Source organism: Streptomyces sp. NPDC088097, from assembly GCF_044741845.1.
Lineage (GTDB): Bacteria > Actinomycetota > Actinomycetes > Streptomycetales > Streptomycetaceae > Streptomyces.
Map to the genome: position 1 here is coordinate 55,006 of NZ_JBIUTJ010000004.1, position 55,763 is coordinate 110,768.

Below are 55,763 nucleotides of genomic sequence, written 5' to 3' on the forward strand. Positions count from 1 at the left end.
GGGCGGACCGGGTGGCGATCACCGGGGCCAACGGCGCCGGCAAGTCCACCCTGCTCGCGGTGCTGCTCGGCCGGCTCGCCCCGGCATCGGGCTCCGCGACGCTCGGTTCGGGCGTGCTGATCGGCGAGGTCGATCAGGCGCGCGGCCTGTTCCTCGGGGACGAGCCGCTGCTGGAGGCCTTCTGCGCGGCGGTTCCGGACACCGAGCCCGCGGAAGTCCGCACCCTGCTGGCCAAGTTCGGCCTGAAGGCCGTGCACGTGCTGCGTCCGGCGGCCACGCTCTCCCCCGGCGAGCGGACCCGGGCGGCCCTGGCTCTGCTCCAGGGGCGCGGGGTGAACCTCCTCGTGCTGGACGAGCCGACGAACCACCTGGACCTGCCGGCGATCGAGCAGCTGGAGGCGGCCCTGGAGTCCTACGAGGGCACCCTGCTGTTGGTCACCCACGACCGGCGCATGCTGGAGGCGGTCCAGGTGACCCGCCGCCTGGAGGTCTCGGACGGCAAGGTCACGGAGCTGTAGCCCCTTCCCGTCAGGTCGGTCGGACGGGGCTTCGACCGCCAGGGGTCGCGGGGTCCGCCGTGGTGTGCGGAGCCCGCCGGGTGCGGGCCATCCTGCGGGCCACGAAGCCCCGCGGGAGGTGGCGGGCGGCGAGGGCGTACGCCTGGTAGCGGCTGCTCGTGATGCTCAACGGGCGGCGCCGGGCGAGGTCCTTGAGGGCCTTGGCCACCACCGCCGCCGGCTCCAGCCACACCGCGTCGCGCAGGGCGCTGACGTCCATTCCGGCGCGCTCCTGGAACTCGGTGCGGGTGAAGCCCGGGACCACGGCGAGGACCCGCACTCCGTACGGTTCCATGTCCACGCGCAGGGATTCACTGAAGGCCGTGACCCAGGCCTTGGCCGCCCCGTAGGTGCCCGTCGGGAGCAGGCCCGCGACGGAGGAGACGTTGAGCACCGCGCCCCGGCGGCGCTCGCGCAGGCCCGGCAGGAGGGCGTGGGTGAGCCGGAGCGGGACCTTGACCAGCAGGTCGAGCATCCTCTCCTCGTCCTCGACCGGGCTGTGGGGGAAGGGGGCGGGCAGTCCGAAGCCGGCGTTGTTGACCAGGATGTCGACCGGCCGGTCGGTGTCGGAGAGGCGGGCGACGACGTCGGCGCACTGCGCCGGGTCGAGCAGGTCGGCGGGCAGCACCTCGCAGAGCGTCCCGAACTCCCGCGCCAGGTCCCCCGCGACGCCCTCCAGACGGGTCTTGTCGCGGGCCACGAGGACCAGGGCGCAGCCCTTCTCGGCGAATCCGCGGGCGAAGGCGGCGCCGAGGCCGGCGCTGGCTCCGGTGATGAGCACGGTGGTGGTCAAGAGGGGTTCACTTCCTCGGAGTTCGTACGGTTCGGGGAGCCGGGGGCGAAGGCGGCGGTGTGCGGCGAGGCGTAGGCGGCGGCGACGTCCACGAGGAAGCCGGTCTCTTCCGCGAGGACTCCGCCGTCCCCTCGCAACGGGATGGCGACGGGGAGTTCCAGCGCGGTGGCCCCGCCCGGACTGCCGGGCAACCCGGCGAGTTTCGCCCGGCGCGCCTCCCGCAGCACGCAGGCCAGCGCGGCCGCGGTGTGCCGTCGCTCGGGGATCCCGCTCCCGGCGACGTGGCCGCGCGCGAGTTCGGGGACGCCCGGCTGGACGTACTCGCCCAGGACCAGGATCGCGTCGCGGGTCTCGATGACCTTGCGGTAGACGAGCAGGTCGCGCGGCACCGGAGGCCAGAGCAGCTCCATCACCCGCCCGGCGCGGGGGCGGGTGAGCACCACGTGCGGGACGGCCTGGACGAGGTCCTGCCACAGGGGCCACAGCCGCCAGGCGGTGGAGATGTCGGAGGTGGTGCGGCGCAGGGTGAAGAGGGTCGGCATCAGGATCGCGGCGGCGCGCAGTAGGCCGTGCAGGTTCATCATCAGCGGCAGGGCGGGCATGGCCCAGGTCGCGCCGAAGAGGGCCTTGAGCAGGTACACGACCCAGAAGACCCCGGCCAGGGCGGTGCCGAGGCCGAACAGGCGCAGTCCGGCGGCCAGGCCGCGACTCTCGGTGCGCCGGCTGTAGCGCCAACAGACCCATACGCAGATGGTGTTGGCGATGAGGTGGGCGGAGATCAGGACGAGCCAGTAGGCGAGGGAGGGGACGGGGGATCCGGTGGGCGGGATGGTGTGGGCGCCGTGGCCGGGGGCGGCGACGTCCAGGGCGACGAGGGTGGCGAGCCAGAGCGCCGTGCCGGTCCAGGCCGCCGTGGGAAGCCTTCGCCCGCGGGTGGCGGCGGCGACGAAGTACAGCACGGCGCCCGCCGAGAGCACGCCGACGAGGTTGCGGACGAGGCCGATCGTGTGCGCGTAGCCGGGGCCGTGGTCCATGGCATAGGTGACGACGGCGGGCAGGTTCAGGGTCATCGCGGCGGCGGCGGTGGCCACCGCGAGCCACAGTCCGCGCTGTTGCGGGGAGCGCAGGGCGCCGGGAGCGCGCAGCAGGACCGCCGCCCACAGGACGATCACGGCGGGGACGGCGAGCCGGTCCCCGAAGGCGGTGAGGTCAGCCGGCATCGTACGAGCCCCGCCCGTAGCCCATGGCCGACTCCAGTCGGGCGAGCGCTCCGCGGGGCGCGGCGGCCGGGCGGGGGCGTCCAGGGGCCGAGGTGCGGACGCGGATCATGCCGGCGAGCATCTCCGCCTCCTGCTCCTGGCGGGTGGAGTAGTCGGTGCGGCCGCGGACCACGGGGGCCCGTCCGCCGCGTTCCTCGCCGTCGAGGGAGTGGTGTCCGAAGAGGATGTGCCCGAGCTCGTGGAGCACGATGTGCTCGCGGTGGAGCGGGGTGGTCCGGGCCTCGTAGAAGACGTAGTCGACGGTGTCGGTGCCGACCCAGAGTCCGCAGACCCCGGAGGCGGCGGCCTCCTCGGGCAGCGGGTGCAGGCGGATCGGGCGTCCTCGCCGGTCGGCGACGCGGGTGCAGAGCGCTTCGAGGGAGAAGGGGTGGGTGAGGTCCATGTGGCCGAGAATGTTCTCGCACCTCTTGCGCAGGCCGGGATCCCGATAGGGCACGTGTTCCCCCTTCGGAGCCTTGATCGGGCAGCGACGGTAGACATGGGTGGGCATGGTCAGGACATCCTGTGCCTTCAGGCGGCCTCGGAGCGCGGCCCCCCGAGGGGGAAACGCGCACACCCGTCCGCACGTTGACGAACGGGCGTGCCACCATGCCTACCCAGCGGCCACGGGACTTGGCAAGAAATGTCCCGCTCTGGGGTGCCTATTCGGCCATACCTGCCGGCCCCGGCCCCCTGACCGCGTCCGCGCCCTCATGCGCGCCCTCGTCCGACCCCTAGCGGCGTCCGCGGCCCTCCTGCGGCCCGCTGAGTCCGGCGCGGCGCAGGGCGTCGGCCATGGCGCTGTTGGCCGGAGCCGGGGCGGATCCGCCCGTACGCCGGCCCGCGTCCGCCTGACCCGCGCCGCGCTGCCCGCCGCCGGCGCCCCCGGCGCCGCCACCACCGCGCCGGCTCTGGCCTTGGCCTTGGCCCTGACGTTGGCCCTGGTTCTGCCCTTCGCCCCGCTGCTGCGGGGGCCTGGCCCCGCCCCGGCGCTCCTCGCGCTGCTTCGGCGCACCGGCGCCGCGCTCCGCCCCGGCCTCGTCCTCCAGCCGCAGGGTGAGCGAGATCCGCTTGCGCGGGATGTCCACCTCCATGACCTTGACCCGGACGACGTCGCCCGGCTTGACCACGTCGCGCGGGTCCTTGACGAAGGTCTTCGACAGGGCCGACACGTGCGCCAGGCCGTCCTGGTGGACGCCGATGTCGATGAAGGCGCCGAAGGCGGCCACGTTGGTGACGACCCCTTCCAGGATCATCCCGGGGGCCAGGTCGCCGAGCTTCTCGACGCCCTCCTTGAAGGTGGCCGTCTTGAAGGCGGGGCGCGGGTCGCGGCCCGGCTTCTCCAGCTCGCGCAGGATGTCGGTCACCGTCGGCAGGCCGAAGGCCTCGGTGACGAACTGCTCGGGGCGCAGCGAGCGCAGGACGGAGGAGTTCCCGATCAGTGCGGCGACCTCGGTGCCCGCCGTCTTGCCCATCGCCCGGACCAGCGGGTAGGACTCGGGGTGCACGCTGGAGGAGTCCAGCGGGTCGGCGCCGCCGCGGATGCGCAGGAAGCCCGCGCACTGCTCGTACGCCTTCGGGCCGAGCCTGGCCACGTCCTTGAGCCCCTTGCGGCTGCCGAAGGGGCCGTTGGCGTCACGGTGGGACACGATGTTCTCGGCGAGGGTGCCGCTGATGCCCGACACCCGCGACAGCAGGGGCGCGGAAGCCGTGTTGACGTCCACGCCGACGCCGTTCACGCAGTCCTCGACGACGGCGTCGAGGGAGCGCGAGAGCTTCACCTCGGCCAGGTCGTGCTGGTACTGGCCGACACCGATCGACTTCGGGTCGATCTTGACCAGTTCGGCGAGCGGGTCTTGGAGGCGGCGGGCGATGGAGACGGCGCCGCGCAGGGACACGTCCATGTCCGGGAATTCCTGCGAGGCGAAGGCCGAGGCCGAGTACACGGAGGCACCCGCCTCCGAGACCATCACCTTGGTGAGGCCGAGTTCGGGGTGGCGGGTGATGAGGTCCCCGGCCAGCTTGTCGGTCTCGCGGGAGGCCGTGCCGTTGCCGATGGCGATCAGCTCGACCGCGTGCTCCATCGCGAGGCGGGCGAGCGTCGCGAGGGAGGCGTCCCACTTGTTGGCGGGAACGTGCGGGTGGATCACCTCGGTCGCCACGACCTTGCCGGTCGCGTCCACGACGGCGACCTTGACGCCGGTGCGGAAGCCCGGGTCCAGGCCGAGGGTGGCGCGGGTGCCGGCCGGGGCGGCGAGCAGCAGGTCGCGCAGGTTGGACGCGAAGACGCGTACGGCCTCGTCCTCGGCGGCGGCGCGCAGCCGGGACCGCAGGTCGATGCCGAGGTGCACCTGGATCTTCGTGCGCCAGGCCCAGCGGACGGTTTCGGCGAGCCACTTGTCCCCGGGGCGGCTCTGCTCCGAGGGGGCGGCGACGCCGAAGCGGCGGGAGATGAGCCCCTCGTACGTGGAGGGGCCGGGGATGTCGGCCGGCGGCTCGGGTTCCAGGTCGAGGACGAGGACGTCCTCCTTCTCGCCGCGCAGCATGGCGAGGACCCGGTGGGAGGGCAGGGCGGTGAAGGGCTCGGAGAAGTCGAAGTAGTCGGCGAACTTGGCGCCGGTCTCCTCCTTGCCCTCGCGGACCTTCGCGGCGAGCCGGCCGCGGCCCCACATGCGCTCGCGCAGGTCGCCGATGAGGTCGGCGTCCTCGGCGAACTTCTCGGTGAGGATGGCGCGGGCGCCCTCCAGGGCGGCGGCCGGGTCGGCGACCCCCTTGTCGGCGTCGACGAACGCGGCGGCCGCGGCTGCCGGTTCCTTCGAGGGGTCGGCCAGCAGGCCGTCGGCGAGCGGCTCCAGGCCGGCCTCGCGGGCGATCTGGGCCTTGGTGCGGCGCTTGGGCTTGAAGGGGAGGTAGATGTCCTCCAGCCGGGCCTTGGTGTCGGCCGCGTTGATCCGGGCCTCCAGCGCGTCGTCGAGCTTGCCCTGCTCGCGCACCGAGTCGAGGATCGCCGCGCGGCGGTCCTCCAGCTCGCGCAGGTACCGCAGCCGCTCCTCCAGGGTGCGCAGCTGGGCGTCGTCGAGCATCTCGGTCGCTTCCTTGCGGTAGCGCGCGATGAACGGCACGGTCGAGCCGCCGTCGAGCAGCTCGACGGCGGACTTGACCTGCCGTTCCCGTACGCCGAGCTCCTCGGCGATCCTGCCTTCGATGGACATCGTCACTGTGCGGTCCCGCCTGCCTTCGATTGCGTGGAAGGCTGCCAATTGTGGCAGGTGGCGGTGGCGGACGTCGGGAACCCCTCAGGCCTTTCCGAAGAGGTCCCGGGGGAAGGCGCCCGCCGCGACGGCTTGCCCGACGAAGCCGGCGCCCAGTTCGTGGAGCCGGGCGAGGCCCTCCGCGCCCAGGTGTTCGTACGGCGCGGCGTCGAGGCGGTCGGTCTCGGTCTCCAGTCGCTCGCGGACGGCGCGCCCCTCCTCGGTGAGTTCGCCGTCGGCGGCGAGGATCCCGCGGGCGCGGAGCCGGTCGGCGGCGGCGTCGAGGTCGGACTGTTCCCAACCGCGGATGCCCTTGACCCACTTCGGGGTCATGCCGCGGCCGGTGGCGGTGTGGCTGACGAGGGCTTCGAGGGGGTCGAGGTCGGTGACGAGGAGGGCGGTGAGGTGGCCGTCGCCGCGGTGTTCGCGCAGCAGGGTGGTGGCGTGCCAGAGCCGCAGGTGGGCCTCCTCGGGGACGGGGAGGTCCGCGTGGGCGGCGTAGAGGGTCCGGCCGTGCCGGGTGCAGGCCTCGGTGGCGCGCAGGGCGAGGTCGGCGGCCTCGGCCAGCTCGGGCGAGGCGATGGTCTCGGGGCCCAGGAGCCGCCGCAGGGTGGAGTCGACGGCGCGCAGGCGGGCGGCGAGCACGTCCGCCGGGGAGGCGGTGTCCCAGACGGCGGGCAGGTGCCGGGCGACCAGGTCGTGGCGGTAGTTGTAGAAGGCGGCGGTGACCGCGCCGGGGCCGACGGCCCCCATGGCGGCGGACCGGGAAGCGAGGTTGACGGCGACCCGGTGGGTGATGCCGAGGGCGCCGAGCTCGGTCCCGAGGTCCGGTGAGAAGTAGCTGGTGGCGTGGAGCGGGTTGACGGCGGCGTGCCAGGCGCGGCGGGCGGCGTGCGGGGGAAGCGTCATGCTCCGCACGTTACCGACTGTTCAGTATGTCGGGAACCCTGGCCCCTCCCGGCCCCTGCCGGCACGCCACCGACCCACCGCCGGCCCACCGCGGCCCGCCCGTCGCGGGTGTGCGGGCGGCTCCCACCCGCCTCTTTCCGGCCTTTCTGCGACCCCCCGGCGGGACCCGCCGGCGCCGGCCGCCGGGGCCGGGCGGCCCGGCGGGGCGGCCCTGGGCACGCCGTGCTCACCCGACGGCGTGTCCGCTCAGCGGGGTGTGACGGCCGAATGGCGATCGTGTGACAGGAGGGGCCATGGACATGACGGGGGCGGTGAGGGGTGAATACGGTCGAACGACGAGACCTCGAACCGATCTGTCTCCCCTACCACTTGGAGCTCTTCGTGCACCGCAAAGTCATCGCCCCGAGCGTGCTCGCCGCATCCCTCCTGCTGGTGATCCCGGCGTCGGCGGCCAGTGCGGGTCCGGGCGCCCCGGGTATCGGCGATCCCTACTACCCGGCGAGCGGGAACGGCGGTTACGACGTCTCCCACTACGACCTGCGCCTCCAGTACCAGCCGGCCACGGACCTGCTGGAGGGCACCGCGACCCTCCTGGCCACCGCCAAGCAGGACCTGTCCCGCTTCAACCTGGACTTCGGTCTGAAGGTCAGCGAGATCCGGGTCAACGGGGTGAAGGCGAAGTTCGCCACCTCCGGCGCCCAGGAGCTGGAGGTCACCCCGGCCCAGCCGCTCCAGAAGGGCAAGCAGGCCAGCGTCGTCGTCAAGTACGCCGGCAAGCCCTCGGAGTTCAAGGTCGACGGCTGGTCGGCCTGGCAGCGGACGCCGGACGGCGGGGTCGCCGCGCAGGAGCCGGACTCGGCCGCCTGGTGGTTCCCGAGCAACGACCACCCCCTCGACAAGGCCACCTTCGACGTGTCCGTCAACGTCCCGGACGGCACCCAGGCCATCAGCAACGGCGTGCTCCAGTCGCAGAGTTCGAAGCTCGGCTGGACCCGCTACAACTGGCGTTCGAACAAGCCGCAGGCCACCTACCTGGCCACGCTCGCGGTGGGCAAGTTCGACATCACCACCGACAAGACGGCGAGCGGGCTGCCGATCCTCAACGCGTACAGCAAGGACCTCGGCGACAACGACGGGGCCGCGCGCGCCAGCATCGAGCGCACCGGTGAGGTCGCGGAGTACCTGGAGGGCGTGTTCGGCCCGTACCCCTTCAACGCGCTGGGCGGCTACGTCCCGAACGTGCCCAGTGGTTTCGCCCTGGAGACGCAGACCCGTCCCTTCTACAGCCCGCGCCAGTTCGCGAACGGGGCCAACGTCCAGGTCGTCGTGCACGAGCTGGCCCACCAGTGGTACGGCGACAGCGTGTCCGTCGACCACTGGAAGGACATCTGGCTCAACGAGGGCTTCGCCCGCTACAGCCAGTGGCTGTGGTCGGAGAAGGAGGGCGAGGGCACCGCCCGGGAGCTGGCCGACTGGACGTACGCCTCGCGCCCCGCCGAGGACCCGTTCTGGCAGGTCAAGCCGGGTGACCCCGGTGCGGAGAACCAGTTCCACGGGGCCGTCTACGACCGTGGGGCGCTCGCCGTGCAGGCCCTGCGCGACGAGGTCGGCGACGAGAAGTTCTTCCGGATCCTCAAGGGCTGGCCGACCGAGCGGGCCTACGGCAACGCCGCGGTCGGGGACTTCGTGCGGTACGCGGAGAAGGTGTCGAAGCAGCCCCTCGCCCAGCTCTTCGAGACCTGGCTCTACGCCCCGGGCAAGCCCGCGCCCACCCCGCCGGCCGGGGCGACGAAGAACCCGGGCGCCGCGCTCCGCTCCGCCCCGGCGAAGCCGGCCGCGGAGCCGAAGTCGTGGAAGAAGATCGCCGCGACGAACTCGGTCCACGAGCACTGACGGCGCGGGCCGGCGCCCCTCAGCGGGCGCCGGCCCGCCACCTCGCCCGTGCCTCCCGGGCGATCGGGAGGTAGCGCAGCCGCTCGGGAAGGAGCGGCACGAGGACCCGCAGGACCGCGCTGAACCGCCGCAGCCGCCGCTCCTGCGCGGCGGTCCACTCCAGCCCGAGGACCTCACGGGCCTCGGGCGGCATGTACCCGACGGTGACGAAGGCCCGCAGGCGCAGGAAGGCGGCGCGCAGCGCGGGCCAGGTGAGCCTCAGCAGGAGCCGCAGCGCCGGCGAGGCGACCTCGGGGCGGGGCAGGGGGACATCGGTGGCGACCAGTTCGCGGGCGACGGCGGTCGGCTCGATCTCCTCGGCCAGCATCCGGGCCCAGTAGGTCCGGTACTCCTCGATGGTCTGCGGCATGTCCCGGTCCCGGATCCCGAGGATCCGGCCCACCTGCAGCCACTCGCGGTAGAGCTGCCGTTCCTGCGCGGGGGTGAAGCGGCGCAGCAGGTACCGGCCCGCGTAGAGGTAGACCGGGAAGCCGGTGGCGTGGACCCAGGAGTAGCAGGCGGGGTCGAGGGAGTGGTAGCGGCGGCCGCGGGTGTCGGTGCCCTGGATCTCCCTGTGCAGCCGGCGCACCCGGCGGCCCTCCTCGGCCGCGCCCTCCCCGCCGTAGACCCACAGCTGGACGGAGCGCAGCGAGCGCTCGCCACGGCCCCAGGGGTCGGTGCGGAAGACGGAGTGCTGGTCGACCCCGGCGCCGATGGCGGGATGGGCGACCTGGAGGGTGAAGGCGGCGGGCAGCATCAGCAGGGCGCGCACGTCGCCGGCGATGGTCCAGAGCACCCCGCCGGGCGCGGGCGGCTCAGGGTCGCGGCCGGCGCCCCCGCCGGTGGTGGCGCTTCCCTCGCCGCTGGTGGTCATCCCGTGACTCCCCCGATCGTGACTCCCCCGACTTCGGTCGTCGTCCTTCCAGTATGACCGGCTTCCCGGGTCTTCCCGCAGGTGGACGGGGAGGTGCATGCTGCGGCCATGAACCTCGATCCGCTCCTCGTGGTGGACCTCTTCGTGCGGGGCCTGCTGTGGGCGATGGCCCTCTTCCTGGCGGTGGCCGCGCTCCTGGCGGCGTCGGCGTACGTGGTGTCGTGCGCGGTGTCGTACCGGTCGTCGATCCGGCGCCGGCGCCGTGAGGCGGCGTTCCTGGCCCGCCTGGACGCCCTCACCTGGGGGGATCCGGTGGAGGTCGCGAGGAGTGGTGGGGAGGGTGGCCGGCGGCGGTGAAGATCCCCCGCGCGAGAGGGCCGCAGGGGGCGCCCCCACGATGTCGTGAGCCGGACAGAAAGTCTTGTCACGGGTGTTACCCCGAAGTAACCGCGCCTGCTTGTATGACGGCGTCGATCTTCCCCCGCAGGAATGACGGAGACCTCATGCTGCAGACCAAGCACCGCCGCCTTCGCGTCGCCGCCACGGCCGTCGCGGCCACCGCCGCCGGTGCCCTGGCCGTCGCCGCCGCGCCCGCCGCCACCGCCGCGGAGAGCGCCGGGACCCCGCGCCTCAGCGTCCTGTCGTACAACACGTTCCTGATGAGCAAGAACCTCTACCCCAACTGGGGCCAGGACCACCGGGCTTCCGCCATCCCGCAGGCTTCCTTCTTCCAGGGCCACGACGTGGTCGTGCTCCAGGAGACCTTCGACAACGGCGCCTCGGACGCGCTCAAGGCCAACGCGGCCTCGCAGTACCCCTACCAGACCCCCGTCGTGGGGCGCGGCAAGAGCGGCTGGGACGCGACGGGCGGCTCCTACTCCTCCACCACCCCGGAGGACGGGGGCGTCGTGGTCCTCAGCAAGTGGCCGATCGTGCGCAAGGAGCAGGTGGTCTACAAGGACGCCTGCGGAGCCGACTGGTGGTCCAACAAGGGCTTCGCCTACGTCGTGCTCGACGTGAACGGCGTCAAGGTCCACGTGGTCGGCACCCACGCCCAGTCCACGGACTCCGGCTGCGGCACGGGCGAGGCGGCGGACATGCGCGCCCGCCAGTTCAAGGCGATCGACGCCTTCCTCGACGCCAAGAACATCCCGGCGGCCGAACAGGTCATCGTGGCGGGCGACATGAACGTGGACTCCCGCACCCCGGAGTACGCCTCCATGCTGGCCAACGCCGACCTGGCGGGCGCCGACACCCGGACGGGGCACCCGTACTCCTTCGACACGGCGCTGAACTCCATCGCGAAGTACCGCTACCCGACGGACCCCCGCGAGGACCTGGACTACGTCCTGTACCGCAAGGGCAACGCGCGCCCGGCGAACTGGAACAACAACGTGGTCAAGGAGCAGTCGGCGCCCTGGACGGTCTCCAGCTGGGGCACGTCCTACACCTACGACAACCTCTCGGACCACTACCCGCTGATCGGGTCCTGAGCACCGCCCCGGTCCGGGTGCGCGCCGCCGTCACGGCGCTCGCCCGGACCGGGCGGACCGGCCCGCGGGCCGTCAGTCCGAGGCCTTGGAACGCTCCCACTCCGTGGCGTAGTCGTTGAAGATGGCCCGCAGGTGGTGGCCGATCTTCAGGTAGTCGAGGTCGTCGAGGTTGGCCAGCGAGACGCGGACCGACCACTGGGGTCCGTCGAACCCGCCGCCGTTGAGGAGCACCACCGAGGTCTGCTCCGCGAGGCGGAACAGCGGGTCGACCGGCTCGTAGTTCTTCTCCAGGAAGTCGGCGAAGTCCTTGCCGTGGACGCGCTCCGCCTCGGCGAGCAGGTCCAGCTCGATGTAGTAGCCCGCCCGCTTGTCGTCCTCGCTGACCTTCATCTGCGCGCCCTCCAGGAGGAGGTCGAGGCGCCGGTGGACGATCTCGCGGATGCGCTCCTTGTACGCCTGGCCCTCGTCCAGCATGTCGAAGAGCGAGAACAGCACCATCATCGTCTGCTGCGGCAGCGACAGTCCGGCGGTGTGGTTCAGCGCGACCGAGCGGGAGTCCGCGACGAGGCGGTCGATGAAACGGATCTTCTCGGGCTCCAGCGTCAGGGTGCCGTAGCGCTTGGCCAGGCGGTCCTTCTGCTCCTGCGGGAAGCGGGCGATCATCTCGTCGATGACGTTGTCGTCGTGCAGCCCGATGACGCCGAGCCGCCAGCCCGTGCAGCCGTAGTGCTTCGAGTACGAGTACACGAGCAGGGTGTTGCGCGGCAGGTCGGCGGCGATGGAGCGGAAGCCGGGCACGAAGGTGCCGTAGACGTCGTCGGTGACGATCAGCAGGTTGGGGTTGCTGCTCGCGACGATGTCCCTGATCTGGTCCGTGACCCGCTGACTGAGCGCCAGCGAGGGCGGGTTGCTCGGATTGACGAGACAGACCAGCTTGACGGCCGGGTCCGCGAGCTTGGCCACCTCCTCCTCCGGGTAGCGCCACTGGCGCACACCGGTCTCGGCGAAGAGGCTCGCGGCGACGTTGACGACCTCGAACTCGAAGGTGTCCAGCTCGGGGATCTCGATGTACGGGGTGAACACCGGGGTCATCAGGGCGATCTTGTCGCCCTTGTGGAGGACCCCGTTCTTCATCAGCGAGTCGAAGATGTAGCACATGGCGGCGGTGCCGCCCTCGGTCGCGAACAGCGACAGGTTGTTGTCCTGCGGCGGCCTCTTGTCGAACATCTCGTCGCCGACGTAGCCGCGCACGATGTGCTCGGCGTGGGTCAGCATCCGGTCCGGGACGGGGTAGTTGTCGCCCGTGATGGCGTCCGTCAGCTCGTGCACGAAGGCGTCCTTGTCGAACGCCCACCGCGACAGGGCGTAGGTGACGCACGCGGACAGCAGCTCGATGCCCGGCAGGTCGGGGTGGCGGCGCACCCAGGAGTCGAAGCGGTCGCCGATGCCGTGCTTCTCCGGCATCCCGCCGAGGTTGTCCGCGGTCCACACCCGGCGGGACTCGTCGAGGGCGAAGTAGCCCAGCGCGTAGAAGGCCTCGCGGGGTCCGGTGGCGATCCAGTTGGGGTTGCCGCGGCCCGCGTTGAGCATGGCGCGCGTGGTGGTGCCCTTCTGGCCCGGCTTGTCCTCCTGGGCGGCGGTGGCGAGCTGGATGAACTTGTCCTTCAGCTCGAAGGGGCTGAGCTGCGCGAAGGACTGGATCTCGGCGCGGCTGAAGCTGGTCTCCGGCACGGTGCTTCCTTTCGAACGTCAGTGGTGGAGGAGGACGATGACGGCGCCCCAGATGGTCAGGAGCACGTTGGAGATGGCGTAGGGGATCGTGTAACCGAGCACCGGAACCTGGGATTTGGACTGCTCGACCACCGCGCCGATGGCGGCCGTCGTGGTCTGCCCACCGGCGAGGACACCCATCAGGATCGGGAAACGGATCTTCTGGATGTGGTGTCCCACGAGGAAGCCGACGAGCAGCGGGATCAGGGTGGCGATCGCACCGAAGAGCAGCAACCCCCAGCCCGCCGAGGCGAGTCCGCTGGTGAAGCTGGGCCCGGCGTTGATGCCGACGACCGCGACGAAGAGGCACAGCCCGAGGGTGTCCATGAACCACTGGGCACCGGGCGGGACGTTCCCGAACGTCGGGTACTTGCCCCGGATCCAGCCGAAGATCAGGCCCATGATCAGCGCGCCGCCCGAGGTGGACAGCGAGATCGGGACCCCGCCGGCGGTGAGGGCCGGGATGCCGAGGCAGCCGCCGAGGAAGATGCCGAGGCCCACCCAGATCATGTCGGTGGCGAAACTGGTCGGCACCGGCTTGCCGATGGCCTGGCCGGCCGGGTCGACGAGCCGCTTGGGGCCGGAGAGGATCACCGTGTCGCCGCGCTCGATCGGCGTGGTGAGCCGGTAGGGGAACTCGGAACCCGCCCGGTAGAGCTTGTCGATGTAGACGCCGACCATGAACGGCTCGGCGCGCAGTTCGGCGATGCTCTTGCCGAGCTGCGCCTTCTCGGAGACCACCACGTGCAGGGTCTCGGTCTGGTAGCCGAGCAGTTCGACGTCGTCGCTCTCCGGGCCGATGTGCGTACGGGCGTCGAAGGCCACGAGGGAGTCGCGCAGGGCGCTCACCGCGACCACGTCGCCGGCGCGGAGCACGGTCTGCTGGGTGTGGTCCAGGATGGCTCCGTCCCGGCGGATGCGGGTGATGTAGATCCGGCGGTCCAGCGCCTTCTGCTGCTGCTCGAAGTCCTCGATGGTGCGGCCCACCAGGTCGGGATGGACCATCGTGTAGGCCCGCAGGACGGCCTCGTAGTAGCCCTCGTGCAGGTCCGGGTTGTCGGCCGGGGCGTCCAGTTCCTTGGCGAGCTGGGCGCTCTCGGCCACGAGGTCGCGGCGGTAGAGCCGCGGCAGGATCGAGGCCAGCAGGATCGCGCAGAGGATGGTGCCGAGCGGGTAGGTGACCGCGTAGCCGACGGCGACGAGGTTCTCCTGCTCCTTGATCTGGTCGGCCGAGAGGCCCGGCAGGTTGCCGATGGCGTCCTGGGCCACACCGATCACGGCGGACTGGGTCAGCGCGCCGCCCAACAGGCCCGCGCTCAGGCCGGGGCCGTAGCCGAGGAAGGAGGCGAACCCCCAGCAGACCAGCAGGCCCGTCACACAGACGATGACGGCGTTGAGGACCTGGGGCAGGCCGTCCTTCTTCAGGCCGCGGAAGAACTGCGGCCCGACCTTGTAGCCGAGGGCGAAGAGGAACATCGTGAAGAAGAGGTTCTTCACGGTCCCGTCAATGGTGATCTTGAATTGTGATCCGAAGAGCAGCCCGACGATCAGACAGCCCGTCACGGCGCCGAGCGCGATCGCCTTGTAGCGGAGCTTTCCGACGAAGAACCCGACGGCCACCGTGAGGAAGACGAGCAGCTCGGGGTGGGGCTGGAAGATGTTCCGGTTCAGAAAATCGATCATGTGGTTGCCATCCGGGGTTCACGATGGGGTGCACGAGGGGGTTCACGACGACGTTCACGACGGGCGGGTCAGGCGCCCAGGACGCCGACGAGGATCGGACCGGTCAGGGGGAGCAGGAAATTGGAGAGGGCGTAGGTGACCGTGTAGCCGAGCATCGGTACCGAGCTCTGCGCCACTTGCGTGATGGAGGTGATGGCCGGGGTCGAGCACTGCTGGCCGGCGATGGCCCCGATCAACAGCGGTTGCTCGATCTTCAGCAACGTGCGGCCGACGACCAGGGAGAGCGTCGCCGGGATCAGGACCATGGCGATCCCCGCGAAGGGCAGCAGCGCCCCGTACTCCTTGAGCAGCGGCCAGGCCTGGGGTCCGGAGGTGAGGCCGGTGCAGGCGATGAACACCGCCAGGCCCATGTCCTTGATGGTGGTCGCCGCCTGGGGAGGGAACGCGCCGAAGGTCTGCCGGCGGGAGCGGAACCAACCGAAGAGCAGCCCGGAGATCAGGCAGCCGCCGCCGGTGCCCAGCGAGAGCGGGATCCCGCCGACGCGGATCACGATCTGGCCGATGAGCGAGCCGACCGCGATGCCCAGTCCGAGGTAGATGAAGTCGGTGGCGTCGTTCTTGGCGACGGTGCCGATCTTCGCGACGATCCGGTTGAGCCCGGAACGGGCCCCCACCAGCGTGACGACGTCGCCTCGCTGGACCACCGCCTCCGGGGTGGCGGGGAGGTTCTGGTCGCCGCGCAGGACGTCGGTGACGTAGACCCCGGAACGGGCGAACTCGGGGTGTTCGCGGGTGATCGTGTCGATGGTCTTCCCGGACACGGCCTTGTCGGTCACCGCGATCTGGCTGGTGGCCAGGGGGGTGTCCACGCCGGGGATGCCGGGGGTCTCGGGGCCGATGGCGCGGCCCGCCTCGATGGTGTTGGCGCGGCGACCGACGACCAGCACCATGTCGGACAGGGTGAGTTCGAGCCCGGGTGCGGGGTCGAGGGTGCGGGAGCCGCGGCGGACGGCCTCCACCGTGACCCGGCCTCCGAAGGTCGACTCCAGGTCCCCCACGGTGCGGCCGTCCGCGTGCGTGACGAGGTAGGTCCGACCGACCAGGCCGGGCAGCGCCTCGCGCTCGTCGCTCTCCAGGGAGCCGTTGCCGCCGCGCATCTTCTCCCACAGGGCGCGCGAGGCGTCCCGCAGGTTGATGCGCATCATCATCGGCATGATCTGGCTGGTGTAGATCACGATGGTGACCAGGCCGAAGAGGTAGCAGACGGTGTAGGCGGTGGCCACGTGCCCCTGATAGAGGCTGATCTGCTCCGGGGTCAGGCCGGGGAGCTTCGCGATGGACTCGCTGGCCGTGCCGACGACCGCCGACTCGGTGGCGGCGCCGGCAAGGATGCCGGAGGCGGTGCCCACGTCCAGGTCGAAGGCCTTCGCCAGCCCGTAGGCGATGGCCAGGACGGTGACCAGCTCGATGGCGCACAGCGCGAAGAAGCGCAGGCTCTTGCGGTTGAGGTTCGCGAAGAACTGCGGCCCCGCCAGGTAGCCGAGGGCGAAGATGAACAGCGCGAAGAAGATCGTCTTCACGTCCGCGTCGATCTCGATCTGCGCCCAGGCACCGAGGAGCAGCGAGACGATCAACGTCCCGCAGATACCGCCGAGCGTGATGGGGCCGACGTGCAGTTTGCCCAGGAGGTAGCCGGCGGCGAGGCACAGGAAGAGGGCGAGTTCCGGATGGTCACGCAGTACGCCCACGCGCGCTCACCCCCGCTCGGGGGGCGGCCGCCGGGCGATGAGCGGCAGGTATCAGCATTCACCCACCCTTGCCCGGTGGGCCGGGACGCGCTCACCGGGCAGGGCCGTACGGGTCAGGCGAGGGGGCCGTCCGGGCCCTCGCGCGGCGGCTCGGGCGCGGACCGGGGCGCGGCGTCGGGCGCGGGCTCGTCCGGGGACCGGCGGGCGGGCTCGTACGGGGCCTCGTACAGCTCCTCGATCAGCGGGCCGTACCGTGCTCGAAGGACGCTGCGGCGCAACTTGAGGGAGGGGGTCAACTCCCCCGTCTCGGGGCCCCACTCCTCTCCGAGCACCCGGTGTCGCTTGACCTGCTCGGTGCGGTTGAGCCGGGCGTTGGCGGCGGCCACGGCCCGGTCAACCTCGGCGAGGACCTCCGGGTGGGCGGCGAGCCCGGCGGCGGATCCGGTCTCGATCCCCCGGGCCGCCGCCCAGAGGGGGGCCAGCTCCGGGTCCAGCACCAGCAGGGCCACGAGGTAGGAGCGGCCGTCGCCGTGGGCCAAGGCCTGGCCGATCAGGGGGTGCGCCTTGAGGGTGTTCTCCACGAGGGCCGGCGAGACGTTCTTGCCGGTCGAGGTGATGATCAGCTCCTTCTTGCGGTCGGTGATCCAGAGGAAGCCGTCCTCGTCGAGGCGGCCCACGTCCCCCGTCGCGAACCAGCCGTCCTCGTCGGCCACCGGTTCCAGCGTGCCGTCGGGCCTCAGGTAGCCGGCGAAGACGGTCTCGCCGCGCGTGAGGACCTCCCCGTCCTCGGCGAGCTTCAGCTCCAGCCCCTCGATGGGGCGGCCCACCGAGCCCGTCCGGAAGTCCTCGGGGCTGTTGACGGTGCACACTCCGGAGGTCTCGGTCAGCCCCCAGGCATCCATGATGGCGATCCCCCAGCCCTGCCAGAAGCGGACCACGTCGATCGGCATCGGCGCGGTGGCGCTGCCCGTCCACACCAGCCGGTCCATGCCGGCCGCCTTCAGCAGCGGCTCCAGCACCCGCTCCCTGGCCTCGGCGTATGAGGCCTCCAGGGCGGCCGGGACCTCCTCGCCCCGCTCCCGGTGTCCGGCGCGGGTCCGGGCCAGCTCGTTGGCGCCCTCGACGGCGGCGCGCCGCTCTTCGGGGAGCCCGGCCAGCACGGCCCGTACGGAGGCGGCGAGCTTCTCCCACACCCGGGGGACGCCGAAGAACTGCACGGGGCGCAGATCGCGCACGGCCCCGGCCACCGCGGCCGGGTCGGCGCACAACCGGACGTGCGCGGCCCGCAGCAGCGGCAGGTAGATGCCCAGGATGCGCTCGGCGATGTGCGCGAAGGGGAGGTAGCAGATGTGCTCGGCGTGCTCGGGCAGCTCGGTGCGCCGGTCCAGGCGGACGGACTGGAGCACTATGTTGCGGTGCGTCAGCCGGACGCCCTTGGGGTCGCCGGTGGTGCCGGAGGTGTAGACGACGGTGAGCGGGTCCTCGGGGCGCGACTCCCGCCAGGCCTTCTCGAAGGCGTCGGGCCGGTGCAGCCGGGCGCCGGAGGCGTAGAGGGAGGCGTAGGTGCCGTGGGGGCCCGCCTGCGCGGCCTCGGCCACCACGAGCCGCTCCAGCGGGAGGTCCGCGTCGGCCAACAGGGGCTCCCAGCGGGCGAGTTCGCGGGCGCCCTCGACGACGGCGAACCGGGCACCGCTGTGGCGGACCACGTACGCGATCTGCTCGGGCGCGGAGGTCCCGTAGACGGTGACGGGGACGGCTCCGAGGTGGACCAGGGCAAGGTCGCAGAGCCAGTGCTCGGGCCGGTTGCCCATCATCATCAGGACGTGCTCGCCGCGCTCCACGCCGAGGGCCGTGAAGCCGGCGGCGAGGACGGCGACCTGTCGGCGCGCCTCGCTCCAGGTGAGCGTCGTCCAGCCCGCTCCGTCCGCGCGCTCGGCGCCCCGACGCCAGGAGAGGGCGGGCAGTTCCCCGTACTCGGCGGCGTTGCGCGCCAGCAGGGCGGGGAGGGTGAGGTCTTCGGGTCGTCCGGGCAGTCGCAGGTTCGTGGTCATGGGCAGCTCCTGGCCGTTTCACATCGTTGGTGCGACAGCAATACTGTTGAACCCAAGCTGTGGAGCAGAGAGCGAGGAGCGGGCGATGGCCGACCGGGCAACCGAGCCGATGCTCACCGTGGACGAGCTGGCATCCAAGGCCGGTGTCACCGTCCGCACCGTACGTTTCTACAGCACGCGGGGGCTTTTGCCCCCTCCCGTGATCGGACCCCGTCGGGTGGGGCACTACGGCCCGGAACACCTCTCCCGGCTGGCCCTCATCGAGGAGTTGCAGCTTCAGGGCATGACCCTGTCGGCGATCCAGCGCTACCTGGACGCGCTGCCGGACGACCTGAGCGCGCACGACCTGGCCATCCACCGCGCGCTCGTGGCCACCTGGGCCCCGGACCCGGCGCGGGAGGTGTCACGGGCCGAGCTGGAGAAGCGGGCCGGGCGGACCCTGTCGGACGGGGACCTGCGGAGGCTGGCCGCGATGAACGTGCTGTCCCCGACGGTGGCGCCGGCGGGATCCCGCGAGGCGTCCCCGGTGGGGGACGCGTTCCGGGTGGACGTGGGGCTGCTGCGACTGGGGGTGGCGCTGCTCGACGTGCCGATCGCCCACGAGACGATCCTGGCGGCGCGGGAGCTGCTGTTGGAGCAGGCGCGGACGGCCGCGCACCGGCTGACGGCGCTGTTCCGGGACGAGGTGTGGGGGCCGTTCACCGAGGGCGAGAGCGACCCGGAGCGGGTGGAGTCGATGAAGGCGCTGTCCGCGCACATGCAGCCGATGGTGGTCCAGGCTCTGGTGACGGCCTTCCAGCGCTCCCTGAAGGAGGAGCTGAAGGCGGCGTTCGTTCCCGAGACGAACTGACGGCCCCGGGATAGGTTCGGGGCCATGGCTGTCATCCACCGCACCACGCTGACCCCGACCAAGCTCGAACTCCTCGCCGGGCGGCTGCCGTCGCGGCCCTGGTACCGGGGCGGCCCGATCGCCCCGGACCTCGCCAAGGCGGGCGGCTTCCGGATCGACGACCCCGAGGGCGAGGTGGGCATCGAGTTTATGGTGGTCACCGACGGGTCCGGCACCGAGCCCGTCGCCTACCTGGTCCCCCTCACCTACCGCGCGGCCCCCCTCGCAGGTGCCGAGGAGGGCCTGCTCGGCACCTGCGAGCACGGCGTGCTGGGCACCCGCTGGGTCTACGACGGGGCCCACGACCCGGTGCTGGTGGAGGGCCTCCTCGCGCTGCTGGCCGGGCGGGCGACGCCCCAGGCCCAGAGCCTGAGCGACACCCCCGACCCGAGCGTGGAGGTCCGCGCCGCAGGGGTCGACGCACCGTCGGGACCGACCGCTCCCGGGCGGGTGACGGACACCGCCGAGGCCACCGTCATCGCGGTGGGCCCGACGGACGGCGAGGGACCGACCCTGACCCTGTCCCGGCTGCTGCGGCCCGGTCCCGCCGCCACCGGGGACGACGTACGGGCCCAGGTGCTCGCCCCCTGGTCCGACCCGGACGGCACCGATCGGCGCGGGGTCTTCGCGACGCTGCGCGCGGGGGACTGAGCGGGCGGAGCGGTGGCCGCGCGGGGGCGGCACGGGGCGGGACGGTGGCCGCGCGGGAAGCCGTTCGGCCCCGTGGGACTGCGCGGACGGGCAGGCGGCGGCAGTCTGGGGGCCAGAGACGACCCCGCCCGGGGCGCCGGACCGCGAGCCCCAAGCGGCCCGCCCCGCCGTCCCGAAGGAGCGTGATCGGCGTGGCCCGCAACCGCCGCCTGATCCTCAGCCCGCCGTCCGAGGTGTGGCGCCTGCTGGCCGACGGCCGCCGCTACGGGGAATGGGTCACCGGAACCCGGGAGGTCCTCGCCGCCGACGCGCACTGGCCACGGGTGGGCGCCCGACTGCGGGTCCGGGTCGGATTCGGCCCCCTGACCCTCGACGACACCTGCGTGGTCCGCGTCTGCGAGCCGGAGCGGCGCCTGGAGTTGGAGGCGAAGGCGGATCCCTTCGGCGCGGCCCGCATCGCCATGCGCCTGGAACCCTGGGGCGAGAACACCCTCTTCACCCTCGACTGGCACCCCTTGCGGGGTCCCGGGACCCGGATGCACGGGCTCCCGGTGGACTACGTCGTCGCCGTCCGCAACGGCATGATGCTGACGAAGCTGGCCGAGATCGCGGTGCGCGAGCGCCCCGGGAGCGCCCGGGCGGCCGCCCCCGCCCGGCCCGGGCACCACCCCGGACCGAACGGCGTCGGCCCGCACGGGGCCCAGGGCGCGTCCTAGGCGGTCCCGTCGGCGTACGTCTCCCCGCGCTCGGCCTTCGCCACCAGGGAGGCGGGCGGGGTGAACCGCTCGCCGTAGGTGTCGGCCAGTTCGCGGGCGCGGGCGACGAAGCCCGCCAGGCCGCCCTGGTAGCCGTTGACGTACTGGATCACGCCACCGGTCCAGGCCGGGAAGCCGATGCCCATGATGGAGCCGATGTTGGCGTCGGCGATGGAGGTGAGGACGCCCTCGTCGAGGCAGCGGACCGTGTCCAGGGCCTCCGAGAACAGCATCCGCTCCTTCATGTCCTCGAAGGGGATCTCGTGGCCGGGCTTGGCGAAGTGCTCGCGCAGTCCGGGCCAGATGCGGACGCGCTTGCCCGCCTCGTCGTACTCGTAGAAACCGGCTCCGCCGCTGCGGCCCGGGCGGCCGAACTCGTCGACCATCCGGTCGATGACGGCGTCGGCGGGGTGCTCGGCCCAGCCGCGACCCTCGGCCTCGAAGGCCTTGCGGGTCTCGTTGCGGATCTTGCGCGGCAGGGTGAGGGTCAGCTCGTCCATCAGGGAGAGCACCTTGGCCGGGTACCCGGCCTGGGCGGCGGCCTGTTCGACGGAGGCGGGCTCGATGCCCTCGCCGACCATGGCGACGCCCTCGTTGATGAACTGGCCGATGACGCGCGAGGTGAAGAAGCCGCGCGAGTCGTTGACGACGATCGGCGTCTTGTTGATCTGGCGCACCAGGTCGAAGGCGCGGGCGACGGCCTCGTCGCCGGTGCCGTCGCCCTTGATGATCTCGACCAGCGGCATCTTGTCGACGGGCGAGAAGAAGTGCAGGCCGATGAAGTCGACCGGCCGCTTCACGCCCTCGGCCAGCCCGGTGATGGGCAGGGTGGAGGTGTTGGAGCAGAGCAGCGCGTCGGGGGCGATGACGTCCTGGATCTCCTGGAAGACCTTGTGCTTGAGGGAGGTGTCCTCGAACACGGCCTCGATGACGGCGTCACAGCCCGCGAGGTCGGCCGCCTCGGAGGTCGGGGTGATCCGGGCCAGCAGCTCGGCGCGCTTGGACTCGGTGGTGCGGCCGCGCGCGAGCGCCTTGTCGAGGAGCTTCTCTGAGTACGCCTTGCCCCGGGCGGCGGCCTCGGGGGTGACGTCCTTGAGGACCACCTCGATGCCCGCGCGGGCGCAGGAGTAGGCGATGCCCGCGCCCATCATGCCCGCGCCGAGCACGGCCACCTTGCGGACCTTGCGCGGCTCGATCCCCCGGGGGCGGCTGCGGCCGGCGTTGACGGCCTGGAGGTCGAAGAAGAAGGCCTGGATCATGTTCTTGGCGGTCTGGCCGGTGACCAGCTCGGTGAAGTACCGGGCCTCGATGGTCAGCGCGGTCTCGAAGTCCACCTGGGAGCCCTCGACGGCGCAGGCCAGGATGTTGCGCGGCGCCGGGTAGGGGGCACCGTTCAGCTGCTTCTTGAGGTTCGCGGGGAAGGCCGGGAGGTTCGCGGCGAAACGCGGGGTGGAGGGCGTGCCGCCGGGGATCCGGTAGCCGGGGACGTCCCACGGCTGCTGCGAGGCGGGGTTGGCGTCGATGAAGGCGCGCGCCTTGGCGAGCATCTCCTCGTGGGTGGCGGCCAGTTCGTGGACCAGTCCGTTGTCCAGGGCCCGCTGCGGGTTGTACTGGGTCCCCTGGAGCAGGACCTTGAGCAGGGCGTCGGCGATGCCCATCAGGCGCACGGTCCGGGTGACGCCGCCGCCGGCGGGGAGGAGGCCGAGGGTGACCTCGGGCAGGCCGATCTTGGAGCCGGGGGCGTCGAGGGCCACGCGGTGGTGGGAGGCGAGGCAGATCTCGTAACCACCGCCGAGGGCGGCGCCGTTGATGGCGGCGACCACGGGCTTGCCCAGGGTCTCGATGCGGCGCAGGGAGCGCTTGATCGCGGTGCCGGCCTCGAAGGCGAGGGCCGCGTCCTCGGGGCGCAGCCGGATCATGTCCTTGAGGTCGCCGCCCGCGAAGAAGGTCTTCTTGGCGGAGGTGTAGATGATGCCCCGGATGGAGTCCTTCTCGGCCTCGGCGCGGTCGGCGATGGCCGCGATGGAGTCCTTGAAGGCCTGGTTCATCGTGTTGGCGGACTGGTTGGGGTCGTCGAGGACGAGGGTGACGACGCCGGTCTCGTCCTGTTCCCAGCGGATCGTGGTGGACTCGCTCATGTTCGCTACTTCCGTGTCAGAGGTGGGATCAGGGGGCGGGATCAGGACGGATCAGACGCGTTCCACGATGGTGGCGACGCCCATGCCGCCTCCGACGCAGAGGGTGACCAGGCCGTAGCGCTTGTCCTGGCGCTCCAGTTCGTCGACGATCGTGCCGAGGATCATGGCCCCGGTGGCGCCGAGCGGGTGGCCGAGCGCGATGGCGCCGCCGTTGACGTTGACCTTGTCCAGGGACAGGCCCATGTCCTTGACGAAGCGGAGCACGACGCCGGCGAAGGCCTCGTTGATCTCGACCAGGTCGATGTCGTCGATGGTGAGACCGGCCTTGGCGAGGGCCTTGCGGGTGGCCGGCGCGGGGCCGGTGAGCATGATGGTGGGCTCGGAGCCGGAGACGGCGGCGGAGACGATCCGGGCGCGGGGGGTGAGCCCGTTGCGTTCGCCCGCCTCGCGGGAGCCGATCGCGACGAGCGAGGCGCCGTCGACGATGCCGGAGGAGTTGCCCGCGTGGTGGACGTGGTCGATCTTCTCGATCCAGTGGTACTTCTGCAGGGCCACCGCGTCGAAGCCGCCGAGGTCGCCGATGTCCGCGAAGGAGGGCTTCAGCCTGGCGAGGGAGTCGGCGGTGGTGCCCGGGCGGACGAACTCGTCGTGGTCCAGGACGACCAGGCCGTTGCGGTCGGTGACGGGGACCACGGAGCGGGTGAAGCGGCCGTCCTTGATGGCCGCCGCCGCGCGCTCCTGCGAGAGGGCGGCGTACTCGTCGACGTCGCGGCGGGAGAAGCCCTCGATGGTGGCGATCAAGTCGGCGCCGATGCCCTGCGGGACGAAGCCGGTGTCCCAGTTGGTCATGGGGTCGGCGAACCAGGCGCCGCCGTCCGAGGCCATCGGCACCCGGGACATGGACTCCACGCCGCCCGCCAGGACCAGGTCCTCCCAGCCGGAACGGACCTTGGCGGCGGCCAGGTTGACGGCCTCCAGGCCGGACGCACAGAAGCGGTTCTCCTGGACTCCCGCGACGGTGTCCGGGAGCCCGGCGGCGATGGCCGCGATGCGGGCGATGTCGGAGCCCTGGTCGCCGACCGGGCCGACGACGCCGAGGACGATGTCGTCGATGGTCCCCGGGTCCAGCCCGGGGTTGCGCTCGCGCAGGGCGTGGATGAGGCCGACGACCAGGTCGATCGGCTTGGTGCCGTGCAGGGCGCCGTTGGCCTTGCCGCGGCCGCGCGGCGTGCGGATCGCGTCGTATACGTACGCTTCGGTGCTCACTGGTCAAGCCTTTCGGGAGTTCGGGGAGGTCGGAGCCTCAGCCGGGGGGTGGGAGCGTCGGCCGGGGGGAGCGTCGGCCGGGGGAGGTGGGAACGTCAGCCGAGGAGGGAGCGGCCGATGATCTCCTTCATGATCTCGGTCGTACCGCCGTAGATGGTCTGGATGCGGCCGTCGACGAAGGCCCGCGCGACCCGGTATTCGGTCATGTAGCCGTATCCGCCGTGCAGTTGGAGACAGCGGTCGGCAACGCGCTTTTGCAGTTCGGTGGCCCACCACTTGGCCATCGAGGCGTGGACGTGGTCCAGTTCGCCGTTCGCGTGGTCGGTGATGCACCGGTCGAGGAAGGTACGGGTGACCGCGCACTCGGTGGCCATCTCCGCGATCTCGAAGCGGATGTGCTGGAGCTTGGAGAGGGGCCGGCCGAAGGCCTCGCGCTCCTTGACGTACCGCGTGGTGATCTCCAGGAGGTGCTCGGCGGCGGCGATCCCGGCCATCGCGATGCCCATGCGCTCCTGCGCCAGATTGGTCATCAGGTGGACGAAGGCGCCGTTGAGTTCGCCGAGGAGGTTCTCCTTGGGCACGCGGACGTCGTTGAAGAACAGCTCGGCCGTGTCCTGGGCCTTCTGGCCGATCTTGTCGAGGTTGCGGCCCCGCTCGAAGCCCTCGGCGCCGCGCTCGACGACGAGCAGGGACATCCCGTGCGCCCCGCCCTCGGGGGTGGTCTTGGCGACCACGACGACCAGGTCGGCCAGGACGCCGTTGGAGATGAAGGTCTTGGAGCCGTTGAGCAGCCAGTGGTCGCCCCGGTCCTCGGCGGTGGTGCGGATGCCCTGGAGGTCGGAGCCGGCGCCCGGCTCGGTCATCGCGATGGCGGTGATGGTCTCGCCCGAGCAGAAGCCGGGCAGCCAGCGGCGCTTCTGCTCCTCGGTGCCCAGCGAGGTCAGGTAGGGGCCGATGATGTCGTTGTGCAGGCCGATGGCCAGGCCCGGGGCTCCGGCGCGGGTGAACTCCTCGGCGATCACGGCGGCGTAGCGGAAGTCCGGGTTCCCGCCGCCGCCGTACTCCTCGGGGACGGCCAGGCCCAACAGTCCCTGCCGGCCGGCGGCCCGCCAGGCCTCCCGGCTGACGATGCCGTCCTTCTCCCACTGCTCGTAGTGCGGCAGCACCTCCTTGGCGAGGAAGGTGCGCACGGTCTCGCGGAACGCCTCGTGGTCGGCGTCGAAAATGCGGCGTTGCATCGGGGCCCCCTACAGCCAGCTCTTGACGGTTTCGATCAGTCGGGCCGGCTCGGGGCCCACGGGCGTGACGTTGAGCATCGTGACCCCGGCCTCCCGGAAGGCCTCGACGCGCTCGCGCACGTAGCCCTCCGGACCGCACAGGGTCATCAGCTCGCAGAACTCGTCCGGGACGGCCGCAGCCGCGTCGCGCTTGCGCCCGGCCAGGTACAGCTCCTGGATGGTGCGGGCCTGCTCGCCGTAGCCGTAGGCCACGGCGAGGTCGTTGTAGAAGTTCTTGCCGGGCGCGCCCATCCCGCCCACGTACAGGGCGATCTGCGGACGGGCCAGGTCGCGGGCGGCCGCCGCGTCCTTGCCGATGGCCAGCAGGCCGCCCGCGACGGTCTCCAGCGGGCCCAGTTCCGGCGCCCGCTTCGCCGCACCCGCGGCGAGCGCGCTCCCCCACACCTCGTGGGCCTTCTCCGGGAGGAAGAGCGTGGGCAGCCAGCCGTCGGCGATCTCCGCGGTCAGGGCCACGTTGGCCGGGCCCAGCGAGGCGATGTGGACGGGGATCCGGTCGCGGACGGGACGCGTGAGGATCTTCAGCGGCTTGCCGTGCCGGCCGCCCTTCTCGGGCGGCAGCGGCATGTCGGTGATGCCGTGGTGGTCGATCGTCTCGCGGCGCCAGATCCGCCGGCACAGCTCGACCGTCTCGCGGGTCCGGCCGAGCGGCTTGTCGTACGTCTTGCCGTGCCAGCCCTCCACCACCTGCGGCCCGGAGGCCCCGAGCCCGAGCATGGCCCGACCGCCCGAGACCGCGTCCAGCCCGGCCGCGGTCTGCGCGATGAGGGCGGGGGTGCGGGAGTAGACGTTGAGGATGGCCGAGCCGATCTTCATCCGCTCGGTGCGCGCCGCCAGGTAGCCCATGATCGTCGGGGAGTCGAAGCCCCAGGCCTCGGCCACCCACACGGCGTCCAGTCCGGCCGCTTCCAGGGCCGCGGCCTCGTCGGCGGCCCTGCGCGGGTCACCGGCGTAGTCGAGCAGCATGGACAGTTCCATCAGGCGCCCTCGTCCTTCGCGGTCAGTCCCGGCATGTCCCAGTCGCGTGCCACGGACGCGGTGTCGGCCCCCGGCTGCGCGGGGCCGCCGCGCACGACGGCCGGGGTCGCGGAGAAGCGCGGGGCGGGGGCGGGTTGGGTGATCCCGCCGAAGTCGGTGAAGGTGGAGCGGGCCGAGAGGTGCGGGTGCAGCGGGGCCTCGCGCAGCGAGAGCACGGGCGCCACGCAGGCGTCGGTGCCCTCGAACACCGCGGTCCACTCGGCGCGGGTGCGGGTCTTGAAGCGGGCGGCGACCGCCTCCCGCAGCTCGCCCCAGCGCGCCAGGTCCTTGCGGGCGGGAGCCCGGTCCCCGAGCCCGAGGAGCTCCACGAAGGTGTCGTAGAACTGCTGCTCCAGGGCACCGACCGCCATGTGGAGGCCGTCGGAGGTCTCGTAGGTCCCGTAGAAGGGGCAGCCGCCGTCGAGGAGGTTCGCACCGCGCCGGTCCTGCCAGCCGCCGGCCGCGAGCATGCCGTGGATCATCGCGGTGAGGTGGGCGGTGCCGTCGACGATCGCGGCGTCCACCACCTGGCCCGTGCCGCCGGGGGCGCCGGCGTGCCGGAGGGCGGCGAGGATTCCGATGACGAGGTAGAGCGAGCCGCCCGCGTAGTCCCCCACCAGGTTGGCCGGGACCGCCGGGGGCTCACCCGGCTTGCCGATCATCCCGAGGGCGCCGGTGACGGCGATGTACGCGATGTCGTGCCCCGCGGTGTGCGCGAGCGGGCCCTCCTGGCCCCAGCCGGTCATCCGGCCGTACACCAGCCGCGGGTTGCGGGCGTGGCAGTCGGCCGGGCCCACCCCGAGCCGCTCCGCGACCCCGGGACGGAACCCCTCGATCAGCACGTCCGCCCGGTCCACCAGGTCGAGGACCAGCCCGGGGCCCTCGGGGGACTTGAGGTCGACCAGGACGGAGCGCTTGTTGCGGTTGGTCAGGTCGTACCTGGGGTCGACGGCGAGGCCGCCTCCACCGGGCCGGTCCACGCGCACCACGTCCGCGCCGAGGTCGGCCAGGAGCATGGCGGCGAACGGAGCGGGTCCGATGCCCGCCAGTTCGACCACGCGCACTCCGGCGAGCGGGCCGGCCGGCGCCGCCTTGTACGCCCGCTCCGCCCGTACCGCCCGTTCGTCCGCCGCTTCGCCTGCCATTGCCATCGAGCCCCCAGCGCCCCTGGTGCGAGTGTGTGACACAACTGATGTAACACCAGCGATGCTAAGAACGTGTTCCACTCAGCACAAGAGCAAGCGCTTAGCCAGTTGGCCGGTCCGTGCCAGCGATCCGCCCGTCCAACTCCTTGACGTGCCGTTTCAACGCCCTGCTCCGGTAACTCTCCTCGACCCACTCGCACAGCACCTCCGCCGACGGCGCCCCCTTCTCCCCCAACGGCACGGACACCCAGCCCGACCGGCCGAGCCCGTACCCGGTGGGCTCGGCGCCCGGAGCCGTCATGGCGTGCCCGTGCAGCGCCTCGTCCCCCAGCTTCACCGAGATCCCCGGCGCCCGGTCCCCGTCCGTGTTCCCGAGGAAGACGAAGATCTTCTTGTTGACCTTCACCACACCGTCCCCGGGGCCCCAGGGAAACTCCTCCACCGCCTCCGGCAGCCCCAGGGCGAACTCGCGCACCTTCTCCCACTTGCGCACCGCAGCCTTCATCCACGCCTCCTCGTGCACGAACCTCCGACCACCCACGCTAGCCTCGGCCACCGGAACCAGCTGGGAGGAGCGGTCCATGAACGAACATGTCCGGAACACCCCGCACGACCGTCCGCAACGGCCCTACGACGTCGTCCTCTTCGGCGCCACCGGGTTCGTCGGGGCGCTGACCGCCGAGTATCTGGCCACACACGCCCCGGCCGGCTTCCGCTGGGCGCTGGCCGGCCGGGACACCGGCAAACTGGAACGGCTGCGCGAGCGGCTGGCCGCCCTCGATCCCGTCTGCGCGGCGCTGCCGCTGCTGCGCGCGGACGCCGGCGACCGGGAATCGGTGCGCGAACTGGCCACCGCCACCCGGGTCCTGGCCACCACCGTGGGCCCGTACGTCTGGTACGGGGCGGAACTGGTCGCGGCCTGCGCCGAGGCGGGCACCGACTACGTCGACCTCACCGGGGAGCCGGAGTTCGTCGACCGCATGTACGTCGAGCACGACGCCCGGGCCCGCGAGACCGGGGCGCGCCTGGTGCACGCCTGCGGCTTCGACTCGATCCCCGCCGACCTCGGGGCGTACTTCACCGTGGGCCGGCTGCCCGAGGGGGTGCCGCTGCGCGTGGACGGGTTCCTCCGGGCCGGCGCACTGGCCTCCGGCGGGACCCTCACCTCCGCCCTGACGGCCCTGGGCCGGGGCCCGCAGACCCTGGCCGCGGCCCGGGCCCGCCGACTGCACGAACCCCGACGGCCGGACCGGCGCACGCGCGGACCCGTCGGCGCCCCGCGCTTCAGCCGTGAGACCGGCACGTGGGCGCTGCCCCTGCCCACCCTGGACCCCCAGGTCGTCGCCCGGTCGGCGGCCGCGCTGGAGCGGTACGGCCCGGACTTCCGCTACCGGCACTACGCCTCGGTGCGCCATCTCCCCGTCGCGCTGGGCGGTGTCGCCGCCGTCGGCACCGCGGCGGTCCTCGCCCAGATCCCGGCCGCCCGACGCTGGCTGACGGCCCGCTGGGAGCCGGGCCGGGGCCCGGACGCGGAGCGCCGCGCCCGGAGCTGGTTCACCGTCCGCTTCGTCGGCGAGGGCGGCGGACGCCGCGTCTTCACCGAGGTCTCCGGCGGCGATCCCGGCTACGGGGAGACCGCGAAGATGCTGGCGGAGTCCGCGCTCTGCCTGGCCCACGACACCCTCCCGCAGCGCGCCGGGCAACTGACCACGGCGGTGGCGATGGGCGACGCCCTGCTGGACCGCCTCCAGAAGGCCGGCATCCGCTTCCGCGTGGCCGCCGAGGACTGACGGGGGGGAGGGCCCGGGGGGGCGGGGCCGTAGCGGGGCTCGGTGGGGCCGCGGGGCTGCGGTCAGCCCGCGACGGCCTCGCGCAAGGCGCGCCGGCAGAGGGAGTCGGCGTGCCGGGTGCTCTCGGGGATCCGGAACCGGGGACTCAGCGCGAGTACCTGGGCGCAGGCGTTGTCCAGCGAGACCCGGTGCCCCACGGAGACGTACACCGGCTTGATCCCGTCCTGGGTGCGCAGCGCCCTGCCGACGACGGCCCCGTCCGGCGCGAGGAGGGGCGAGGCGTCCCCGCGCCGGGCGCCGGGTTCCGCGTAGGTGAAGGTGAAGGGGTTCTTGGCGACACCGATGCTGGGCAGCCCGGTCACCACCCCGAGGTGGCAGGCCAGACCGAAGCCGCGGGGGTGGGCCAGCCCGTAGCCGTCGCAGACGACGAGGTCCGGGGCGGTGTCGAGGGCTTCGAGGGCGGCCAGGACGGTCGGCAGCTCGCGAAAGGCCAACAGGCCGGGCACGTAGGGGAAGCTGACGTGCCCGACGGCGGTGGATTCGGCCACGACGTCGAGCGTGGCCGCGTCCAGGACCACGGCCGCGGCGGCGACGAGGTCGCGCGCGTCGTCGTAGGCCACGTCCACTCCGGCGATCAGGCCCTTCCCGGGGAGGGGCCCGGTCTCGTCGAGCACCACCCGGCCGCGCAGCTCGTCCTGTATCGCCCGGGCCGCTGTCTCGTCTGCTGGGGTGTTCACAGTCGTCATAGTGGTGCGAGGGTAGCCTGGCGATCATGTTCGTCATGGAGCTCACCTACACCGCGCCCGTCGAAGCCGTCGAAGAGGAGATGGACGCGCACATCGCCTGGCTGGACGGCTACTACGCGTCGGGCGTCTTCCTCGCCTCGGGCCGCAAAGTCCCGCGCGAGGGCGGGATCATCCTGGCCGGCGGGGTGTCGCGGGCGGAGATCGACAAGATCGCCGCCGAGGACCCCTTCACGGTGGCGGGCGTCTGTGCCTACCGGATCACGGAATTCATCGCCACGAAGACCTCGTCGGACCTCGCCACGGTCCGGGAAACCCTGCCGGCGTAGGGGCGGGGGAGGCGGGGGGCGGGGAACCCCGGCGGGGCATGTGCGGGGCGGGCTCTCGGAACGTTTGGGGGGTTCCCGCCGGTCCACTGTCCTTCCGTGCCGGTCCGGTCCCTCAAGGGCGCTCCTTCGTCGCGTCGCTACGCGATGGCCTTCGGCCACCCTTGACCGACCGGCCCGTCCCGGAATGCCAAAGACTGTCGGGAACCCCCCAAAAGAACGGGCTGGTCTGAAGTGAGGAGGAGCGGCCCCGTCATAGGACATCGGGCGGGCGCTTCGGCGACCAGACCGGGCATCCGGGTCCCTCACAGTCCCTTTCAGGACTCGGCTCGGACTTCTCCACGCCTGCGGTTGATCAGGACAGTGGAACCGGACCTGGGGCGCATCGGATCGCTTCAGACTCCGACTCGACTTAAAGGCCTTCGATGATGCGGAAGTCGCGCTCGACGCCGTCGGACAGGGCGAGCAGCGCCTCTTGGTAGGCCTCACTCGCGTGAGCTGCGACGGCCTGTTCGAAGCTGTCGAACTCGATCAGGACGACGCGCTCGGCAATGCCCTCGTCGTGGGCGACGACCCGCCCGCCGCGGGCGAGCATCCGGCCGCCTCCGGCCTCGACGGCCGGACCGGCCAGCTTGCCGTAGGCAGCCAGCTTCTCGGGGTCGGAAATGGTGCGGTAGGCGCTGACCCAGTAGCCCTTGGCCACGAGAACCTCCAGTGTTCGGAAAGTGCGCATCCGAGGATGCACGTCGAAAAGTGCACGTCTGACGCCGGATTCACTGCTGCCGGCGAGCGTACCCGGCGGAAGATCACCGGGGTCGTTCAGGGAACGTACCGGTCAGCGACGCGCCGGAGCCTCGCCGTCGAGCAGGGGTTGCAGGAGTGGGATGTACAGGTCGGCGACTTCGTCGGGGGCCAGGCTCGTCAGTTGGTCGGCCTGGACGGTCGCGTACAGGGCCCCGAGGCCGAGCAGCACACCGATGGCCAGTTCCGCCCGCAGCGCGGCGTCCGGCCCGGGGAGTCGGGCGGCGAGGGCGTCGATGACCTGCGTGCGGAAGTTGGCCCGGGCCTGTCCGCCGAGTTCCAGGTGGTGACGGGAGAAGGCGATGCGCAGGATGGGGTCGCGGGTCTGGCCGCGCTGAGTGGCGAGCAGGTGCAGGACCATGTGCCGGGCGAGGCCGCCCAAAGGGGCGTCGAACAGGGCGGTGGCGTCGGCGTCGAAGGTGAAGACCTGGTCGAACAGATGCTCCTTGGAGCCGTAGTACTTCATGACGAGCGCCGGGCTGACGCCCGCGTCATCGGCGATGGCGGCGATGGTCGTGTCGGCGTAGGCATGGCGCGCGAACGCACGCCGGGCGGCGGCGAGGATCTCCGCGCGCCGCGCGTCGGCGTCACGAGGTCGTGCCGGCGGGTTCCTGTCCGTCGTTCGCGGGCGGCCGCTGCGGGGGGAGGCGGAACTCGGGCCGGGCATCGTGTTCAGCCTCCTGGAGGGGGGACGGCGCGGGTCGCGGCCGGCGCGGGATGAGGCGGGCGGCCGCACAGGCCAGCAACGCGACCGTCCCCGCCACGGCGAAGGCCACGCGGTACCCGCCCAGGGTAGGCGCCGCCACGGCCACGCCCGACTCGCCGGCGAACACGCGGGTGTGTTCCGCCAGCACGGTGGCGACCACCGCGCTGCACAGGGCCTGCCCGATGGTGCGCATGAGGACGTTGAGGCCGTTCGCCGCGGCGGTCTGCTCCAGCGGCACCGCCCGCATGATCAGCATGGGCAGCGCGGAGTAGGCGAGCGCCGTGCCGACCGACACCACGGCCGCACCGGCGATGACCACCCACAACTGCCGACTGTCGGCCAGGCGCAGCCCATACCCGGCCGCGATGACCACCGTGCCCAGGGTCAGGGTGGCCTTGGCCCCACGGGCGGCGGACAGCCGGGCGGACAAGGAAGCGAACAGCACCATGATCACCCCACTGGGCAGCAGGCACGCACCCGCCGCCACCACCGAGAGGCCCAGACCGTACCCGGTGACCCGAGGCGTCTGGATCAGCTGCGCGGTGACGAGGGAGTTGGCGTAGAAGGCGAACCCGGCCAACAACGCGGCCACATGCGGCAGCAGCACCGCCGGACGCATCGCGAGCCGCACGTCCACCAGCGGCCGCGACACCCGGCGCTGCTGGACGGTCCACCCCGCCAGGATCAGCAGCGCCGCCCCCGACAGACCCAGAACCCGCCGACTACCCCACCCCCACTCACCCGCCTTGGACAGCGCCAACAGCAGAAGCACCAGCCCCGCACTCAGCCCGCACGCCCCGACCAGGTCGAACCGCCCCGGCGACCGAACCGGCTCCTCCCGCAGCACCCACCACGCCGGCACGAGCACCGCCGCCGAGAGCACGGTCATCGCCCAGAACATCGCATGCCAGTCCGCGAACTGCACCAGCAGCGCGGCCAGTGGCAGACCGAGAGCAGCACCGATCCCCACCGTCGAACTCATCAGCGCCACCGACGAACCCGTCCGATGCGGCGGCAGCACGCCCCGCAGGAAACTGATCGACAGCGGTACCACCGCGGCCCCCACCCCCTGCAGCCCGCGGCCGGCCAAAAGCCAAGGGAGGGTGGAGGCGAACGAGCACACCAGCGACCCGACGGCCAGCGCACCGAGCGCGACCAACAACATCCGCCGCTTGCCGTACATGTCCCCGGACCGCCCCAGCAACGGCGTCGCGACCGCCCCGGTCAGCAACGTGAGCGTGACCACCCACCCGACGTCGACCGGCGCCGCGCCGGTCAGCCGAGGCAACTGCGGCAGCAGCGGCACGACGGCGGTCTGCACCAGCGTGGTGACGATGCCCCCTGCCGCCAGAACGGCCATGACGCGGCGATCGGCGGACGGGGACGGCGAATCAGTGGGCACTGCGAAACCCCCCGAAAGGTGAATGACGTTCACCACGGTAAGTGAACGTCATTCACCTCGCAATGCGGTTCCGTGGAAGCGGCCTGCCACGACGACCTTCGGCGACTGCGACCCACCTGTGACCGGGAGGGGCCTTCCGGGGTCTATGGGGGCAGTGGGTAGGCTCGGAACCGCAGGCGTCCAACGGGCATGGGGGACACGGTGGTTCGGAGTCGCAGAGCGGCACTGTGTGCTGCGGGTGTCGCATCCCTCTGCGCAGCCGTCGCCGTGCTGTACTCCCTGGCCGAGTACAGCATCCCAGCAGGCCCTTACGCCCACGACTCTCCTTGTGATGACGTCGTCGCGCGCCTCCCCCAAGTGCTGATCGGACGGGAACGCGACTCCGTCGCAGGCGCAGGAACGGCCGGTTGGGGAGACGGTTCCATCGTGCTCCGCTGCGGTGTGGAACCGTTGGCCCCGACCATCAACACCTGCATGAACGTCAACGGTTTCGACTGGGTCCTCGACGACGAAAGAGCCAAGAAGTCCGAGGAATGGGTCTTCACGACCTACGACCGCGAACCCGCCGTCGCAATCGCCTTCAAGGGGCGCGGTCAGCTCGCCGGCGACGCCCTCGCCTCCTTGGGCTCCGACATGGCGAGCCTGAACGTCCGCAAGTCCACATGCCTGTCACTGAGCGACACATGACGGTCAGTCTGTTGTCACCCCAGACGGGTCGCAGCCGCTAAGCCGACCGGCAGTGTGTAGCGATCCGATGCGCCCCCGGTCCCCTTCCACTGTCCTGATCAACCGCAGGTGTGGAGAAGTCCGAGCCGAGTCCCGAAAGGTTCCGTGAGGGACCCGAATGCCCGGCCTGCCGGCCGAAGCGCCCGCCCCATCGCCCCTGAGAGACCCGCTCCTCCTCGCTTCAGACCAGCCCGTTCTTTTGGGGGCTTCCCGACAGTCTTTGGCATTCCGGGACGGGCCGGTCGGTCAAGGGTGGAGCGCAGCTCCATCGCGTAGCGACGCGAACGCAGTGAGCGCCCTTGAGGGACCGGACCGGCACGGAAGGACAGTGGACCGGCGGGAAACCCCCACACCTTCCGAGAGCCCGCCCCGCACATGTCCCGCCGGGTTTCCCCCGACCCCGCCCCACCCCCCAGACCCCCACCCCCCGGAGCCCCCATGCGCCCCCGTCCCGCCCTGCCCGCCGACGTGCCCGAGTTGGTGCGGCTGCGCGCCGTCGCGCTCGCCTCGCTCGGGGTCGATCCCGGGCCCGAGGACGCGCCCTGGCGCGATGTCGCCCGGGGGTGGTTCCTGGAGCGGTTGGTCGGGCGGGACGACGTGCGCTGCCTGGTCGTCGGGGGTGCGCCCGGGCAACCCCTGCTGGCCACGGGCATGGCCTGGGTGACGTACCACCTGCCCAGCCCCCGGTGGACGGACGGCCGGCGCGGCTACCTGGACGGCATCGTCACCGACGGGTCCGCCCGCGGGCAGGGTCACGGCCGCCGGATCGTGGACGGGCTGACCGACTGGTTGGCCGGCATCGGCATCCACTACGTGCAGTTGCACGCGAGCTCCGACGGCGAGTCCGTCTACCGTGCGGCCGGCTTCACCACCGGCCGTTACCCCAGAATGGACCTGTTCACCGACCCCACGGCCTGAGCAGTTCCAGACGGGCCGCCCGGCCCTTCTCCCCCGCCGCCCAGCAGCCGCCGTCGGCCGCGCAGTCGACGGTGTCGAAGGAGCCCCCGTCGAACGCCCGCCACGTCCGGCCGGCGTCGGTGGTGACGTCGGTGCCGGTCGGGCCGACCGCCAGGGCCGTGGAGCGCCCGTACGGGTACCAGGCCGCGCCCGAGCGGTAGGCGGGCGGCGGGGTCGCCGCCCGGGTCCACTCGCGGCCGGAGTCGGCGGAACGGGCCGCGGCGTTCGGGGAGGCCTGGTCCGCGCGGTAGTCGCCGCCGAGCGCGAGGCCCGTCGTACGGTCGCGGAAGGCCAGGGCGAAGACGCCCCGGGCCGGGTCGCCGGCCGGGACGGTGGAGTCGGTCGCCCGCCAGGTCAGGCCACGGTCCGCGGAGTGCAGCACCCGCGCGACCGCGCCGCCGCCGGTGGCCAGGCGGACGTCGCGCGGGCCGGACGCCACCAGGCACTGGCCGCTCGCGGCGAATCCGGCCTCGCCGGCCAACGCGTCCGGCATACCGGCGTTCGGCAACACCCGCCAACTGCGCCCGCCGTCATCCGTGGACAGCAGTCGGAACTTCCCGTCGACCGGGTCGCTCACCGCCAGTCCGTGTCGGGTGTCGAAGAAGGTCAGGCAGTCGTAGAAGGCCCTCGGGTCCGGGTTTCGGAAGGTTTCGGTCCAGCTCGCTCCGCCGTCCTCGGTGCGCAGGATCCGCGAGGCCTCACCCTCCCCGATGGACAGGGCCACGGCCCGCCGCGCGTCGAAGGCCTCGATGTCGCGCAGCTCCAGCTTCTCGGCGACCGCCCCGGGCGGGGAGACGTCCCGCCAGGTGCGGCCCCCGTCTCCGGTGCGCAGGATCGTTCCGCCGGAGCCGGCCAGCCAGGCGGCGGTGCGGCTGACCGCCGCGAGCCCCCGGAACCGGGAGGTCGTGCCGGTCTCCTTGACGGCCCATCCCACGCCCCGTAAGCCGCTCCCCGCGCCCGCGTCGGGGGACGGATCCGCCTGGGCGGGGGCCGCCGTCACCCCCACCAGCAGGGCGGCCGCGCACATGACAACTCCCAGAAGTCTCATGGCGCCGGAAGCTAACGCACCCTCCGATTCCCCGTCCAGGGCGCCTCCGGCGGGGCGAGAGCCCCAGCGGCGTCCCGTACGGGCGTTCGCGCGGCGGGAGCGAAGCAGCGTGGGGGCCAAAGCGGGGGCCGCGTGGAGGCCACGCGAGGGCAGCGTGAGGGCCGAAATGGGCTCGTAAGGGGCCGACCGAGTGAGCGGTAATCAGCCTTCTTCGGATCACTCGGGTGGCCACGGGCCGACGCACGCGCCCTTGACACGCAACGCCCCAGCCCGTCACTCTGTGCGATCCAACAAGTGGGTTCAAGCCAATCGGTGACACAGCTCACTTCATCAGCCATGCACGGATTTGCCGATTCCGGCGTCTATCCCGTTGCCGAGTTCCACCCGTAAGCCCGGCAGCAGATCCGCAGCAAGGGAGTGAGCCTTGATCACTGTCATCGAGCAGGCCGTGCAGGCCCGGCTGGTCGCCACCGCGCCGAAGGTCGAGACCGTGCCCGTCACCCTCTGCTACGACCGCGCGGACCCCTTCGCCGTCCGGATGGCCTTCCCCGCCCTGGCCACCCTGGAGGGCATCGAAGTTTCCTGGACCTTCGCGCGCGAACTCCTGGCGTCCGGGATCGGGCGCCCGTCGGGCTCGGGTGACGTGCGGGTGCGCCCGTACGACGGGGACCGGACCACGATCGAGTTCCACGCGCCCGAGGGGGTCGCGATCGTGCTGGTGGCGACGGCCGAACTCCAGCAGTTCCTCGAACGGTCCCATCTCCTGGTCCCGCAGGGCCTCGAACACCTCCACCTCGACATGGACCACAGCTTGGCCGAGCTGATGCGCGGCTCCCGCTGAACAAATTCGTTTGCGCGCGTCCGTGGTCGTCCGTAACTTCGTAGACGCCGCATTGCCGCCGAAACGGAGCAGGACATTGCTCGTCTGAGGTTCGAGACACCGACCACCACCCCACTTCCGTGACAGTCGGCTGTCTCCCCGCGTTGCACGCACCACTCACGCAACCTGGAGGCCTCCATGAGCCACACCCCTGTCTTCGTCACCTGCTCCTCCCTCTCCTTCGACTGGCCCGACGGCTCCCCCGTCTTCGACGGCTTCCAACTGGCCGTCGGACCCGGCCGGACCGGCCTGATCGGTCTCAACGGCTGTGGGAAGTCGACCCTGTTGAAGCTCATCGCCGGCGAACTGGCCCTGTCCGAGGGCCAGATCTCCGTCGCCGGGAGCGTCGGCTACCTCCCGCAGACCGTCACCCTCGACACCGCCCTGCGGGTGGACGAGGCACTCGGCATCCGCGCCACCCGCACCGCCCTGCACGCCATCGAGGCGGGTGAGGCCACCGAGGCCAACTTCACCGCCGTCGGCGACGACTGGGACGTGGAGGAGCGCGCCCTGGCCACGCTCGACCAGCTCGGACTGGCGCGGATCGGCCTGGACCGTACGGTGGGCGAGCTGTCCGGCGGCGAGTGCGTCCTGTTGAGGCTGGCGGCCCTGCTGCTGGCCCGGCCGGACGTACTGCTGCTCGACGAGCCCACCAACAACCTGGACCTACGGGCCCGCCACCGCCTGTACGCGGCGGTCGAGTCCTGGACCGGGGTGCTGATCCTGGTCAGCCACGACCGGGAGCTGTTGGAGCGGGTCGACCAGATCGCCGACCTCCGCGACGGCGAAGTCCGCTGGTACGGCGGCAACTTCACCACGTACGAGCAACTCCTCGCCGCCGAGCAGGACGCGGCCGAACGGATGGTCCGGGTCGCGGAGGCCGACGTACAGCGCCAGAAGCGCGAACTGGCTGAAGCCCAGGTCAAACTGGCCAAGCGCAAGCGGTACGGCCAAAAGATGAACGACACCAAGCGCGAGCCGAAGATCGTCATGGGTGCCCGCAAACGGGCCGCCCAGGAGTCGGCGGGCAAGCACCGCATCATGCACACCGAGAAGTTGGCCGGCGCCCGCGAGCGTCTGGACCAGGCGGTGGAGGCGGTGCGCGACGACGCCGAGATCCGCATCGAGCTGCCCGCCACCCAGGTCCCACCGGGCCGGCGGGTCCTGACCCTGACCGACCTGCGCCTGGCGTACGGGGCCACGGTGGCCGGGGAGTGGGAGGTGCGCGGCCCGGAGCGGATCGCGCTGGTCGGCGCGAACGGCTCGGGCAAGACCACCCTGTTGCGGACCCTGGCGGGGCAGTTGGAACCCGAGTCCGGGGAGGCGGCGACCCACGTGGAGACGCGGTTCCTGCCGCAGCGGCTCGACGTACTGGACGACGCGCGCTCGGTCGTGGAGAACGTGGCCCGGTTCGCTCCGCAGGCCACGAACAACGTGATCCGGGCCCGACTCGCGCACTTCCTCTTCCGGGGCGCGCGGGCCGACCGTTCGGCGGGCACCCTGTCCGGCGGCGAACGATTCCGGGCGACCCTCGCGGCCCTGCTCCTCGCGGAGCCGGCGCCCAGGCTGTTGATGCTGGACGAACCCACGAACAACCTGGACCTGGCGAGCGTGCGACAGCTCACCGGGGCGCTGGAGGCGTACGAGGGCGCGCTGCTGGTGGCGAGCCACGACGTGCCGTTCCTGGAGTCGATCGGCGTCACGCGCTGGCTGCTCCTCGACGGGGAACTGCGGGCGACCACCGCCGAGGAGGTCCGGGAGTCCCACGGGAGTCCGTGAGGCGAGGGCGTCGTACGGGGCTCCGTACGACGGTCCGGATCATTCCGTTCACGGCGGGCGCCATGCCCGGCGCCGGGCATGGCGCCGGCCGGTGTTCCACGGGCGCGGCCGGCGCGATCGGCCGGTCGGCCGGCGTGTGGCGCTGCGGCCCGTACGGCCGGACGCCACCGGATTCGCACATGAAGCCGCTCGGGCGACCCTTTGGAACGGGGGCCGCCCGAGCGGCTCCGTTCGTCCACCCCGCCGACCCGGGCCCCGCGCACCGTCGCCCGGGCCGTCACTCGGGGCCTCCGAGGACCGGCCTCGACCGGCCGGCGCCGAGGGTACGGCGGCCGCCCCCGCGGAGCCCGCCCGGCCGGGGGGCCCTTCGCGACGCGTGGGCGGCCCCTCACGTCCCGCGCGCGAGGTCGCCGGGCCGACGTACGGCGGAACGAGGCAGTCCGCCGAGCGGCCCCGCCGGCCGCCCGTGGTGCGGGCCTCGCCACTCCCGGCTGTCAAAGCGCGCGTCATGGATCACCTTCTGGCGTGATTCTGACTCCGCCTGAACCACGTGGAGCCCCTTCAAACTGCATAGATAACCGGACGTAATCGGACAGAGTCACCTGTGGGGCTTGGCTGGCCTTGATGTCGCGCTTAACCTACGACTCCGTAGGCTACGGAACCGTAGGTAATTCGCTTTGTCCCCAGGAGCACCCGTGACGATCACCTCTCCCCACCTCGGCAGCTCGGAGGCGTGGACCGACGCCAAGCTGCTGTTCGCGCTGGAAGAGGTGGTCGAGCAGGAGCTGAACAGGCACCTCACGGTCACCAAGGACTGGATGCCCCACGAGTACGTCCCGTGGAGCGAAGGCCGGAACTTCCCGGGCTTCTTCGAGGACGGCGAAGCCTGGGACCCCGAGCAGTCCAAGGTCACCGACATCGGCAAGATCGCCCTCGTGGTCAACCTGCTGACCGAGGACAACCTCCCCAGCTACCACCACGAGATCGCGTCGCTTTTCGGCCGCAACGGCGCGTGGGGCACCTGGGTGCACCGCTGGACGGCCGAGGAGGGCCGCCACGGCATCGTGATGCGCGACTACCTCCTGGCCTCGCGGGCGGTGGACCCGGACAAGCTGGAAGCGTTCCGGATGCAGCACATGTCGGAGGGCTTCGAGTCCGACAACAGCCACTCGATGCTGCACTCGGTGGCCTACGTGGCCTTCCAGGAACTGGCCACCCGGATCTCGCACCGCAACACCGGCCACCAGTCCGGTGACCCCGTGTGCGACCGGATGCTGGCCCGCATCGCGGCGGACGAGAACCTGCACATGATCTTCTACCGCAACCTGCTGGGCGCGGCCTTCGAGATCGCCCCGGACCTGACGATGCAGGCCGTCCGCGACGTCGTCGTCAACTTCCGGATGCCCGGACACGGCATGCCCGGCTTCGAGCGGATGGCCGCGCAGATGGCGATCGGCGGGGTCTACAACCTGCGGATCCACCACGACGACGTGCTGAGCCCCGTGATCCGCTTCCTCAAGATCATGCAGGTACAGGGCCTGAGCCCGGAGGGGCAGAAGGCCCAGGAGGAGCTCGGTCTCTTCATGAACGGCCTGGACTCCGAGGCCCGCAAGTTCGACGAGCGCCTGGCCGCTCGCGCGGCGCGCATCGCGGCCCGCAAGGCCTGACCGGTTTCCGCTCGCTCACGCGGGTGACGACGATTGCCCTGGCAGAGCCGCGCTCTGCCAGGGTTTCGCGTCATGAAACCGCCGCAGTCCTCGCTCCTCCAGGTCGACATCGACCAGCTCACCCGGCTCACCCGCGCCTTGGACAGCTCGCTGACCTCCCTGCGGGAGGCCCGGGCCGCGTTGAGTCACGTACGGGCCGACCAGCTGGGCACGACGGACCTCGACGCGGCGTGCGACGGCTTCCAGGAGAAGTGGGCCCACGGCGCGCGGGAGCTCACGAAACGCGTGAAGACCGTACGGGAGGGCGTGGACCGCAGCGCCGCCGAGTACGCGGAGCTGGAAGAGGCCATCCGAGCGGCCTTCCGCCAGGCGGCCGTACGTGGCTGAGACCCCCGGCGACACTGCGGGCGCAGGCTCGGCGGGCGCAGGCTCGGCGGGCCTGGGTTTCGACCCCGCCCCCGGCGACCCCGCCGCCGTCCTCGCCCTGACTCGGACGCTGCGGACTTCCGCGACCTCCCTCGGCGAGGCGAGCCGAGTCATCGACGCCCTCGTGTCGAACAGCTCCGCCTGGCAGGGCGAAGCCGCGACCGCCTTCCGGTCCTCCCTCTCCGGCGAACTGCCGCGCTACCTCAAGGCGGCCCACACCTCCCTCACGGAGGCCGCCGGCCGCCTCGCCTCCTGGCACGACACCCTGGTCTCCCACCGCGCCCTCGCCGCCCGGTACGCAGCCGCGGCTGCGGCGGCGAAGACCCCGCCCGAACTGGCCGACGCCCGCCGCCTGGCACACGAACTCGCCTCGGAACACGCCGCCTCGGCCCGCCGCGTGTCCGCCACCCTGAACGCGACGGCGGCCCGACTGGCGCCGGAGGAACCGGGCTGGTTCGAATCCGCGTGGCGCAAGGTGGTCGACGACCCCGGAGACGCGTTGTCGAACGCGTCGGCGATGTTGGGATTCGTGGGAGCCGCCGTGGCCCTGGCCTTCCCGCCCGCGGGCTTGGCCATCGTGCTCGTCGCGGGCGGTCTGTCGCTGGCCGCCCTCGCGACACACCTTTCCGACCCGAAGTTCCGAAAGCCCCTCAAGGACGGCTTCACGAAGGGCGAGTTCGACGCGGACTTCTGGAAGAGCGGTGTGACGGCGCTCGGGGACACCATGGGCGTGGTCCCTGGTCTCGCGTCGGTCGCCACGGGGGCCAAGGCCGGCACGACAGCGCTCCGTGCCGCCATGGCCGCAGCGCCAGAAGCCACGGCGGTGTCGGCCCTCGCACCGGGCGCCGGCGCGTTCGGACGTACCACTTGGTCCACGGGCCTGGCCCTGCAAGAGGTGGAGAATCCACTGATCAAGTGGGGTCTGCGGACCACCAACACCCATGTGCGGGACTCGGTGAACATGGTGGCCCCCACCATGGGCGCCACCACGGCGACACTGGACTGCTTCTCCGACGACGAAGTGGTCGAGCACGCTTCGACCACAGCCGACGGTGTACGTGGTGCCTTCGACGACGTTCCCTCCGCCATCGCGAAGACGGTCCAAGCCGGGACGGTGATGGGCCGATGACCGTCGACGCCACACGGCCCCCGGTCTGGTTCCGCCTCCCGCCCGGATTCCATGACCTCTCGCCGAGCGACCGGGCCCCGCTGGACGAAGCGGCCCAAGCGTTGGAGAGCCCAGGAGCTCGCCAGGAGCTGGCGCGGATCATGGACCACCTCGACCGGTTCACCGACCGCCACGTCGTACACACCTCGATCGGCCTGCACCCCGAGGGCCCCGTCGGGGCGGCCTCTTCAGTCTTCGCCCTCTCCCTGCGCCCTGCCGAGCACCCCAACGCGCGGCTCGGCGTGGCCCGCGCGGCCTTGGCCATCGCCCGCTCGCCACTGTGGAACGACTTCTCCGGACAGGTACTCCCCCTCCCATCGGGGTTGCCGTGCTCTTTGGCCGTCGGGACCATCTCGCTGCCCGGAACGGGTCAGGAGCTCTTTCAAGCCAGGCTCGTCACGACACATCCCAGCGGAACGCACCTCGTTTTCCTGGACCTGACCAGCACGGCGGTCCAGTACGCGGAGGCCTATGGCGACATCATCGAGGCCATCGCACACACCGTGGTCTTCTCTGACCCGACCCCCGCACCCGCTGCTGCTGCCCCTGCCTCACGTGTGCTGGAGGTACTCCTGTGACGCCGGTGCTCACCAAGGCGGCCTGGGACCACCCTCCGACCGTCATCGGATATCGCGAGATGGTCGTCCGACGCGTGTTCTGGCTGGCGGTGTTCTGGGTGCCGTTCCTGATCTCGGTCACCTGTCTCGGCTTCGGCTATGCCCGCGCCGCTCAGCCCATCTTCGTCGTCTTCCTCTTGTTGCTCTCCATGCCCTGGGTGCCTTGGGTGGCCATCGCCTACGTCCGTCGCCGTCGGGTCGCCGCCATCCTCCGCGCCTATCCCTGGCGTGAACTGCCCTGCCACCACCCCGCGCAGACGTCCGGCGGGCCCGCGACCATCGCCGTCTCGTTCGACGACTCCTCGACGCTGTTCCGCACCCTCCCCTTCCGCGTCTACCTCGCGCGACGGTCCGACGGCCGCCCCGACCGCGTCTGGTTCGCCGGGCATCCCCTCTTCGGTGGGGTCGTCTCGCCCGTCGGGGGGCACTATCCCGTGCGGGTCGTGGCCCATGTGCCCCGGAGGGAGCCGTGTGGGGGGCCGGGGTTCGCGTTGGCGTTGGAGGTCGGGCTGGTGCGGCGCAGCGGGAAGGGGACGCGGACCTGATCAGTCGCGGGGGCGCAGGGCGCGGCGTTCGGATTCCGAGAGGCCGCCCCAGACGCCGAAGCGCTCGTCGTTCGCCAGGGCGTACTGCAGGCAGGCCGCCCGGCCTTCGCACGCCCCGCACAGCCGCTTCGCCTCGGTGAGCGAGGAGCCCGGCTCCGGGAAGAAGAAGCTCGGGCCTGTCTGGGCGCACAGGGCAAGGTCGTGCCAGGCGGGGGCCGCGGTGCTGGTGTTCATCGACATGCGGTGATGGTGGCCCGCGTCGATGGACGTCCGATCAACACCCGATCAACACCGTACGGCTCCCGAGGGTGAACGATCGTGCGTTCGGTAAGATGGGCCAATGGCAGACGGACGCGTGGAGCGCGGTAACCAGACGCGGCGGACCGTGCTGGAGCGGACCATGGCGGTCGCCTCGGTGGACGGGCTGGAGGGGCTGTCCCTCGGAAAGATCGCCACGGACCTGGGGCTGAGCAAGAGCGGCGTCTTCGCTCTGTTCGGTTCCAAGGAGGACCTCCAACTCGCCACCGTCCGGGCCGCGGTGGACGTCTTCGTGGAGCGGGTCGTGCGGCCCGTACGGGCGGAGCCGGCCGGTACCGCCAAGGTCTGGCTGGTCTGCGAGCGCTGGCTCGACTACTCCCTGCGCCGGATCTTCCCCGGTGGCTGCTTCTTCTACGGCGTCTCCGCCGAGTTCGACGCGCGGCCGGGGCCGGTCCGGGACGAGATCGCCAAGGCCCGTTCGGCCTGGACGCGTTATGTGGAGGGGGCGTTGGACGAGGCCAGGCTCGCCGGGGCGTTCCGGGACGGGGTCGACGCGCAGGACGTCCCGCAACTGGCCTTCGAGATCATCGCGCTGATGGAGATGGCCAACGCCCACTCGGTGCTGTTCTCCGACCCGACGGCATACGCGCGGGCCGGCCGAGGGATCCTCGACCGGCTCCGGGCCGTGGCGGCCGTCCCGGACGAACTCCCGCAGCGGCCGCCGGACTTCGACTACGCCGTCTGACCAGCCTCGGCTCGCGCCTGCGGGGCCGGCCGGAGGAATCCGGCCACGGCCTCGATGACCTCGGGGGCGCGCAGGATCCTGCGGTGGCCGAACCCCTGGGTCTCGACCAGACGGGCCCGCTCCCCGAACGCGGCGGCGATGGCGCGGGATTGGCCGGGCACGGCCATGTCGTCCTCGGTGTCGTGCACCAGCAGGACGCGGGCCGGGCTCGGGCCGGGGGGTCGGCGGGCGTCGAGGCGGCGCCAGATGTCGGGGGTGTCGGCGAAGAGGCGGTGCTCGACGTGGTCGCGCAGCGCCCGGACGACGGCCGGTCCCACTCCGACGGTGCGGCGGAATCCGTCGAAGAGGTAGTCGAAGTGCGCGATGCCCCCGATGGCGACCAGACGGTCCACGGGGATGCCCTCGCCCAGGGCGAACAGGGTGGCCAGGACGCCTATGGAGTGGGCCACGACGGCCGTGAAATCGCCCTCCTCCTCGTGGAGTGCGCGGATGATGTCGCGGAAGTCCCGGATGGTGGCGTCCGGGCCCGGGGACTCCCCGTGACCCGGGGCGTCGAAGGCGACCACGCTGTGCCCCTGTTCGAGGAGCGCCTCGACGAAACCGGCGAAGCGCGAGGCGCGCGAGGACCAGCCGTGCACCAGCAGGACGGGGCTCGCCCCGTCGCCCCAGCGGTACGTGGTGACGTCCGTGCCGTTCACCCACAACCGGCGGATCGTGGCCCGGCCCATCGCGTCGGCCTCCTCGGGCCGCAGCGCAGGTCGTCCGAGGGGCTTGATGAACCACCGGAACGCGGCCCGGCCGGTCGGCCCGGGGGCGACCCGGACGGCGACGTCGAGGGTGGTGCTCAGGAATGAGGCCATGAGACGCATGCCCGGTTCTCCGGATCTCCTCGGAAGGCCGGCCGCCATGGGCGGTCGGCTGCCACTGGCTGGACGATGAGGGGATATTAGCACGGTCGTTCGTGCTGTTTTCTGGACAAGGGGCAGCCCTCACCGGTGCGGCGCGGCCGCCCACGCGGCCAGTACGGCGAAGTCCCCGTCCGTCAGGCCCGTACGGGGGTCCACGCGCAGCAACAGGGTGGGAGCGGGGTGCCGAGCGGCTGCCCAGGTGCGGTCCGCGGGGGTGATCTCGTCGTCCACCCAGGCGAACGGGCGGCCCTCGGCCAGGGTCAGGAGCGCCCGGGTCTTCCAGTGCAGGAGGACTCCCCCGCCGTTGTCCTCGTCCTCGTCCGGACCCGGTTCGGGCCATACGGCGACGGGCAGGGCCGGCAGTCCGATCCTGGGGGCGATGGCTTCGTTCGCCTCCTCCCCCCACGTGGTCGCCCAGACCGGCTCATAGGGCAGGGCGAGCAGGCGCGCGCCGAGCCCGGGATCCAGGCGCGCCAGGAGCGGGTTGTCGTCCGGCAGGCCGACGTGGGCGTACTCCCGGTATCCGCTTCCGCCGAACGGGATGAGCGGGCCGTCCACGTCGAGGAAGAGCAACGGCGATCGCGGGACGGGGGCCGTGCGCGAGGTCGTCGTGGGCGAGGTCATACGGGCAATCTAGTGGGCCGCCCCCACCGGGTCGGACGGGTCGGACGGAGCGGGGCCCAGGGCGAGGCCGCAGGGCGACGGGGCGACAGGGCAGGGCGACGGGGCAGGCGTCGTCAGTCCTCGTGCTTCGCGCGGCTGGGCTGCACCCGCTTGGGCTCCCCCGGCATCTTGGGGTAGTCCGGCGGATAGGGCATGTCGCCCACCCCGTGGTCGCTTTCCTGGCGGTCGGCGAGTTCGAGGACCGCCTCCAGTCCGAAGGCGTGGTCGTCCATGTCGGCGTGGAGGTCGCCCAGCTCGGCGAAGCGCGCCGGCATCGTCACGATGTCGAAGTCGCGTGGTTCCGCAGCGTCCAGCTCCTCCCAGCGCAGCGGCGCCGAGACCGGGGCGTGGGGGCGCGGGCGGACGGAGTAGGCGGAGGCGATCGTGCGGTCGCGGGCCGTCTGGTTGTAGTCGACGAAGATCCGCTCCCCGCGTTCCTCCTTCCACCAGGCCGTGGTGACCTTGCCCGGCATCCGCCGCTCCAGGTCCCGGCCCAGGGCGATGGCGCAGCGGCGGACCTCGGTGAAGGTCCAGCGCGGGGCGATCGGCACGAAGACGTGCAACCCCCTGCCGCCGGAGGTCTTGGGCCATCCGCGCAGGCCCAGCTCCTCCAGCAGGGCGCGCAGTTCGTGGGCGGCGGCCACCGCGTGGTGGTAGTCGGTGCCCGGCTGCGGGTCCAGGTCGATGCGCAGCTCGTCCGGCCGGTCGACATCGGCGCGGCGCACGGGCCACGGGTGGAAGGTGAGGCAGCCGAGATTGGCGGCCCACAGCACGGCGGCCGGTTCGGTCGGGCAGATCTCGTCAGCCGAGCGTCCGCTGGGGAAGGTGATGTGGGCGGTCGGGATCCAGTCGGGCAGGTTCTTGGGGGCCCGTTTCTGGAAGAAGGACTCCCCCTCGACCCCGTCCGGGAAGCGCTCCAGGGTGGTCGGCCGCTCGCGCAGGGCGCGCAGGATGCCGGGGGCGACGGCCAGGTAGTACTCGGCGACGTCCCTCTTGGTGAGCCCGCGCTCCGGGAAGTACACCTTGTCGGGGCTGGACAGGCGTACCGCCCGACCACCCGCGTCCAGCTCGATCGCACTGCGCGCAGCACCCATGTGCGCCACGGTAGGCGGGCCCGGCCGGGCGCGCACACCGGGCGGGTCCGGGGGGAGCGCCGCAGAATCTCAGGTATGGATCTGCCGGTGATGCCCCCCGTGAAACCGATGCTCGCCAAGTCCGTCGCGAAGATCCCGCCGGGGATGCAGTACGAGGCCAAATGGGACGGCTTCCGGGCGATCGTGTACCGCGACGGTGACGAGGTGGAGCTGGGCAGCCGCACGGGTAAGTCCCTGACCAGGTACTTCCCCGAGCTGGTGGGGGCGTTGAAGGAGAATCTGCCGTCCCGTTGCGTGGTCGACGGAGAGATCGTGATCGTGCACGGCCACCGGCTCGACTTCGACCGGCTCACCGAGCGGATCCATCCCGCCGCTTCGCGCGTGAAGCTGTTGGCCGAGACCAACCCGGCGTCCTTCGTCGCGTTCGATCTGCTCGCCCTCGGCGACGAGCCGCTCCTCGACAGCCCCCTCGGCACCCGCCGCGCCGCCCTGGTCGATGCCCTTTCCACCGCTCGGCCCCCCGTCCACCTCGCGCCCGCGACCACGGACCCCGCGCTGGCACGGGAGTGGTTCGAGCGGTTCGAGGGCGCCGGACTGGACGGGGTGGTCGCGAAGCCCCTCGACCTCCCCTACCGGCCCGATGCCCGACTCATGTTCAAGATCAAGCACGAGCGTACGGCGGACGTCGTCGTCGCGGGTTTTCGTTTCCACAAGAGCGGTCCGATCATCGGATCGCTCCTCCTCGGCCTGTACGACGACCGGCACGCCCTCCAGCACGTGGGCGTCTGCGCCGCCTTCCCCATGAAGCGCCGGGCCGAGCTGGTCGAGGAGTTGGAGCCGCTGCGGATGCCGGAGCCGGCCGGCCACCCGTGGGCGGCCTGGGCCGAGGAGGCCGCCCACGAGAGCGCCCGGCTGCCCGGTGCACAGAGCCGCTGGACCGGGAAGAAGGACCTGTCGTGGGTGCCGCTGCGCCCCGAACGGGTCTGTGAGGTCAGGTACGACCACATGGAGGGCGACCGCTTCCGGCACACCGCCCAGTTCGCCCGCTGGCGTCCGGACCGGGAGCCGGAGAGCTGTACGTACGACCAGTTGGAGGAGGTCGTCCGCTACGACCTCGCCGCGGTGCTGGGGACCGCGGACTGAGGCGCACCGGGCCCGATCCGGCCCGGCCGCTCAGCCGGCGGTGAGCTTCTCCCACTCGGCCCGGGCCGGTCCCGCCTCCGGCGGCGCGTAGTCGGGCCGGCGGGCGAGCCAGTGCGCGACCCGGATCCGGACCGCCGGTTCACCGTAGACGCGGCCGGGGAGCCCGACGAGGTGCCGGACCCGGGCGCGGGCCCGCATGACCTCCGGGTCCTCCAGCGCGCAGTCGAACAGGGCGGCCACTTCCCGCGCCGTCCCCGTACGCCCCGCCCTGGCCGCGAACCGTTCCCCGATGGCCGAGTCGGCGACGACCTGGAAGTCGAACCAGGGTTTCAGCGTGCGCACCGCCCAGTCGTGGTGTGCGTTGGCGAAGCGGGCCGATCCCGGGTCCTCGTGCGCGGTCTGGGCCACGCGCCGCGCCGCCCAGAGCGCCAGGGAGGTCCCCTGCCCCAGGGTCGGATTGGTGTGGGTCAGCGCGTCGCCCACGGGCACCAGTCCGCGTACGACGGGCCCCCGCTCGTCGGCCAGGGCGCTCCAGCGGTTGTCCAGGCTCGCGGTGGCCAGGACCCCGGAGAGCGGCTCGGCGCCGAGCCCGAGCCAGGCCTCGCCCGGGGGGAAGGCCCGCGCGGCGGCCTCGAAGACGGCGGGATCGCGCAGCGCGCCCCGCGTGGGGTCCTCGACGTGGACGAACAGGGTCACGGCGAAGACCGCGTTGTCGGCCGGGAAGACCGCGCAACCGGCGAAGGCGCCGCCGGTCACGTTCCACGGCCTGCGCGGGCCCTCCTCCATGCCCGGGGGCAGCCGGTACCAGCGGCAGAAGTACGCGAGCCCCGTGCGGTGGCGCTCCACGGTCCCCGGGCGGCAGCCGGCGTCGGCGAGCAGCCGTTCGGTGCCGCCGCGCCGGCCGGCGGCGTCCACGACGAGGTCGCCCTCGTAGGCGCCGCAGCGGGTGGTGACGCCGGTGACCCGTACGCCGTCCGAGGCGCTCCCGGTCAGCGCGACGAGACCGGTGACCGGTTCCCCGTAGCGGGCGACCACGCCCCGTTCGGCGCGCAGGGCGGTGGCCAGCGCGCTCTCCAGCACGATGCGGCGGGCCTGGATCATGACGAGGTCCTCGTCCCCGGGGCGGGCCGGCGGCCGGTCCTCGAACCAGTCCAGCTCGCTGCGTTCGCGGGCGCCGAGCCGGAGCATCTCGGCGTGTACGTCCGGCAGCTCGGTCCTGAGCACCTGGCGCGCGGCGCCCAGCAGGGCGTGCGGTTGGGACGCCTGGGGGACCGTGGGGCGCCGCCAGTCGAAGAAGTCCCGGTCGAGGGCGGTGCCGGGGGCCCTCGTGTCCCGCTCGAAGAGTTCGGCGGTGTGCCCCCGGCGGGCCGCGAGCAGGGCCGTCGCCAGCCCCGCGACTCCGCCTCCGATGACCAGTACGTGTGCCATGCGTCCCCCCGAGCCCCGAGCCGAACCCACCACAGAACCGCAGAACCACAGAACGGCAGAACCACAAACCGCAGAAGCGAAGAGCCGACGAGCCGACGAGCCGGACGACCGAAGGAGCGGAGACCGTACGACGATCGGACCGCCCTGAGCCTGCACGGACGAGCCCCGACCGAAACCCGCACAAACTTCCGAGTCACCTCCGTCCGAGGGTCCGGCAGTGCTCCCGCTTGACAAATCGTGTTGCCGGACCGGCAAATGAAGGCATGGCCTCGCAGGAAGCGCACGAAGATCCGGAGACCGATCTCGCCGGCGTGCTCGGCGCCGTGGGCCCCCGCCTGCGCGCCCTGCGCCGGCAACGGGGCGTCACTTTGGCCCAGCTCGCCGAGACCACCGGGATCTCGCTCTCCACGCTGTCCCGGCTGGAGTCCGGCGGACGCCGGCCCACGCTGGAGCTGCTGCTCCCGCTGGCCAAAGCGCACCGGGTGGCCTTGGACGAGCTCGTCGGCGCCCCGGAGACCGGGGACCCGAGGGTCCGCGCCCGGCCCTTCCAACGGCACGGGAGCACCTACATCCCGCTGACCCGGAGCCCCGGCGGGCTCCAGGCCTTCAAGACGATCCTCCCGCCGACGCAGGGCCCGCCCCCGGCCGAGCGGGAGTTCGGCGTCCACGAGGGCTACGAGTGGCTGTACGTGCTCTCCGGGCAGCTGCGGTTGCTGCTCGGAGAGCACGACCTGGTGCTCGGTCCGGGCGAGGCCGCCGAGTTCGACACCCGCACCCCGCACCTCTTCTTCAACGCGGGCCCGCGGCCGGTGGAGTTCCTCAGCCTCTTCGGCCCCCAGGGCGAACGGATGCACGTCCGCGCCAAGCCGACGCCCCGGACGCGGGGACCCCGGACCGAGGGGTCCCGTCCGAAGGAACCGAACCCCCGGGGTCGACGCGCAGCCGACCCCGCCGACAGGGACGAGCCCGCATGACCTCCCACGCCTCCGACACCCCGGACACCCCCGGCGCCCCCACCCCCGGCGCCCCCGATGCCCCCGGGACGCCCACCGCACCGTCCCCGGGCTCCGGAGCCCGCGCCGTTCCCCGCCCCCACGCCGTGGTCGGCGTCGGCCTGATCGTGCTCGGCGCCGACGGCCGGGTGCTGCTCGGCCGGGCGCACGACGGCCGTTGGGAACTTCCCGGCGGCAAGGTCGACCCCGGGGAGGGCTTCGAGCAGGCCGCCGCCCGGGAGTTGGTCGAGGAGACGTCGTTGCGGGTCGAGCCCGGGGCGGTCGAGGTGCTGGCCGTCCAGATCGACGCCGCCTCCGACCTCACCCGATTGACGGCCGCCGCGGTGACCCGGTCCGCCGAGGGCACGCCGGCCGTCACCGAGCCGCACAAGATCGTCCGGTGGGAGTGGTTCGCCCCGGACGGGATCCCGGCGGGGCTCTACCCTCCCTCGGCCGCGGTGCTGCGCGCGTGGCGGCCCGAACTCGCTGGCCTGCCGCACGTCCCCTCCCACGACTACCCGACCGGGCCCGCCGGCAGCCCGTGATCACCGCGGCGACGCGGTTCGCGCTCCACCGCGCCGTCGGCGCCGGGCGACCGCTCCGGGTCGGCGGCGCCGAGCGACCGCCGGGATCCGGCCGGCTCGCCGCCGGGGTTCCCGCTCAGTTCCGCGCGCCCACCTTCGGCGCGAAGTTGCCGTTGCCCAGGTCCTCCGCCAGCAGCCGCTTGGCGATCGCGTCGGCCGCCGTGCGCAGTTCGGCGCTGCGCGGCCGGCCCCGGTCCTTCTCCAGCCGGTCGCCGAGCCAGTGCGCCCAGGCCCGCGAGATCTCCTCGGCCTCCCGCTCCCCCGCCGGGGTCAGCGTGAGGAAGGCACCCTCCCGCGTCAGGTAGCCCTCGTCCACCATCCGTTCGAAGACCGGCAACAGCACCTCCGGGGGCAGCGAGCGCCGCGAGGCGATCAGTCCCAGACTGGCGTGGCCCACGGTCCGCGTCAGCAGTTCCACCTGCATCACCGCCCACGCGCCCGCGATGTCGAGGCGGGTGTCGGAGGAGGACACGATGGACCGGGCCGTCTCGGGCCCCATGTTGCGCACCAGCTTGCCCACCGCCAGCTCCAGCAGTTTGGCGGAGTTCCCGGAGGCGGTGGCGGGCGAGGCGAAGCCGTCGCCCATGTCCGTGGAGCCCGCGCGGGCGGAGTCGCGCAGGGTGACCTCCTTGAGGAAGAGGGCGACGACGAAGCCGACCCCGGCCACCGGCACCGTCCACAGGAACACCGTCTGCAGCGCGTCCGCGTACGCCGCGATCACCGGGGCGGCCTGCGCCGGGTCCAGGTGGTGCAGGCCCTGCGGGCTCTGGGCGGCCGCGCCCAGCTTCGCCGGATCGGTTCCGGTGGCGCGGGCGGCCTCGGCCACCGCCGTCTCCAGTCGGGGCCCCAGGGTGTTGGCGTAGATCGTCCCGAAGACGGCGGTCCCGAAGGCGCTGCCGAGCGTACGGAAGAAGGTGACGCCCGAGGTGGCCGTGCCGAGGTCGGCGTAGTCCACGGTGTTCTGCACGACGATGGTCAGCACCTGCATGCACAGGCCGATGCCGGTGCCGAGCACGAACATGTACAGGGACTCCAGCCAGGTGCTGGTCCCGGGCCCCATCAGCGACAGCAGGTACAGGCCGGCGCCCATCACCGCGCAGCCCACGATGGGGAAGATCCGGTAGCGGCCCGTCTTGCTGACGAAGTTGCCGCTGAAGACGGAGGCGATCAGCAGGCCGATGACCATCGGCAGGGTCCGTACGCCCGAAATGGTGGCCGATTCCCCGTCCACGTACTGGAGGTAGGTCGGCAGGAAGGTCATCGCGCCGAGCATCGCGAAGCCGACGACGAAACTCAGGACGGAGCAGATCGAGAAGACCTGATTGGTGAACAGCCGCATGGGGAGCATCGGTTCGGCGGCGCGGACCTCCGCGAGGCAGAACAGCGCCAGGGCCAGGATCCCGCCCGCGAACAGGCCGATGATCACCGGGGAGGTCCAGGCGTACTGGTTGCCGCCCCAACTCGTGCCCAGGATCAGGGCGCTCGATCCGATCGCGACCAGCGCGATGCCGAGGTAGTCGATCACGGTCTTGCCGACGGCCCGGACCGAGGGGATGGTCCGCGCGGCCGCGATCACCACCAGGATGGCGATGGGCACGTTGACGTAGAAACACCAGCGCCAGCTCAGGGAGTCGGTGAAGAGTCCGCCCAGCAAGGGTCCGATGACGGTGGCCACGCCGAAGACGGCGCCGATCGCGCCCTGGTACTTGCCCCGTTCCCGCAGCGGGACCACATCGGCGATCAGCGCCATCGCGGTGACCATCAGACCGCCGGCGCCGATGCCCTGGACGCCCCGCCACAGGATGAGCAGGGTCATGTTGCTCGCGAACCCGCACAGGAAGGATCCGCTGATGAAGACGATCGCCGAGATCTGGAAGATCAGCTTTCGTCCGAAGACGTCACCGAACTTGCCGACCAGCACCGTCGCGACGGTCTCCGCGAGCAGGTAGGAGGTGACCACCCACGACATGTGGTCCCCGCCGCCGAGGTCCGCCACGATCGTGGGCAGGGCGGTGCCCACGATGGTCTGGTCGAGCGCGGCCAGCAGTACGCCCAGCATGATCGTGCCGAAGATGATGTTGCGCGTGCGCCGGTCGAGCACGGGGGGCGGCGGGGCCGTGGCGGTGGCTGTGGTCACACTTCGCACTTTCACAGCGCCCCCAGCGCCCCGCACCCGGCGCAGCGCCGTACGGGTGACTCCCGGAGCGGATCAGCGCAGGTGGGCCAGCTCCGGGTGCACGGCCGCGTACCCGTCGAGGAGCCGTCGGGCGACCGCCACGGAGTCCACCAGCGGGTGCAGCGCGAAGGCTTTCACGGCGTCGGCCCGCGCTCCGCTCGCCGCCGCGGCCAACACCTCCCGTTCGACCGCCTTCACCGAGGTCACCAGCCCGACGGCGTGCAGCGGGAGCGGGTCCACCGCAACCGGGTGGGCGCCGTTGGCGTCGACCAGGCAGGGCACCTCGATGACGGCCTCGGCGTCGAGCACGGACAGGGTGCCGCGGTTGCGGACGTTGAGGATGAGGGTGGTGCGTTCGTCGCGGGCGATGGCCCGCATGAGGGCGAGGGCCACCTGCTCGTAGCCGCCCGACTCCAGGTCGCTCTCCTCGCGCTCGCCGACGCCGGCCACCTCGCGGTTCTCGGCCATGTACGTGGCCTCGCGCTCCGCCCGGGTCCGGTCCCAGGCGGCCAGCGCCGCTCCGGCGGCCTGTCCGGGGCGCCCGGCCTCGGCGTAGAAGCCGCGCTGCTGGTCGCGCAGGAAGGCGCCGCGCGTCCGCTCGACCTCCTGGTAGGCGCGTACGGTGTCGCGGTTGAAGTAGTAGTAGTGGAGGTACTCGTTCGGGATCGCGCCCAGCGAGCGCAGCCACTCGGCCCCGAACAGCCGCCCCTCCTCGAAGGATTCCAGCAGCGTGGGATCGGCGAGCAGCCGGGGCAGTTCGTCGCGGCCCGCGACGCGCAGTCCGCGGACCCAGCCGAGGTGGTTGAGGCCGACGTAGTCGATCCAGGCCTCTTGCGGTCGGGCGCCGAGCAGCCGGGCGATCCGGCGGCCGAGGCCGACGGGCGAGTCGCAGATCCCGATGACCCGGTCCCCGAGCAGTTCGGCCATCGCCTCGGTGACCATCCCGGCGGGATTGGTGAAGTTGATGACCCACGCCTCGGGGGCCACGCGGGCGATCGTGCGGGCCAGCTCCCGGGCGACGGGCACGGTGCGCAGGCCGTACGCGATCCCGCCCGCGCCCACCGTCTCCTGGCCCAGCACTCCCTCGGCCAGGGCGATCCGCTCGTCGGCGGCGCGTCCTTCCAGCCCGCCGACGCGGATGGCGGAGAAGACGAAGTCGGCGCCCCGGAGGGCCTCGTCCAGGTCCCGGGTGGCGGTGACGGCGGGGGCGTCGGCGACGCCCGCGGCCTGGTCGGCCAGGACCCGGGTCATGGCGGTGAGCCGGTCGGGGTCCTCGTCGTAGAGCGTGACCCGGGACACGCGCCCCTCGGCGTGGTCCGCGAGGAGGGCTCCGTAGACGAGCGGTACGCGGAATCCGCCCCCGCCGAGGATGGTCAACCGCACGTCCCTGCCGCCCTTCACCGCGAACGCGGAAGCCCCCGCCGGGGGCCTCCCCCGGTCCCGGCCGGCGCCCCGGCGCGCCCCCTCGCCGAAAATGCCACGATGCGCGACATCCGGCGGGGTGACACGGATCGTGGCACCGACACGACGCGTCCCCGGGCGGCGGCACGCCGCGCCCGGCCCCCGCCGTGGCACTCGCTTCAGGGGACCAGTGTCCCCCGGGCGGTCACTCTCCGAGCGACGGCACGGCCCGCAGCCGGGCCCCCTGCTGCTGCGCGGATCCGGCGCCACCGCGTACGGGGCCCTGGGGCAGGCCCTGCGGGGTGGAGAGCACGAGGGTGATCCGGGTCAGACCCATGGCCTCCAGCATTCGGCCGGATTCCGCCACCATCCGGCACCGCACCACGCCCGTGGCCGGGTCGGGGTGACGCACCGTCCGCACCGCCCCGTCGCGCTCCGCGGCCTGGGGGCCGTGGGTGCTCAACCAGTGCGGGACGCCGTAGCGGTAGGCCGCCTCCATGAAGGGGTCGCGGGCCACCTCCTGGCGGATGCTGCGCAGCCCCTCGTCCTCCGGGGCCGCGGCGAGCGCGGTCGCGAACTGGGCGAGCAGCGGTACGCACCAGGCCGGTTCGTGGTCCTCCAGCACGGCCGCGGCGTCCGGGTGGAACAGCACGAAGCGCAGGAAGTTGTCGTCCGGCAGGGCCGTCGGATGCGGGCGGACCGACTGGAAGAGCCGGTCGAAGGCCGAATTGGTGAGGGCCACGTCCCAGCGGTGGTCCACCAGGAAACTCGGGTAGGGCAGGGCCTCCATCAGGGCCGCGTAGTCGACGAGGTAGTCGCGTTGGGCCGGATCCTGCGGCAGCCGGTTCTCCTCGGCCGCCCGCCAGGTGGGCGGCGGGTCCCGGTCGACCATGACCCGGAACAGCCAGAAGCACTGCCGCTCGCTCATCTCCAGCGCCTCGGCCAGGGCGAGGAGCTTGCGGTCCGTCCATTCCTTGACGAGCCCGCGTTCCCAATTGCCGTAGGCGCGGACACTGATGCGCAGACGGACCGCGAGGTCCTCCTGGCTCAACCCCAGCTCCTCGCGGCGCTGGCGCAAAATCTCCTTGCGTCGTTCCGACCGTACTGCGCCACGGGCGGACTCTTCGCCCGCCAGACGCTCTTCACCGGCTCGGACGAGGCCATCAGACGGGCCCACCGCTGCGAGATGTGGCACCGAGAGCTCCCCCTCCTCACGGTCTGGATCTTCATTTCCGTGTGGCGATCCTGCTACCGACTTCATTCGAGTGTCAACTATTGTGGCAATTCCGGCCGGGCGACAGCTCATTCGCGCCA

At 72.1% G+C, this 55,763-nt stretch carries 51 protein-coding genes (1 of these 51 running past the window's edge); 22 read left to right on the forward strand and 29 right to left on the reverse strand.

Annotation, left to right across the window (positions count from 1 at the left end; genetic code table 11):
* Positions 1-518 carry the end of an ABC-F family ATP-binding cassette domain-containing protein gene (locus ACIOD1_RS14340; protein WP_365618723.1) on the forward strand. It extends 1,120 nt beyond the left edge of the window, so the window shows 518 of its 1,638 coding nt (coding positions 1,121-1,638); its start codon lies beyond the left edge, outside the window; it ends in the stop codon at positions 516-518.
* A gap of 10 nt (positions 519-528) precedes the next feature.
* Here ACIOD1_RS14340 and ACIOD1_RS14345 read toward each other — a convergent pair whose 3' ends face one another.
* The 5 genes from ACIOD1_RS14345 to ACIOD1_RS14365 all read right to left on the reverse strand — a co-directional run bounded on the left by ACIOD1_RS14345 (position 529) and on the right by ACIOD1_RS14365 (position 6,769).
* Positions 529-1,350, reverse strand: coding sequence for an SDR family oxidoreductase (locus ACIOD1_RS14345; RefSeq protein ID WP_365618725.1), 822 nt, complete (start codon positions 1,348-1,350; stop codon positions 529-531).
* A complete protein-coding gene (locus ACIOD1_RS14350) occupies positions 1,347-2,570 on the reverse strand; it encodes an MAB_1171c family putative transporter (RefSeq protein ID WP_365618728.1) in 1,224 nt (407 codons plus the stop codon). The genes ACIOD1_RS14345 and ACIOD1_RS14350 overlap by 4 nt, the downstream gene beginning before the upstream one ends.
* A complete protein-coding gene (locus tag ACIOD1_RS14355) occupies positions 2,560-3,120 on the reverse strand; it encodes a hypothetical protein (RefSeq protein WP_365618731.1) in 561 nt (186 codons plus the stop codon). The genes ACIOD1_RS14350 and ACIOD1_RS14355 overlap by 11 nt, the downstream gene beginning before the upstream one ends.
* Before the next feature lie 223 nt (positions 3,121-3,343).
* A complete protein-coding gene (locus tag ACIOD1_RS14360) occupies positions 3,344-5,827 on the reverse strand; it encodes a Tex family protein (RefSeq protein WP_401902416.1) in 2,484 nt (827 codons plus the stop codon).
* Positions 5,828-5,905: 78 nt separating this feature from the next.
* Positions 5,906-6,769 (reverse strand): SCO6745 family protein, encoded by an 864-nt coding sequence (locus tag ACIOD1_RS14365; protein ID WP_365618737.1) that lies wholly within the window; start codon positions 6,767-6,769, stop codon positions 5,906-5,908.
* Positions 6,770-7,150: 381 nt separating this feature from the next.
* Between ACIOD1_RS14365 and ACIOD1_RS14370 the strand changes: the two genes are divergently transcribed.
* Entirely contained in the window at positions 7,151-8,662 is a 1,512-nt protein-coding gene (locus ACIOD1_RS14370; RefSeq protein ID WP_365618740.1) for a M1 family metallopeptidase, read from the forward strand.
* A gap of 19 nt (positions 8,663-8,681) precedes the next feature.
* Here ACIOD1_RS14370 and ACIOD1_RS14375 read toward each other — a convergent pair whose 3' ends face one another.
* A complete protein-coding gene (locus ACIOD1_RS14375) occupies positions 8,682-9,575 on the reverse strand; it encodes an oxygenase MpaB family protein (RefSeq protein WP_365618743.1) in 894 nt (297 codons plus the stop codon).
* Positions 9,576-9,683: 108 nt separating this feature from the next.
* Between ACIOD1_RS14375 and ACIOD1_RS14380 the strand changes: the two genes are divergently transcribed.
* Both ACIOD1_RS14380 and sph read left to right on the forward strand, forming a co-directional pair.
* Positions 9,684-9,932: a hypothetical protein gene (locus ACIOD1_RS14380; protein ID WP_401902420.1), complete on the forward strand. Its 249-nt coding sequence runs from the start codon at positions 9,684-9,686 to the stop codon at positions 9,930-9,932.
* A gap of 146 nt (positions 9,933-10,078) precedes the next feature.
* Positions 10,079-11,068, forward strand: a complete 990-nt coding sequence (gene sph / locus ACIOD1_RS14385) for a sphingomyelin phosphodiesterase (RefSeq protein WP_365618749.1) — start codon at positions 10,079-10,081, stop codon at positions 11,066-11,068.
* A gap of 72 nt (positions 11,069-11,140) precedes the next feature.
* On the opposite strand, the gene ACIOD1_RS14390 is transcribed toward sph, so the two are convergent.
* The 4 genes from ACIOD1_RS14390 to ACIOD1_RS14405 all read right to left on the reverse strand — a co-directional run bounded on the left by ACIOD1_RS14390 (position 11,141) and on the right by ACIOD1_RS14405 (position 18,320).
* Positions 11,141-12,799 (reverse strand): bifunctional aspartate transaminase/aspartate 4-decarboxylase, encoded by a 1,659-nt coding sequence (locus tag ACIOD1_RS14390; RefSeq protein WP_401902422.1) that lies wholly within the window; start codon positions 12,797-12,799, stop codon positions 11,141-11,143.
* Positions 12,800-12,817: 18 nt separating this feature from the next.
* A complete protein-coding gene (gene aspT, locus ACIOD1_RS14395) occupies positions 12,818-14,521 on the reverse strand; it encodes an aspartate-alanine antiporter (RefSeq protein ID WP_365618755.1) in 1,704 nt (567 codons plus the stop codon).
* A 68-nt stretch (positions 14,522-14,589) separates the two neighbouring features.
* On the reverse strand, positions 14,590-16,269 hold the full coding sequence (gene aspT, locus ACIOD1_RS14400; protein WP_401902424.1) for an aspartate-alanine antiporter: 1,680 nt from the start codon (positions 16,267-16,269) through the stop codon (positions 14,590-14,592).
* 113 nt (positions 16,270-16,382) lie between these two features.
* Positions 16,383-18,320 carry an AMP-dependent synthetase/ligase gene (locus tag ACIOD1_RS14405; protein ID WP_401902427.1) on the reverse strand — a complete coding sequence of 646 codons (1,938 nt, stop codon included), beginning with the start codon at positions 18,318-18,320 and terminating at the stop codon, positions 16,383-16,385.
* Positions 18,321-18,405: 85 nt separating this feature from the next.
* Here ACIOD1_RS14405 and ACIOD1_RS14410 point away from each other — a divergent pair, with 85 nt between their 5' ends.
* From ACIOD1_RS14410 to ACIOD1_RS14420, 3 genes are all read left to right on the forward strand, one after another.
* Positions 18,406-19,170, forward strand: a complete 765-nt coding sequence (locus ACIOD1_RS14410) for a MerR family transcriptional regulator (RefSeq protein WP_365618764.1) — start codon at positions 18,406-18,408, stop codon at positions 19,168-19,170.
* Positions 19,171-19,194: 24 nt separating this feature from the next.
* Positions 19,195-19,860: a 1,4-alpha-glucan branching protein gene (locus tag ACIOD1_RS14415; protein WP_401902429.1), complete on the forward strand. Its 666-nt coding sequence runs from the start codon at positions 19,195-19,197 to the stop codon at positions 19,858-19,860.
* 191 nt (positions 19,861-20,051) lie between these two features.
* Complete coding sequence (locus ACIOD1_RS14420; RefSeq protein WP_365618768.1) at positions 20,052-20,576, forward strand: SRPBCC family protein; 525 nt, start codon at positions 20,052-20,054, stop codon at positions 20,574-20,576.
* Here the strand turns inward: ACIOD1_RS14420 and ACIOD1_RS14425 are convergent.
* The 6 genes from ACIOD1_RS14425 to ACIOD1_RS14450 all read right to left on the reverse strand — a co-directional run bounded on the left by ACIOD1_RS14425 (position 20,573) and on the right by ACIOD1_RS14450 (position 27,981).
* Positions 20,573-22,753 carry a 3-hydroxyacyl-CoA dehydrogenase NAD-binding domain-containing protein gene (locus ACIOD1_RS14425; protein ID WP_401902431.1) on the reverse strand — a complete coding sequence of 727 codons (2,181 nt, stop codon included), beginning with the start codon at positions 22,751-22,753 and terminating at the stop codon, positions 20,573-20,575. The two genes, ACIOD1_RS14420 and ACIOD1_RS14425, sit on opposite strands and share 4 nt — an antisense overlap.
* 51 nt (positions 22,754-22,804) lie before the next feature.
* The gene (locus tag ACIOD1_RS14430; RefSeq protein ID WP_365618774.1) at positions 22,805-24,019 is read right to left on the reverse strand and encodes an acetyl-CoA C-acetyltransferase; all 1,215 of its coding nucleotides are present in this window, start codon (positions 24,017-24,019) and stop codon (positions 22,805-22,807) included.
* 95 nt (positions 24,020-24,114) lie between these two features.
* The gene (locus tag ACIOD1_RS14435; RefSeq protein WP_365618776.1) at positions 24,115-25,257 is read right to left on the reverse strand and encodes an acyl-CoA dehydrogenase family protein; all 1,143 of its coding nucleotides are present in this window, start codon (positions 25,255-25,257) and stop codon (positions 24,115-24,117) included.
* A gap of 9 nt (positions 25,258-25,266) precedes the next feature.
* Positions 25,267-26,292, reverse strand: a complete 1,026-nt coding sequence (locus ACIOD1_RS14440) for an LLM class F420-dependent oxidoreductase (RefSeq protein ID WP_365618779.1) — start codon at positions 26,290-26,292, stop codon at positions 25,267-25,269.
* Entirely contained in the window at positions 26,292-27,476 is a 1,185-nt protein-coding gene (locus ACIOD1_RS14445; protein WP_401902433.1) for a CaiB/BaiF CoA transferase family protein, read from the reverse strand. The genes ACIOD1_RS14440 and ACIOD1_RS14445 overlap by 1 nt, the downstream gene beginning before the upstream one ends.
* Before the next feature lie 100 nt (positions 27,477-27,576).
* Positions 27,577-27,981, reverse strand: coding sequence for an MmcQ/YjbR family DNA-binding protein (locus ACIOD1_RS14450; RefSeq protein WP_365618784.1), 405 nt, complete (start codon positions 27,979-27,981; stop codon positions 27,577-27,579).
* Positions 27,982-28,057: 76 nt separating this feature from the next.
* Here ACIOD1_RS14450 and ACIOD1_RS14455 point away from each other — a divergent pair, with 76 nt between their 5' ends.
* Positions 28,058-29,266 carry a saccharopine dehydrogenase NADP-binding domain-containing protein gene (locus tag ACIOD1_RS14455; protein ID WP_365618787.1) on the forward strand — a complete coding sequence of 403 codons (1,209 nt, stop codon included), beginning with the start codon at positions 28,058-28,060 and terminating at the stop codon, positions 29,264-29,266.
* 62 nt (positions 29,267-29,328) lie between these two features.
* On the opposite strand, the gene ACIOD1_RS14460 is transcribed toward ACIOD1_RS14455, so the two are convergent.
* Complete coding sequence (locus tag ACIOD1_RS14460) at positions 29,329-30,012, reverse strand: endonuclease V (protein WP_365618789.1); 684 nt, start codon at positions 30,010-30,012, stop codon at positions 29,329-29,331.
* Between the two features lie 26 nt (positions 30,013-30,038).
* Between ACIOD1_RS14460 and ACIOD1_RS14465 the strand changes: the two genes are divergently transcribed.
* Positions 30,039-30,338 carry a YciI family protein gene (locus ACIOD1_RS14465; protein ID WP_365618792.1) on the forward strand — a complete coding sequence of 100 codons (300 nt, stop codon included), beginning with the start codon at positions 30,039-30,041 and terminating at the stop codon, positions 30,336-30,338.
* Between the two features lie 409 nt (positions 30,339-30,747).
* On the opposite strand, the gene ACIOD1_RS14470 is transcribed toward ACIOD1_RS14465, so the two are convergent.
* The 3 genes from ACIOD1_RS14470 to ACIOD1_RS14480 all read right to left on the reverse strand — a co-directional run bounded on the left by ACIOD1_RS14470 (position 30,748) and on the right by ACIOD1_RS14480 (position 33,202).
* A complete protein-coding gene (locus ACIOD1_RS14470) occupies positions 30,748-31,038 on the reverse strand; it encodes a DUF1330 domain-containing protein (protein ID WP_365619371.1) in 291 nt (96 codons plus the stop codon).
* 132 nt (positions 31,039-31,170) lie between these two features.
* The gene (locus ACIOD1_RS14475; protein WP_365618795.1) at positions 31,171-31,803 is read right to left on the reverse strand and encodes a TetR family transcriptional regulator; all 633 of its coding nucleotides are present in this window, start codon (positions 31,801-31,803) and stop codon (positions 31,171-31,173) included.
* The gene (locus ACIOD1_RS14480) at positions 31,724-33,202 is read right to left on the reverse strand and encodes an MFS transporter (protein WP_401903054.1); all 1,479 of its coding nucleotides are present in this window, start codon (positions 33,200-33,202) and stop codon (positions 31,724-31,726) included. Before ACIOD1_RS14480 ends, ACIOD1_RS14475 begins: the two co-directional genes overlap by 80 nt.
* Before the next feature lie 231 nt (positions 33,203-33,433).
* Here ACIOD1_RS14480 and ACIOD1_RS14485 point away from each other — a divergent pair, with 231 nt between their 5' ends.
* Together ACIOD1_RS14485 and ACIOD1_RS14490 are read left to right on the forward strand one after the other, a co-directional pair.
* Positions 33,434-33,931 carry a DUF3515 family protein gene (locus ACIOD1_RS14485; RefSeq protein ID WP_401902436.1) on the forward strand — a complete coding sequence of 166 codons (498 nt, stop codon included), beginning with the start codon at positions 33,434-33,436 and terminating at the stop codon, positions 33,929-33,931.
* Between the two features lie 477 nt (positions 33,932-34,408).
* Entirely contained in the window at positions 34,409-34,888 is a 480-nt protein-coding gene (locus tag ACIOD1_RS14490) for a GNAT family N-acetyltransferase (protein ID WP_401902439.1), read from the forward strand.
* Here the strand turns inward: ACIOD1_RS14490 and ACIOD1_RS14495 are convergent.
* Positions 34,869-35,975 carry an oxidoreductase gene (locus ACIOD1_RS14495; RefSeq protein ID WP_401902442.1) on the reverse strand — a complete coding sequence of 369 codons (1,107 nt, stop codon included), beginning with the start codon at positions 35,973-35,975 and terminating at the stop codon, positions 34,869-34,871. The two genes, ACIOD1_RS14490 and ACIOD1_RS14495, sit on opposite strands and share 20 nt — an antisense overlap.
* Before the next feature lie 424 nt (positions 35,976-36,399).
* Here ACIOD1_RS14495 and ACIOD1_RS14500 point away from each other — a divergent pair, with 424 nt between their 5' ends.
* The 7 genes from ACIOD1_RS14500 (at position 36,400) to ACIOD1_RS14530 (ending at position 43,057) form a co-directional block, all read left to right on the forward strand.
* Positions 36,400-36,816: an SsgA family sporulation/cell division regulator gene (locus ACIOD1_RS14500; RefSeq protein WP_365618807.1), complete on the forward strand. Its 417-nt coding sequence runs from the start codon at positions 36,400-36,402 to the stop codon at positions 36,814-36,816.
* A 177-nt stretch (positions 36,817-36,993) separates the two neighbouring features.
* Complete coding sequence (locus tag ACIOD1_RS14505; protein ID WP_401902444.1) at positions 36,994-38,634, forward strand: ABC-F family ATP-binding cassette domain-containing protein; 1,641 nt, start codon at positions 36,994-36,996, stop codon at positions 38,632-38,634.
* A 695-nt stretch (positions 38,635-39,329) separates the two neighbouring features.
* Positions 39,330-40,301 (forward strand): acyl-ACP desaturase, encoded by a 972-nt coding sequence (locus ACIOD1_RS14510; RefSeq protein WP_365618813.1) that lies wholly within the window; start codon positions 39,330-39,332, stop codon positions 40,299-40,301.
* A 72-nt stretch (positions 40,302-40,373) separates the two neighbouring features.
* Positions 40,374-40,688, forward strand: coding sequence for a hypothetical protein (locus ACIOD1_RS14515; protein ID WP_401902445.1), 315 nt, complete (start codon positions 40,374-40,376; stop codon positions 40,686-40,688).
* Positions 40,681-41,856, forward strand: coding sequence for a putative T7SS-secreted protein (locus tag ACIOD1_RS14520; protein WP_401902446.1), 1,176 nt, complete (start codon positions 40,681-40,683; stop codon positions 41,854-41,856). The genes ACIOD1_RS14515 and ACIOD1_RS14520 overlap by 8 nt, the downstream gene beginning before the upstream one ends.
* The gene (locus ACIOD1_RS14525; RefSeq protein WP_365618822.1) at positions 41,853-42,473 is read left to right on the forward strand and encodes a hypothetical protein; all 621 of its coding nucleotides are present in this window, start codon (positions 41,853-41,855) and stop codon (positions 42,471-42,473) included. Before ACIOD1_RS14520 ends, ACIOD1_RS14525 begins: the two co-directional genes overlap by 4 nt.
* Complete coding sequence (locus ACIOD1_RS14530) at positions 42,470-43,057, forward strand: hypothetical protein (protein ID WP_365618825.1); 588 nt, start codon at positions 42,470-42,472, stop codon at positions 43,055-43,057. Before ACIOD1_RS14525 ends, ACIOD1_RS14530 begins: the two co-directional genes overlap by 4 nt.
* On the opposite strand, the gene ACIOD1_RS14535 is transcribed toward ACIOD1_RS14530, so the two are convergent.
* A complete protein-coding gene (locus ACIOD1_RS14535; protein ID WP_365618828.1) occupies positions 43,058-43,297 on the reverse strand; it encodes a WhiB family transcriptional regulator in 240 nt (79 codons plus the stop codon).
* Between the two features lie 100 nt (positions 43,298-43,397).
* On the opposite strand from ACIOD1_RS14535, the gene ACIOD1_RS14540 reads away from it, so the two are divergent.
* Entirely contained in the window at positions 43,398-44,060 is a 663-nt protein-coding gene (locus ACIOD1_RS14540; RefSeq protein ID WP_401902449.1) for a TetR/AcrR family transcriptional regulator, read from the forward strand.
* Here ACIOD1_RS14540 and ACIOD1_RS14545 read toward each other — a convergent pair.
* The 3 genes from ACIOD1_RS14545 to ligD all read right to left on the reverse strand — a co-directional run bounded on the left by ACIOD1_RS14545 (position 44,048) and on the right by ligD (position 46,725).
* Complete coding sequence (locus ACIOD1_RS14545) at positions 44,048-44,920, reverse strand: alpha/beta hydrolase (protein WP_401902451.1); 873 nt, start codon at positions 44,918-44,920, stop codon at positions 44,048-44,050. The genes ACIOD1_RS14540 and ACIOD1_RS14545 overlap by 13 nt on opposite strands.
* A 129-nt stretch (positions 44,921-45,049) precedes the next feature.
* Positions 45,050-45,592, reverse strand: coding sequence for a hypothetical protein (locus ACIOD1_RS14550; protein ID WP_401902453.1), 543 nt, complete (start codon positions 45,590-45,592; stop codon positions 45,050-45,052).
* A 113-nt stretch (positions 45,593-45,705) separates the two neighbouring features.
* Positions 45,706-46,725: a non-homologous end-joining DNA ligase gene (ligD, locus tag ACIOD1_RS14555; protein ID WP_365618840.1), complete on the reverse strand. Its 1,020-nt coding sequence runs from the start codon at positions 46,723-46,725 to the stop codon at positions 45,706-45,708.
* A 75-nt stretch (positions 46,726-46,800) separates the two neighbouring features.
* Between ligD and ACIOD1_RS14560 the strand changes: the two genes are divergently transcribed.
* Positions 46,801-47,868: an ATP-dependent DNA ligase gene (locus tag ACIOD1_RS14560; RefSeq protein ID WP_365618843.1), complete on the forward strand. Its 1,068-nt coding sequence runs from the start codon at positions 46,801-46,803 to the stop codon at positions 47,866-47,868.
* 30 nt (positions 47,869-47,898) lie between these two features.
* Here ACIOD1_RS14560 and ACIOD1_RS14565 read toward each other — a convergent pair whose 3' ends face one another.
* Positions 47,899-49,296 carry an NAD(P)/FAD-dependent oxidoreductase gene (locus ACIOD1_RS14565; protein WP_401902456.1) on the reverse strand — a complete coding sequence of 466 codons (1,398 nt, stop codon included), beginning with the start codon at positions 49,294-49,296 and terminating at the stop codon, positions 47,899-47,901.
* Positions 49,297-49,559: 263 nt separating this feature from the next.
* Between ACIOD1_RS14565 and ACIOD1_RS14570 the strand changes: the two genes are divergently transcribed.
* Together ACIOD1_RS14570 and ACIOD1_RS14575 are read left to right on the forward strand one after the other, a co-directional pair.
* Entirely contained in the window at positions 49,560-50,270 is a 711-nt protein-coding gene (locus ACIOD1_RS14570; protein ID WP_401902459.1) for a helix-turn-helix domain-containing protein, read from the forward strand.
* On the forward strand, positions 50,267-50,833 hold the full coding sequence (locus ACIOD1_RS14575; RefSeq protein WP_401902461.1) for an NUDIX hydrolase: 567 nt from the start codon (positions 50,267-50,269) through the stop codon (positions 50,831-50,833). The genes ACIOD1_RS14570 and ACIOD1_RS14575 overlap by 4 nt, the downstream gene beginning before the upstream one ends.
* 115 nt (positions 50,834-50,948) lie before the next feature.
* On the opposite strand, the gene ACIOD1_RS14580 is transcribed toward ACIOD1_RS14575, so the two are convergent.
* The 3 genes from ACIOD1_RS14580 to ACIOD1_RS14590 form a co-directional block, all read right to left on the reverse strand.
* Positions 50,949-53,009, reverse strand: a complete 2,061-nt coding sequence (locus ACIOD1_RS14580; protein WP_365618855.1) for an MDR family MFS transporter — start codon at positions 53,007-53,009, stop codon at positions 50,949-50,951.
* 72 nt (positions 53,010-53,081) lie between these two features.
* A complete protein-coding gene (locus tag ACIOD1_RS14585; RefSeq protein WP_365618858.1) occupies positions 53,082-54,431 on the reverse strand; it encodes a 6-phospho-beta-glucosidase in 1,350 nt (449 codons plus the stop codon).
* Positions 54,432-54,654: 223 nt separating this feature from the next.
* Positions 54,655-55,500: a helix-turn-helix domain-containing protein gene (locus ACIOD1_RS14590; protein ID WP_401902464.1), complete on the reverse strand. Its 846-nt coding sequence runs from the start codon at positions 55,498-55,500 to the stop codon at positions 54,655-54,657.
* Between the last annotated feature and the right edge of the window lie 263 nt (positions 55,501-55,763).

Coding starts and splice junctions, on each gene's coding strand:
- ACIOD1_RS14350 (WP_365618728.1), bottom strand. CDS start 2,570: ATGCCGGCTGACCTCACCGCCTTCGGGGACCGGCTCGCCGTCCCCGCC.
- ACIOD1_RS14355 (WP_365618731.1), bottom strand. CDS start 3,120: ATGCCCACCCATGTCTACCGTCGCTGCCCGATCAAGGCTCCGAAGGGG.
- ACIOD1_RS14365 (WP_365618737.1), bottom strand. CDS start 6,769: ATGACGCTTCCCCCGCACGCCGCCCGCCGCGCCTGGCACGCCGCCGTC.
- ACIOD1_RS14375 (WP_365618743.1), bottom strand. CDS start 9,575: ATGACCACCAGCGGCGAGGGAAGCGCCACCACCGGCGGGGGCGCCGGC.
- ACIOD1_RS14380 (WP_401902420.1), top strand. CDS start 9,684: ATGAACCTCGATCCGCTCCTCGTGGTGGACCTCTTCGTGCGGGGCCTG.
- sph (WP_365618749.1), top strand. CDS start 10,079: ATGCTGCAGACCAAGCACCGCCGCCTTCGCGTCGCCGCCACGGCCGTC.
- aspT (WP_365618755.1), bottom strand. CDS start 14,521: ATGATCGATTTTCTGAACCGGAACATCTTCCAGCCCCACCCCGAGCTG.
- ACIOD1_RS14405 (WP_401902427.1), bottom strand. CDS start 18,320: ATGACCACGAACCTGCGACTGCCCGGACGACCCGAAGACCTCACCCTC.
- ACIOD1_RS14410 (WP_365618764.1), top strand. CDS start 18,406: ATGGCCGACCGGGCAACCGAGCCGATGCTCACCGTGGACGAGCTGGCA.
- ACIOD1_RS14415 (WP_401902429.1), top strand. CDS start 19,195: ATGGCTGTCATCCACCGCACCACGCTGACCCCGACCAAGCTCGAACTC.
- ACIOD1_RS14425 (WP_401902431.1), bottom strand. CDS start 22,753: ATGAGCGAGTCCACCACGATCCGCTGGGAACAGGACGAGACCGGCGTC.
- ACIOD1_RS14435 (WP_365618776.1), bottom strand. CDS start 25,257: ATGCAACGCCGCATTTTCGACGCCGACCACGAGGCGTTCCGCGAGACC.
- ACIOD1_RS14440 (WP_365618779.1), bottom strand. CDS start 26,292: ATGGAACTGTCCATGCTGCTCGACTACGCCGGTGACCCGCGCAGGGCC.
- ACIOD1_RS14445 (WP_401902433.1), bottom strand. CDS start 27,476: ATGGCAGGCGAAGCGGCGGACGAACGGGCGGTACGGGCGGAGCGGGCG.
- ACIOD1_RS14450 (WP_365618784.1), bottom strand. CDS start 27,981: ATGAAGGCTGCGGTGCGCAAGTGGGAGAAGGTGCGCGAGTTCGCCCTG.
- ACIOD1_RS14455 (WP_365618787.1), top strand. CDS start 28,058: ATGAACGAACATGTCCGGAACACCCCGCACGACCGTCCGCAACGGCCC.
- ACIOD1_RS14460 (WP_365618789.1), bottom strand. CDS start 30,012: ATGACGACTGTGAACACCCCAGCAGACGAGACAGCGGCCCGGGCGATA.
- ACIOD1_RS14465 (WP_365618792.1), top strand. CDS start 30,039: ATGTTCGTCATGGAGCTCACCTACACCGCGCCCGTCGAAGCCGTCGAA.
- ACIOD1_RS14475 (WP_365618795.1), bottom strand. CDS start 31,803: ATGCCCGGCCCGAGTTCCGCCTCCCCCCGCAGCGGCCGCCCGCGAACG.
- ACIOD1_RS14480 (WP_401903054.1), bottom strand. CDS start 33,202: ATGGCCGTTCTGGCGGCAGGGGGCATCGTCACCACGCTGGTGCAGACC.
- ACIOD1_RS14485 (WP_401902436.1), top strand. CDS start 33,434: ATGGGGGACACGGTGGTTCGGAGTCGCAGAGCGGCACTGTGTGCTGCG.
- ACIOD1_RS14490 (WP_401902439.1), top strand. CDS start 34,409: ATGCGCCCCCGTCCCGCCCTGCCCGCCGACGTGCCCGAGTTGGTGCGG.
- ACIOD1_RS14495 (WP_401902442.1), bottom strand. CDS start 35,975: ATGAGACTTCTGGGAGTTGTCATGTGCGCGGCCGCCCTGCTGGTGGGG.
- ACIOD1_RS14505 (WP_401902444.1), top strand. CDS start 36,994: ATGAGCCACACCCCTGTCTTCGTCACCTGCTCCTCCCTCTCCTTCGAC.
- ACIOD1_RS14515 (WP_401902445.1), top strand. CDS start 40,374: ATGAAACCGCCGCAGTCCTCGCTCCTCCAGGTCGACATCGACCAGCTC.
- ACIOD1_RS14525 (WP_365618822.1), top strand. CDS start 41,853: ATGACCGTCGACGCCACACGGCCCCCGGTCTGGTTCCGCCTCCCGCCC.
- ACIOD1_RS14535 (WP_365618828.1), bottom strand. CDS start 43,297: ATGTCGATGAACACCAGCACCGCGGCCCCCGCCTGGCACGACCTTGCC.
- ACIOD1_RS14540 (WP_401902449.1), top strand. CDS start 43,398: ATGGCAGACGGACGCGTGGAGCGCGGTAACCAGACGCGGCGGACCGTG.
- ACIOD1_RS14545 (WP_401902451.1), bottom strand. CDS start 44,920: ATGGCCTCATTCCTGAGCACCACCCTCGACGTCGCCGTCCGGGTCGCC.
- ACIOD1_RS14550 (WP_401902453.1), bottom strand. CDS start 45,592: ATGACCTCGCCCACGACGACCTCGCGCACGGCCCCCGTCCCGCGATCG.
- ligD (WP_365618840.1), bottom strand. CDS start 46,725: ATGGGTGCTGCGCGCAGTGCGATCGAGCTGGACGCGGGTGGTCGGGCG.
- ACIOD1_RS14560 (WP_365618843.1), top strand. CDS start 46,801: ATGGATCTGCCGGTGATGCCCCCCGTGAAACCGATGCTCGCCAAGTCC.
- ACIOD1_RS14565 (WP_401902456.1), bottom strand. CDS start 49,296: ATGGCACACGTACTGGTCATCGGAGGCGGAGTCGCGGGGCTGGCGACG.
- ACIOD1_RS14570 (WP_401902459.1), top strand. CDS start 49,560: ATGGCCTCGCAGGAAGCGCACGAAGATCCGGAGACCGATCTCGCCGGC.
- ACIOD1_RS14575 (WP_401902461.1), top strand. CDS start 50,267: ATGACCTCCCACGCCTCCGACACCCCGGACACCCCCGGCGCCCCCACC.